Genomic DNA, 52,726 nt, shown 5'->3' with positions numbered 1-52,726 from the left:
CTTAGTAGGAAAAGAGAAGGGATTATCAATGTTGACGAACTGCAATGTTCTACGTGTATATTAATCTTATTCCTCTCTTTTGTTCTTTCTGATTAAACCTTAAAATTAAGAGATTGTAAACTTAAGATGTGTATAAGTAATAGCGGTTTGAGTGCTAACTCGAACCGTTTTTCATTAAATTAAAGTATATTGATATCCGAAATGCAGTCGCTTAAATCCGCTACTGCTCATACACGAGACGGTATAACACACAGTTATTCCCCTGTAAGAAATAGGGTTTTTGACCCCGAAATATTACATAACTCCTTCATTATCTTTACTCCATCCTTAAACAAACATAGTTTGGTATAAAGGTTAGGTTGTTTTAAAATCGTCAGTTCGAGTGTTTTTGTAATAAAATTGAGGAAATTATACTTGGACAAGCTCAGCAGAACTATTGAGAAGCTGTTTTTAGTCCAGAATATCAAAACTATCCTCTACATAGATATAATATTTGAAATGTTTTATCACTCGAACTGGTACGATTTTATAGTCCAAACCCTATATCTACAGAACTACGTTGCATATTCTTGATAAACATTCATTTTTAATTGAATTTACTTGTCATTACCCGTATTTATTGGGGATAGTGAACTTATATAATTGTTGCTTTTTGGAGCAACCTTCATTTTATTAACACTTAATTAACACAATACTTAAACAAATGTTAATTAATTCATAAAAAATAAATGTAATTTTTACGGTTTTCCGTACACACATATACCTTTCAACATACTACAAACAAAGGCATTAAAATATAAAAATACGGTTCTATACACCTATATAATAGAGTTTTACCATCAAGACCATGAGAATTTACCATAATTCAAAGATGAAGTTATTTCCTAAATTTACATCAGAAGATCGCTACAAAATTTTATTAGTAAACATAAGTTTATAACACCAACCATCATGAACCCTGTAGTTAAAACCCCAATGATTTTCTATATGATAAGTTTGGATTGTTCTACTTCTAACGAAAAGAAGCAAAATCAAATGTATCATATCGAAAATAATATTGTCCTTAAGACCAATCACCATCTAAAATCCATAAAAGAAAACCACCAGTTATCTGCACTATAATATTTGTAGATGCTATATCTATGAGTATAATGATACATTATGATATCTATATACTATAGACCAAGAGCTTAATGAATGCTATATCAAAATTTGCACACTTATATAAATGAAATTACGAATTAATGAAAACCAATACTTAACACATTATCACTGTTCACACAACATAGTAGAAGTATTTTACGGGGGGCTGTAAATACAATGTTAATTTGTCTTCTACTTGTTACCGGGAATCTTGTTAGAGTAGATTTAGGTTCCCGGTTTAAAAGAGAATCATTAACCAGCTTTTTTTAAATATGATTACGCATCAAAACACATGTAGAAATTGCATGTAAAACATGTATCTTTTCACACTTTTCTATGGTATGTTTTACCAGGGTTCTCTTTGAGATTCCTGGTTTTTTTATTTACACTCTTCTTCATTTTATTTATACATTGAGTTGTTTCTATTGCTTCACTCCTATGGTAACTGTGTTTCCAGAAATCCAATGTTTGTAGTCATCGGCATAATATTGATAAGTACAACTTGCAGGAGCTTTATAAACTCCAGGGATATCGGCTTTTAGATCTAGATGAATTGTCTTAGATTCTGAGCCCGTAAACTCTCTCCAATAAAAAATCAGGTAGTTTTCAAAAATTTCATAATACGCTACTTCTTTATGCTCTACTAATTCTTTAAGTTGCCAGGGCTGTGGTGTCGTTCCAGACGGTATCCCTACTATTGCCATTGGCATTGCTATTCCGCGTGTAGATTGATTATTTACTTCTATTGTCATTCTTACATTATCTCCAACTTCATATCGCGTATTCATCAGTGTAGTTTTTAGTTGCAATTTACATTCATCAGAACTATCTGGTACAGGGCTATCCCATTGTATATTCATTTCATAAGGAAAAGTTATATCTCCATTGTTAAACCGAACCGTCATTTCTTGTTTTCCTTCTTTGATATAACTTTCTAAACCATCAATAACGACTTGTCCTTTTTCATTAATTTTTAATTTCTTGGAAATTGTATTTCCATTGAGATTTAAATGTACAGATTCATTATTAGCAATTATTTTATTTCTTTGTGTTCTTGTATATCCAATCAATGCTTTGAGTGCCATCGACGTTGCCTGTGTAGATCCAAATCTTCCTCCATTTCTTTTACTAATAATATATTCAATCCCCTTTGTAATCAATATATCATCTCTGTTTTCTGCCTTTAGCATTGCTAAAACAACAAAAGCCGCTGTTTCTACATATTTTGAATCTCCATAGGAACGTGTAATTGTATTTTCTACAGGTAAAGCTTTAAAATTGTATTCCTCGATATTTTTGGTAATTGCATTTAATAGCATATTACCATTATTATTTTTTCCGAAATTAAAACTAGCAGCAGCTAATAATGCCATACGATATGTATCATTACTTTTTAATGCCTTTGTATAAGTAGTTTGATATTCCTTTTCTATATCCACTTGTATACCTGCTTCACTAATCGCATAAACAATATAGGCATCAGCAACCTCTTTTGGTGAACTGGCAAAACTATCATACCCTTTTTTACTTTTTCTAAATCCTCCATTACCATCTCTTCTGCTCATAAGCCAATCTACGGTTCGATCAATCATTTTCTGATTCACCTTAGGATAGATCTCTTTCATTTCTGTAAACTCTAATACTCCATAAGCAGTTAAAGTTTCATGCGGTGGTGTATGACCAAACCATTCGAACCCTCCTTCTTTGGTTTCAAAACTAATCAGTCTTTTGTATCCTTCTTTAATGTACTTCATTGCCTTAGCAGTGATCTCAGGATTACTTCTTCCTGATTCTTTTAGGTATTTTAATACCATAATATTTGGATACGTACTAGATGAAGTCTGTTCAAAGCATCCATGGGGTTGACGAATAAGAGATTCTATCCCATTCATCACATCTCCTACAATATCAGTGTAAATAGTGAAATCAGCAGTAAGGCTATTGGGTACTATTGAATTTACATCAAAAGTATATGCCTTGTTTTGCGATCCCGACACAGAAACTTCCGTTGGAAAATATGGACTTATTACTGTGACTTCTTTATTTACAGTATCACTATACATTTCTGATTTTACAGAACATACTATTCTGTTATTTGCTCTTACTGAAAGAGGAACTACTTGAACATATACTTGTCTTACTTCATTTGGTTGAAGTTTAATTTCTGAATCAAAAGATGATATTTGTTGTATCCCTTTTGGAAGATGAAGATCGACCTCTGCCTCTAGTACATCTGAAGATTCATTTTTAATAGTCAAAGGCAACCTTACAGTATCCTGAAGTGCCATATAATTAGGAATCTTAAAATCAATAGTTAATTGTTTCTTAGTGCTGTATTGCTTTTCTTTTCTTCCCACTAATCCATTATACCCTATTCCTTCTGCAATGATATTAAATGATGTAATCGCGTCAGAATTATAAAAAGACAGGTTTGCTTCTCCTTTATCATTCGTTTGCACAACTGGGTTCCAATAAATCGTTTTTCTAAAATCTGTACGTTCTTCTGGTAACATCTTACTATCATATACAGGGGCATAGAACACTCGGGGAGTATAATTTGTTAATGACCTACCTTTATACAAATAATGGTAAGCATAATTATTAAATTTTGCATTATTCAATTTTTTCTTTCCCCAGTTATGGAAGTATTTTTTATGTTTGGATGAAATTACAATTACTCCATTAGCTCCTCGGCTTCCATACAGTGATGTTGCTGCTATATCTTTTAATATGGTAATTGATTCTATAACATCTGCATCCAGGTTACCTACTTCATCATTTGCAACCGGGATTCCGTCAATCACAAACAACGGTTGATTATTACCTGATATACTACTCGTGCCCCTTATCATTATTTTTGAGCTACTTCCATAAATACCATCGGCATTCACTATATTTACTCCTGCAACTCTTCCTTGTAATGCGTCTACAAAGCTTCCTGCCGCCTGCCCTTCTAGTTCTTCGTTTTTTACAGTACTAATAGATCCAGAAATCATTCTTTTTTGTTGTATTCCATTACCCACAATTACAATTTCGTCCAATTGTGACTTATCTTCAGAAAGTTCAATTGGTGCAGGTTTAGCTTTCTTTCTAATAATCTTTTGTACAGGAGATTTCACTCCTCTAAAAGACTTTACTCTACTATTATCTTTGATATCCTCTAATCTATTTCTTGCTTGCGCATCATAGCCCTCTTCTGTAGTCGCTTCTATAATACGTAATGACTTATGATCATCGGTGTAAGCAATCATAATATGTGTATTTGCTTTTCCTAGCTTACAAGAGAATTTTCCATTCTTATTAGTATCAAATACTAATACTTTATTTCCTTGTTGATCAAACAACAACACATGTGCTTTTACAGGATTTCCTTTTGTATCAACAACAGTACCACTGTGAATCGCTTCTTTTTCTGGAAGGTATAATGCCGGGTCCTCTGTCGAAGTATTTGGTTTTATATAATCTCTCCAACCATGTGTTAGCATTACATAATCCAAAGCTTTAATAGCTTTAGGTTCTTCTGGATCAAAATAAAATACAGGTTTATGTATTTTTCCTTTTAACTCTGAAGACATCAGTAAATAAGATAGTATATGATCTTGTTTATCATCTGCAAAAGAAAGTAACTTATGATCTGCTACAGCAATGGATAAATTTGCAGGAATAGGATTTCCTTTATCATCAGTAGTTTTAAGCTGTACCTCTACCTTTTCTCTGGTTTCATAATGTTCCTTATTAGTAGTAATTTCAACCTTTAGTTTTTTATGTGAATTAATAAATACTAATCGTTCTGCTATTGGTATCTTCTGAGCATCATAAAAGGTAAATCTTGTAATTCCCATAGGTAAATCTGCCGTAGGAATCATTATTTTTTGCTGATCAGACTTTATATTTTGTTTCCATAACACTTTATTCGCATTAGCAACCTCAAGATGCATGGATTTTTTTAATGTAGAAAAAACTGTTAATGTGGTTTGTATACTATCCGTGATTGCAGAAAATCGTAAGCCATTTTCATATACTTTGGGTAATTGTATTTTCTTTTCAGAAATAAAAGGTGCTGTAATTTGTGCATAATACGAAGTTTCATGAATAGCATTCATCATAAAACTTCCCATACCATCGTGATAGCTACTAAAATTGGTTACAATCGCACCTGTATCATCTATAATATTACCAGATACATCAACGGGTTTACCAAACTCATTTAATGCCTTTAATGCTATTTGATTTCTGGTTCCAGCAATGATTTTTCCACTTTCAGGAAAAAATTGAAGATCAATTGTATCAAGAACCACAGGAATACTGCGTGATATAGATTCTGTTGAGCCGTTATAAGAAATTAATACATTAAGAACAACGTCTATCGTAGATAAATCCTTAGGTAAATTAAAAGTTGGTTTTGCTTTACCATTTATATCTGCTTCGACAGTATCTGATAAAATTTTCTTCCCCTTTACTGCAACTTCATATTGAATTTCTTTATGAGATAGCGGATTGTTCTTAAGGTCTTTGACTTCAAAATTAGCAATTACTTTGGAACCTTTTCCGTATCCTTCTTTTTCAAATTTGAGTTTAAGTAGTAATTCGGGTTGAATTACCTTTTGAATCGTAACTTTTTTAGTAAAAAAAGAGGTTTCGCCAGCATTACGCATCCAATTAGTATACATTTTTAAGGTGTATATTCCACCTACCCAATCTTGTTTTGTATCAAAATTACCATAGGCATATCCTTCATTTATTCTGATCTTTAATTGCTTTACCACGGTCCCTTTAGGTGAGATAAGTTCGGCATACATAGCATCACTTATTGTTGTAATTTTATGTTCACTATCTACAACATAAGATTTAAACCAGATCGTTTCTCCAGGAAAATAAAATGGACGATCAACATGAGTATAAATATCCTCAATAAGCTCTTGATTATCTGAATGGTTAACAAATGAAATTGAAGCTATGCTTAATATTAAAATCAAGATGCTTTTTTTTATGTTTTGTTTATATGTACGCATAATGCTATAATTTTATTTTGATTTGTATTCCTATTTCACTCACAATTGGGGTATTAAAAAACTGAAGACCTTGTCCTGATGTATGATCAAACAAACTACTATACGGTGATGCCCCTCTAAATCGTGAATAGGTGAATAAGTTATTTCCATAAACCCCTATATCAAACTCACGTATAAAATCTCGATCATCAGTTTTTTTTATAGAGTAGGAAAGGTTAATTGATTTTAGATTGAGGTAACTACCGTCTACAATTCCCTCTTCTCCGACACCTTCAAACCCATACCGTACAAATCGATTCTCTGCAATAGTATTGGATGGATTAGCAAAGTCCACAGTTATTGTATTAGGTTGCCCTAGCTGATTTACTCCTTCAAACAAAAAACCTGTAATCTCTCTTTCTTCTGCAGATTGCTGAGAGGTTCCTAAATAATTCAAGGCACTCTGAGTACCATTCCACACATCTCCACCTTTTTGAAAATCTATTAAGAAATTGAGCTTAAATCTTTTCCAGTTAAATTGATTAGAAAAACCGATTGCAAAATCTGGTGTAGGATCACCAATAACTTGTAAGTCTTGAGCTATTAAAGGGAATCCATTATCATCTATAATAACATTATCCTGCGCATCACGTTGATAGGCAGTACCGACCAATACGCCTGCAGGTTGTCCTTTAATCAGGTTTTTTGATATGGTTGTAAAACCTGCAATAGGAATACGCTCCTGATTTCCTTGTATTTTTAATACTTTATTTCTGTATAATGAAAAAACAAGTCCGGGAGCATAAGAAAAGTCATTATATGTATTTACAAATACTTCTAAATTTGCTTCGAAACCATAGGTTCTAATATCTGCAATATTCTGAAGTTGAAATCCTTCTCCCTCTAACACAGGAAATACACTTTCATCAATCGTATTGTTATAGTATGTTAGTCCAAAATTTATAGGCTTATTAAAAGCATCGGTCCTAATCTGAGTAGTTATAGAATAGCTTGTTTTTTCTTCTAGCTGTAAAGCATCACTTACAAACAAGTCATTATTTGCTATTAAACCTTGACTTTGAAGCGGGGTTATATTTAAACTATTGTGACTTTGATTATTATAATACAGAGGAGTATCTTTTACACTAAAATCTGCGCTTGTGGAAATTTTAAACTCTCCAACCCCATTCATATCAAATAGATCAGCGAGATCTGTCTCTAACGCTATACTTGGTAAAAACCATTTGTTATTTTGAATAGATGATACATAGGAAGTATTACTCAACTTTATGGTTGTATCCCAATCTGATATGGTATAACTTATTATATTAAATAATTGAAGTGTATTTCTAGTAAGTTTCTGAGTTGTAATATTGCTATCTGTTGGGTTTTGGAAAGAAAAAGGATCAAAACCACTGCGCTCTGATAAGTTATATCTTAATCCTTTATAAGAATAACTTGCTTTCGAAGTAAAATCAATATCTGATTCATCAAGATATTGATTAAGTTTAAAGGTAGTTTCTGCATTAAAAGTATTCGTATCAAAAGCCTTATCACTACTAAATCCATCATTATACCCAACTGTACCTGGAATCAATCCAAAACTTTGTTTATTTGAGACATAACTATGATTTATATTGGTATATAACGAGGTATCTTCTCCTAATTTAAAACCATTTTGAATACTTGCAGAAAACATGCTATTAACAGACCTATTCCTATTATTTTTTAATAACCATAAGGGATTATTAAAATGCTCCGGACTAAAACTACGCTGTGTATCTGTGATAAGTCTACTCCCTTGTTGATTTTCAAAACTGACTGGGGTAGCCCATGTATTAAGTAATAAAGTATTTAAAAATCCATTAAGGTTAGGTTGATTATCAATTCTTTTGGCATACTTAATAAAAGTATCCCATGTTACTTTTTTATCAGAATTTTTAGGATTGTTATGTCTTAATTCTATCTCCTGAAAACGACTTCGTTCTGTATTGAAGATATCTTTGTTTCTTTTATCCCGGTAAGTTACTCCATAAAAATTCTTATCGGTAGTGATATTAAAAAAAACACTATTACTGGTTTTTGTAATCGTTTCAAATATACTGTTATCATAGTCATTAGCTTTTTCACCCCCGGTATCTGATAGAGGAATTAATCTCCCATTCTGATCAAATGGATATGCAATCTCATCAAATTGTAAACTGTTTAGTCTTGGTCCATAAGAAAATACTACTCCGCTTTCTGGTCCAAAAAAAGTAGATTCAGCATTAAAGGGCTGTCCTTGACTAAACGTGCGTTGCAGATTAGGTAAATTATTTTGTTTTACAAACTGTAAACTGGTAGTCGAATTCCATCCAACTTCGTAAAAAATATCCGGACTAAAATAAGTAAGGTCAACTTTATTATTTTCTTTTTCAATGTCTATCCCTTTAATCCTGTTATATTGAAAATAAGATCCCCTTTGATTAAAAGTATACTTGCTTTCATTAAAGTTAGGGACATTAAAGCGTGTATTAGTCTTTTTTTGTATAGCATCAGAATATGCAGTGCTTTGCATTGGCAATACAGCTTCTTTTTTGGTCATAGCAATAGTTTCTGTTTGCCCTAACAGCTCTGCTGTTACTATAACCTCTTTAGAAGAAAACCCTACATAGCTAAATACTAAGACATCTCCCACATTGCAATTGATACTATAATTACCATCAAAATCAGTCTGAACACCTACATTAGTGCCCTTTATCATAATATTAACCCCTGGAAGCGGCAATCCTTCATTATCTGCTAATACTCCAGTTAATGTTCCATCTTGTGAGAACACTGTTGAATAGCAAAGTAACATCAGTACAGTTATAGTGATACACTTAAAAAGTAGTGAGTTTTTCATAGTCGTTAGTTTTTAGTTACACTTAAAAGTACTTTACCAATAGGGTTTTGGAAATCACAAATGAGGGAAGTATACTTTTCGATTAGGCAACTCATGTTTTAGAAAAACCTAGTGTAAAACGTACCTGATTCTGCTTTCTCAATAAATCATTATAGTATTGATCATTGTAAACTTTAATTAAACCTTCACATAATCCTTTTTTAGTTTTGCCTAAATTGTAACCTATTAACTTTTAAATTTTAGGTCATAAAAATTTAAAAATATTCAACATGCTCGATCAGTTATATTTTAAAGTAGCCACAATATCTGACCTTCCTGCAATGCAAAATGTTGGCACACAATTATTTGATCTCCCAATTAAAATAAATCGTGCCAAAGAATTTCTAAACGACCCTAGACATCATTTGATACTTGCATATTATAAGAAAGAAATTATCGCCATGGCATCTGCATTTCACTACATTCATCCGGATAAGAATCCTTCTTTATTTATAAATGAAGTGGGGGTTATAGAAACATATCAAAATATGGGCATAGGAAGAAAAATTACAGCTTATTTATGCGAATATGCAAAACAACTAGATTGCAATGAGGCATGGGTAGCTACAGAACACTCTAATGTCGCCGCTAGAAAAACTTATTATGCTGCAGGAGGTATAGAAGACAAAGATCCTATTGTTGTTTTTAATTTTGATCTTGATAAGAACCAGTCATCATAGACAGGGATGTCTCGTGATAATATATACATAAGGCTACTTTTTATTTAGTAACTTTATCAACTGTCAAACATACTCATCAAAAAAGTACATACAATTCATAAATCAAAAACTAAAATCACACACAAAATCACACTGTCATGAAAAAAATTCTTTTCCTTTTTTGGGCTCCATGTTTTTTTATTTCCTGTTCTACTCCAACCAAAACTACTACTCCTCCAGACTATATTAAAATGGTAGAAACTGGTCTTGGACACCCGGTTCATATAGAAGGAGACTCTACATGGACTATAGAAGAACGTATGGAACATTACGGAGTACCAGGTGTTAGTATTGCTGTGATTAAAGACTATAAGATTGAATGGGTAAAAAGTTACGGTATTGTAGATAAAGAGAATGCAAAACCTGTAACATCGCAAACTCTTTTTCAGGCTGGATCAATTAGTAAACCTGTAGCGGCATATGGTGCATTAAGGATGGTCGAACAAAATAAAATTAATTTGGATGAAGATGTAAATATCTATCTACAATCTTGGAAACTACCTGATAGCGAATTTACTAAAGATAAAAAAGTAGCACTCAAACACCTTCTAAATCATTCTGGAGGAGTTACTGTACATGGTTTTTTAGGATATAGTCCTGATCTTCCTGTACCAACAGTTGTTCAAGTACTTAATGGAGCGCCCCCTGCTAATTCTGCTCCAATATTTGTTGATAAGGTCCCGGAAAAAAGTTTTCGATACTCTGGTGGAGGATACACAATAATGCAACAAATGATGATGGATGTAGAAGGTAAATCATTTCCGTCCTTAATGAATGATTTGGTATTGCAACCATTAAATATGAATAATAGCACCTATAATCAGCCTTTAGAAGGAGAACAATTACAAATGGCAGCAACAGGATATTTACCAGATGGTTCAATGACAAATGGTAAACGACATACTTACCCAGAAATGGCTGCTGCAGGATTATGGACAACAGCAGAAGATCTTGCGAAATTTGCAGTCAATATCCAAGAAAGCATAAAAGGAAATAGTAAAATTGTAGTATCGCAAGAAATGGCTACTAAAATGCTTACCCCTTTTGTAGAGAAGTTTGTAGGCCTAGGTATTTTCATTACAAAAAAAGGAAATGAAATATACTTTGGTCATGGTGGATGGGATGAAGGATTCTCTAGTGAATTAATAGCTCATAAAGACAAAGGATATGGAGTCGTTGTACTCACCAATTCTAATCATCCAGATTTTATTAGTGAATTAATTAGATCAGTGGCCAACACCTATGCATGGGATAACTATGTCCCAACATATAAGAAAATGGAAATAGATACAACAAATCTTTCCAAAATTAGTGGTCGTTATCAGATAGATCAAAACAGAATAACGGAAGTATATTACTCTAACCAGCATCTGTTTAGAAAAAGTATCGGCGAAAAACCTGTTGAATTATTTAAAATTTCTGACAGTACATTTATAAGTAGAGATAATGAACGACCGATTCAATTTAAGATGGATAAAGAGAGTGGTGAGTTTCAGGCGTTGCTTTTAAATCCTGACGATGGCAAAATCGAAGCCACTTTAAAACGATTAAATGAAGATCAAAAACTTCCATTAGAATTTCTAGCTTCTGGTGACTTTGAAAATGGATTAAAAGAGTATAAAACCTTAATACAGGCCAATCCAAATAATCCTGTTATTGCAGAAAACAATTTAAATGGATTAGGATATCGATTAATGAATACTGACAACCTAAAACTTGCTCAAGATGTGTTTAAAGTCAATACACTACTCTACCCTGATAGTTCTAATGTTTACGATAGTTATGCCGAAGCTTGTATGAATATTGGCGAACTTGATCTGGCTATAGAAAACTATGAAAAATCGTTGGAATTAAACCCTCAAAACACTCATGCCTCCAAAATGATTGAAAAAATGAAGGAGAAAAAGGAAAATGAACTTTAATTCATAACATATATTGTAGTACAAATGAACAAGCATATAATCATCGTATTCGTTATATTTCTAACAAGTTGTGGAATACCTCAGTCTGAGTTTGACCTTGTGAAAAATGAAAATAATGCTCTAAAAAAACGTATAGACTCTATAGAACATCAGCTTAATACATTAGAATATTTGGTTGATAATTCTGAAGTTGTTCTAGCAAATACAAAAGTCAAAGAATTAACATCAACATATAACGGACATAACTATAAAATCAAGATTAAATTCCCCAAGGGTTATGAAAATGGATCAGAAAAATATCCTGTACTCTACGTTTTGGATGCAGAAACAAATTTTGGAGGAGTAAGTTATATTGTTCAGAGATTAATAAAAGATAAGCTTATTCCAAAAGTCCTGATTGTTGGTATTGCCTATGGTACAGACTACGATGATTTTTACAAATTAAGAAGTAGAGATTTAACTCCTGTCGAAGATAAAAACTTAAGAATTGGTGGTAAACAATATGTTGACCCAACTGGTGGGGCTCCAGAATTTACTAATTTTTTAGAGTCCGAACTTTTCCCTTTTATCGCAAAAAACTATAGAGTAAAAGAAGAAGAACGAGCTATTTATGGACATTCTTATGGTGGACTTTATGGGTGCTACGTAATGCTTAAGAAACCTCATTTATTTAACAAATATCTATTATTAAGCCCATCCCTTTGGTTTAAAGATAATTTATTAATTAAAGAAGCAAAGGAAACAGAACTTAACCTGAAACCGACTAAGCTTTATATGGCTTCAGGAATGCTTGAAACACGAATTCAAAATCTACAAATGGACTTTGTTTTTACTCTTAATTCTAAAAGACAAAAGAATCTTGAATTAAAAGTAGATGTGATGAGAAATGAAACTCATAGAACCGTTTTTGGGCCTGGCTTTACAAATGGATTGCGATATTTATATTCTGAAAAAAAGGAACAATAGTTTAAGTATTAAAAAATGCAAGTCAAAAAATATGTTAGATATCTGTTTGGAATAGCTTTTTTGGTCTTTGTGCTTAATAAATTCTATCTAAGACCATGGGTCTTAGATAATAACTTTTACATGGTTTTTAAAGTCATTGTGCTCTCAATTCCTAATACTATCGAAGCTATATTTGGAACACTTATTATTACAGCGTTATTATTACGATTAAGACATTATTTAAACAAGACACATAGTATTAAAGATGTTTATATCTATTTGATAGCGGTTAGCATAGCATCATTATATGTCATATCCCAAGAACTAAAATGGCATAATCTTGGAGGAAATAATGTATTTGACATTAATGATGTTATAGCTTCTGTAATTGGATTAATTGGCACATACGCCACCATAAATACATTTGGTTTTACAGAACAATTAGAGTAAATCAAACCATTCATTATATGTACATTACCTAATTCTTGTGTCGAATTGCTAAATAAAAAAACATGTCAGTAAAAACTAATCATTTTGCCGAAGCTGCAATGCTTATTCGTAAACCAATTTCAGATGTTTTTGATGCATTCATAGATCCAGAAATTACTTCTAAATTTTGGTTCACAAAAGGCTCGGGAATACTTAAAGAAGGTAAAACAACCGACTGGACCTGGGAAATGTTTAATCATACCGTTTCAGTATTAGCAATTCTCATTATAACTAATGAAAAAATCCGTATCCAATGGGGAGATGATCCCGAAGCTATTGTAGAATGGACATTTAAATCTTTAGGAGCATCTAAAACATTTGTTACTATTACGAATACTGGATTTAAAGGTACTCCAGACGAATTAATAAGTCAAATCAGGGATGCAACAGGAGGGTTTACCTGGGTGTTAGCGGGATTAAAATCGTACCTGGAGCATAACATCGAACTCAATCTCATTGCAGATAGGTATCCTAAAGAGCTAAACTAATGAATAACAGCACTTAACCCATCACGATAACTATCTAACTTATGAATATCATAAAAATAACCTGTTGCACTTTATTTACTCTATTTATGTTTACATCATTGCTAGCTCAGGATTGGGCAAACCTTAAACGATTTCAAAAAGAAAATAGTGAATTAAAGTTGCCTACTACCGGAGAACATCGAGTTGTATTTATGGGGAATTCTATCACTGAATTCTGGTTACAACAAAGGCCACAATTTTTCAATAATAAACCTTATATAAATAGAGGTATTAGTGGGCAAACTACTCCTCAAATGGTATTACGTTTTAGGCAAGATGTTGTTCATTTAAAACCATCAATTGTTGTAATTCTGGCTGGTATAAATGATATTGCTGGCAATACAGGCCCTTCAACACTACAAATGATTATGGATAATATCATTTCAATGACAGAGTTGGCAAAATCTAACAACATCAAGGTCATTGTATGCTCTGTACTTCCCGCAAATAATTTTCCGTGGAAAAAAAAGATGAAACCAGCAGAAAAAGTAATAGAACTTAATACAATGATAAAATCATATGCAGACCAAAATAACATTACTTATGTAGATTATTTTAGTGCTATGGTAAATACATCTAATGGTTTACAGAAAGATTTAGGGGATGATGGTGTACATCCAAATGCAAAGGGATATGCTATCATGGAACCAATTTTGGAAACCGCTATTGAAATAACATTGAAAAAAATTGATGACTGATAGGATATCTCTCCCCATATAGACAATACTGAATGAATGAAATTGATAAAAAATATACTTTAGAGCTTACCGAACATTTTTTTAGAAATGAATATGGAAAAATAGTCTCTGTAGTTACTCGATATATTGGAACTAACAATGTTGAAACTGCTGAAGATATCGTGCAGGAGACATTATTAAAGGCTGTAGATCATTGGCAACAGCACGGAATACCAGAAAATCCTCAAGCATGGTTATATACCACTGCAAAAAACCACACACTTAATATTTTAAAAAGAAAAAAGTATAAAGTTCAATACGAATCACTATTACAACAAGAGGGAAATCATATCGCACTAGAAAAACTTGAAATTTCTGAGGATCTTATTAAAGATGAGCAGCTAAAAATGATGTTTGTCTGTTGTCATCCTGATATTTCAGAAAATTCTCAAATTGCACTTATATTAAAAATACTTTGTGGTTTTAGTATTCAAGAGATAGCCAATGCTTTTTTTACTACAACAGAAACCATTAACAAACGGTTAGTTAGAGGTCGAAAACAGCTAAGAATTTCTGAGATTTCCTTTGAAATTCCTAAGAATATTTCAGAAAATATAGATATTGTGCTTAAAACAATTTACCTTCTTTTTAATGAAGGATATAGTCCATCACAACAAAATAAAGTAATACGATATGATCTCTGTTTGGAGGCCATAAGGTTGGCAGAAATTCTTGTATATAATACCCATATTCAACTCAAATCTGATGTGTATGCCTTATTAGCATTGATGTATCTAAATGCTGCTCGTTTTGAAGCCCGAAGTGATACAGGTACTATTATAGAAATGCATAAACAGGATAGAAAAAAATGGAATACTTCATTAATAAATACAGGAATTCAATATTTAAACCAAACGACTAAAGAAGATACAATCTCTATTTATCTTATTCTGGCAACTATTTCTGCTCATCATTGTATTGCTCCCAATTTTGAAGCTACAAACTGGAGAGAAATACTTTCTCTTTATGATAGTCTTCTAGAACTAGAAAACACACCTCTTGTGCGCCTCAATAGAAGTATTCCTCTGGCAAAGGTTAAAGGAAATACCACAGCAATTAATGAATTATTACAATTAGAACGTAACTCTGATATCAGTAATCATCATCTTTTTCATGCGACATTAGCAGAATTTTATATACAAGAAAACAAAAATAAAAATGCTATAAAACACTTACAGCAAGCCATTATAGCATGTAACAATCCAAGAGATCTCCAACAACTAGAAAAAAAAATAAAAATAATGTCCCTATAATATTTACTCGATTGTTGTAAGGGTATAATCTAAAAAATAGAACAATGAAAGAATTCATGTTATTTATCAGAAGTGAGGAGAGTCCAAAAGCAAACCTTTCTCCAGAACAATTACAACAACATATCGAAAAAGTTGGTGGTTTTATAAAACGACTAACTGAAGAAGGTAAAATGAAATCTGCTCAACCTCTCGAAATGGAAGGTCGTATGTTATCGTATAAAAATGGAAAAATTATTGACGGACCTTACAATGAGACCAAAGAGATTATTTCTGGTTATTATCATCTTATGGCAGAAAGTCTGGAAGAGGCAATCGAAATCACAAAGGAAGACCCTCGATTCGAAGAAGGTATCTGGCGCATAGAAGTTCGTCCGGTTAAACGAGTAGAAGGAATCAATTAAAACTAAAATAATGTAAAAGGGCATTAAAAGATGCCCTTTTACATTTAATCTTTTTTACAATTCATTCTAAGCAAATTTTAATATGCTCAAAAAGTTTATTGTTTTATACTTTCAATCTTACTGATCATTACTCGGGCATTTTCATTTGTTGGATCTAGTGCTAATGATTTTTTATAATTCTGAAGTGCTAAATCGTATTGCTTATTTTCAAGATACCCTTCTCCTAAACTATCATAAGGGTTAGAAGCAGAAGGAAATACAGAAACCGATAGTTCAAAGATCTTGATCGCGTCTTCAATTTTTCCTCTATTTAATAATGTATATCCCACACTATTAAGTTCAAACTCATTCTCAAAATTATACGTTTCTAATTGGTCTTTTCTTAATTGTTTGTAATACGCTATACCATCATCGACATTATCCAAACATTTTTGAAAAATCGCTCTTCCAATAGATTTTTTACCAAATGGTTTTATATCATCCAGTATTCCCTCTACCACTCCCCTAATATTACCAGTTGCACCCGGGCTACTAGAATTTGTGCTCACCGCAATTCCCATTTCAAAATGAGGATATACAAAGAAAAATGTATTGGTTCCGAATGCTCCTCCATGATGACTATAGTAAATCCCTTCACTGTCTTTATCTATTGGCCAAAAATATCCAATCCACTCATTTTCATCGAGCATTAATATTTTACTATGAGATTCTTGTACTACTTTTTTAGTAGAATCTAGTTGAAACTTCATATATGAAATCAAATCAGGCATTGTAGATTTTAAATGTCCGGCAGCTCCCAATAATGTTTCTGGTAAAGGAAGACTTGGCATTAAAACTCCTTTATTATATCCTCTTGCTAGTCGTTTTTTTTCTTCAGCATTAAGTCGCATCTTGGTCTGCGTCATTCCTGAAGGTTTAAAAATAAATTGCTCTAACAACTCTGGATATGTTCTTTCATAAGCAGTTTCTAAAATATGCCCCATTAGATTAGCTCCCAAATTAGAGTATCCATATTTTTCCCCAGGAAGTGTATCCAAGGTAATTTCTTTTAAGTGATTAAATAGCTTTTCTTTTGTATACTCCTTCTCTATTTCATGTACTCTAAAAGCTAAACTATCGTCTCTGTTCTCGAATAATTCATCAATTCCTTTATTATTTTTTGGTAAACTCGAAGTATGAGTAATTATATGTTTTATCAAAATAGGATTACCATTATACTTGAGATTATCATAATCCCCTTTCAAATATTTTCTAATATCATCATCCAAACTTAATTTACCATCGAGTACTGCTTGTGCGACCAAAGTACCGGTAAATGTTTTAGTCACTGAACCTATTTCATAAAACGTTTGATCGGTAGGTGGATTTGCTTTTCCTTTTTCTAATTCTCCATAATGTGCTGTATACTCTTTTTCTTTTGTATACACAGCAACAGAAAGGGATGTAATAGAAGAATCTTTTAAGGCTAAGGCCGCATTAGTATCGATTGATACCTGAACCGAATCAACTTCTTTGTTTTGAAGGGATTCACTTTTTACTGGGTCTTTCTCATTTTTACAACTTATAAAAACAATAATAATGAGTAGGGAAATTATTTTATTTTTCATTTTTGTGAGTTAGCGTGCTTTTAAAGATAGCTTTTTAAAAAAACTGTTACAGTCTTTAACCTAAAATATTTTAACAATATCTACATATATCTGATTCTATGATAATTATCATTTTAATCGTTTGTTCTAAGCTTTATTTTAGTTTTCAATAAAAACGTACCTAATGCTATCTACTCCAATAAGAGATTATTAAAGAAAGAACAACATACTCTATGAATTCTGATCAAACCTATAATCACCTGGTATTAGATACCTGGAGACATTCCAGAGATAAAATTGATAATAGACAGGATATCATGCTAGAGTTAGTTAGGTATGCTACATTAGCAGCAAATAGCCATAACACCCAACCCTGGCGTTTTAAAATTACATCTGATTGTATTACTATCTTACCAGATTTTACCAGAGAGTGTCCTGTTGTAGATCCAAATAATCACCACCTATTTGCAAGTTTAGGCTGTGCCACAGAAAATATGCTATTAGCTGCTGAAGCTTATGGGCTTAAAGGGCATGTATCTATAGATATGAAAAAAAGTAATTCGATATTCATTAATTTCGAACCTTCTCCTGTATCCAAATCTATTCTATTTCAAGCAATTATCAACAGACAATGTACTCGAACCCTATACAATAACAAACCTGTACCTATTGAACAATTGAAGACACTTGAGAATATTTCACAAAGTAATAATGTATCTATATTTTTGTCAACCGATCAAAAGGATTTGAAAAACATTTTGGAATATGTAATTGAAGCTAACACTTTTCAAATGAAAGATAAAGCCTTTGTAAAAGAGCTAAAAGAGTGGTTACGCTTTAATACATCTTCGGCAATATCACATCGTGATGGCCTTTTTTCTGCTGCTACAGGTAACCCAACTCTCCCTACATGGATTGGTAATGCTTTTTTTACATATGGATATAATATCAAAAAAGAGAACAACAAATATATAGATCACATAAAGAGTTCCTCGGGAGTAATTGCATTCTCATCTCAAAACAACACCAAAGAAAATTGGATTAATACAGGCAGATCTTATCAACGTTTTGCACTACAAGCAACTGCATTTGGGTTAAAACATGCATTTATCAATCAACCTGTAGAAGTACCAAAAATACAAACACAATTAGGAAGTTATTTAAATATTGAAAAAGGACAAATAAGTCTATTGGTTCGTTTTGGTTATGGCCCTAAGCTCCCAAGATCATTAAGGCGTTCTATTGATCATGTTATTATTTAAAATATAGAATATAAAAATTTAAAATTAATATATTATCTATAAGATGTAGTTTATAATCTAGGTAATTAACTTATTACATCTTTTGTTTATTAGCTATATTAATTCAAAGTTGCACAATGGTAAACGTAACAATAAGCAGCAAAAGAAATCCCGAAGTTCAAAACATCATATTGCATGATATCAGAATAACCTCTTGGGGAGCAATCCAGGTAAATAACTCAGATTTTTTTCCTTCAAGTTTTCAAATAAAAACAAAAGAAAAAATAATTTATATAGACCCTGTAGAAGTAACTAATGCCGAGAAAGCAGATTATATTTTTATTACTCATTCTCATCCAGATCATTTCTCTTTAAAAACAATAGAACAAATAGCAACTTCAGAAACAATACTTATCTGTTCTAAAAGCGTTTTTAAAAAACTATCTAAAAAAAAATATTTGGTTAAACAAGTTAAACCAGGAAGCGTTATTATTTTAGATACTATAACTAGTGAATCTATAGCCGCATATAATACCAAAAATGTGTTTTTATGGATCAAAGCACATCCAAAATCCAAAAAGAATGTTGGTTTTATATTGACTTTGGAAAATGGTATTCGTATCTATCATGCCGGTGATACTGATTATATCCCCGAAATGAAAAACTTAAAGAACATTAACATCGCAATGATTCCTGTTGGGGGAGATAATTTGACTATGAACATTGAAGAAGCTGCAAAAATGGTCAATACCATTAAGCCCAATTTTGTGATACCAATGCACTACGAACTTGGGAATTCGAATGATGTAACCACTTTCAAAAATCTTGTTGATAAAGAAATTAAGGTGAAAATTTTTGAATAATCAACGAATCATATATAGAATATAGCAAGGCTAACTAATCAAATTTGTTACCTTTTTTTTCTTTAGTATATTGCATATAAACCTCTCTATTTTTGTAATAAAAAGAGATTGAAGTAAGTATATACAAATGATTAGAAGTGATAAAGAGTTATTGGATTTCTTTTCCAAATTATCCATACCTATTGCTGAAACCATAATAAAAGAGAGGAAATATTCTTTAGGGGAAAAAATTATTACTCAAGAAAAGCATGTTTCTTCTATTTTTATTATCAAACATGGTATTGTAAAATGCTATGTTAATGAAGATAATGGAAGAGATTTTATTCAGGAATTTTTTAGTAAAGGAGAGATTTTAGGAGAATTAGAAGTATTAAACGACATTATCAGTTTTTGTAATGCAGAAGCAATGACAGAAGTTATTGTTTATCAAATTGATCAAAAGGATTTTTATACATTACTAAAGGATCAACCAGAATTTAATTTATTATTATTAAAAGCATTGTCTAATAAAGTTCGAGATACAGCTATAAGAGCTTCACAGCAGCAATCTCATTCTATTGCATATAATCTAGAAAAATTAATTTCCTTTTCTTCTGAAGAATCCAAAATGCTCTCTAAACAAGATTTAGCAGATTATTTAGGCATCACTTTACGCAGCCTCAATAGAGCCATGAAAGATATAATCATACATTAATATTGGTGTATTACTGACTAGAACTCTAATCTTACTATATTTTGATTTGGATTTATTATGGTTTATTCTACTTTATGGTATATTTGATCTCAAGAAAAATTTTCTATCAAAAAATCACAGAGATAAATAAGTAAGTTGTAAATGGATAACTATGCCATTCTAAGTGTTATTAGTTTTATGATAGTCTTTATATCATCCCTGTTTTCTATTTTCTTATTTACAGTAAAAACAGAAAATAAAACCAGTAACCGCCTTATTGCTGCTTTTCTTATTATCATTGCCATTGATATTAGCTCTTTTTTTTACCATAGATTTATTGATATGCCAATGGTGTTAGAAATGTTAAGAATGGATCTTCCATTACTTTCTAGCCCACTAGAGTATCTTTTTGTATTATCAGTAATCTATAGTGACTTTAAAATTAAGCGCATACACTTATTACATGCTATTCCTTTTCTGGTAAGCACTTTGGTTTTTATGCCGCGATTTTATTTATCAAATACTGAAGCTCGAAATTCTTTTTTTGAAACTTATCTTGATAATCCAGAAGTTTTATTTTCAATAATAATAGGTCATATTCAAGTTATAATTTACATTGTTGCCATCTTCATTGTTTTGAAAAAATCCAAAAAAGTGATGCTTGAGAATTTCTCTAATGCTACTACCGCAAAACATAAATGGTTATTTCAATTAAATATCATTTCTATAATTTTATTTGCTTTTAGTACAGGAAAGACCATATTCAAATTTATCAATGATGATTTTGATACTGTAAATATAGTGCGCATCATCATGGCTTTTCTGGTATTATGTTTTATATGTTGGTTGATTTTAAAAGCACTTTATCATCCTGAATTTTTTAGACGAATTGATTCTAAGTTAAAGCCCGTCGAGAATATAATCGCCAAGGAAGAAATACCTATTGAACATAAAGAGGGTGAAGAAGTCAAACAGCAAATACAGAGATTAAGAGCACACATGCTTGACCAAAAACCGTATTTAAATCCTACGTTAACTATTCAAAATTTGGCAGATGATTTACAGCTTCCAGTACGAGAAGTTTCTATTTTGATTAATCATCATCTTAATCAACATTTTTTTGATTTTGTAAACGAATATCGCATTCAACATGCCAAAGATATTTTACAAAATCCTACAAAAAAACAATTTACTATTCTGGAAATTTTATACGAAGTAGGTTTTAACTCCAAATCATCTTTTAATACAGCGTTCAAAAAATATGCAAATGTAACTCCAACAGAATATCGTAAAAAAACAAATCATGTATAGAACCAAATAATCTAAGGTTTCAAAGTCTATGAACTATTTATCATCCATAACTTTAATCATTATTTTTATTTCTTTTTTCTTTGCATTCTTTTTATTTACAGTAAAGACTACAAATAAATTAAGTAACGTTTTTATTGGGTGTTTTTTAATAGCTATTGCTACAGAAATAAGTGTGTTTTTCTATGAATTTTATATTGATACTCATCCTGTAATTGACGTATTAAGAGATAATATTAGCTTTTTACAGAGTCCATTCCTTTTTTTATATGTTCTTTCTATGTTATATGCTGATTTTAAATTACAATACAAGCATTTATTACATAGTATCCCATTTGTTCTGATAACCATTCTTTTTTTTCCGAACCTCATTGATCATCAAACTATAGTATCATATCTGGGAGGTGAAACATATGAAAAAGGAATTTTTATTACCGCCATTCATATTCAATTTTTAATATATATCATAGCAATATTTATAATACTATATAAAGCCAAAAAGATATTTTTAGAGAATTACTCTCAAGCAAACACCGATATCTACAAATGGTTGTTTCAGCTTAACATATTGATTAGTATTGTTCTTGGTTTTGGGATTTTTAAAAATGTATTTAGAGCTTTTAGTACAGATATACAATCTCTTCATGTTACGAAAATTATCATAACATTGCTCTTATTAGGTTTTATATGCTGGATTATATTAAAAGGGCTTTATAATCCCAAAATTTTTAGAGGAATTGATTCTAATCTAAAATCTGTAAATAACCTCATTACTATTAATGAGTCATCTTCGACAATCAATAAAATTATCGATGAGTCTATACAAAAACAGATTAATCTTCTAAAAACATATATGCTCGAAAAACACCCCTATCTAAATCCTACGTTAACCATTCAAAATTTAGCAGAACAAATACATATCCCTTCCAGAGAATTATCTGTATTAATTAATCATCATCTTAACCAGCATTTTTTTGATTTTATAAATGAGTATCGCATACATCATGCTATGAATATTCTAAAAGATCCTTCAAAAAAACAGCTCACCATATTAGAAATTTTATATGAAGTAGGTTTTAATTCTAAATCATCTTTTAATACGGCATTCAAAAAATATGCAAATGTGACTCCAACCGAATATCGCAAGAGAGCAAATCTTATATGAATAAAGAAGAATACATTTTTTAAACCTATGGTTTATTTATCTTCAACTACATTGGCTTAAAACCTGTTTTTAAAACAGTTATACACTATCACATAAAGTTTATAAGACAACCTATAAAACTTAAAGGCTCTTGTAAATTTTTAAACCCTATGATCAGAAAAAAAACTCTATAGATAAATCTATTAATTTAGGATGTAGATCACTATCAAAATTTTATACAGAAGACTTGTTTTTTGGTAATATGAGGCAGGTATTTGTTGATTTGTTGTATTTGTTATATTAATTATTTGGTAAAATTGTTAATACTATTCACAAACTTAAAAACAAAATGTATGAATAATTTTTGCAAAAAAATCTTAATATTCATCTTCATACTAAATACACTTAATCTTTTTTCTCAAACAGTTAACGTTTCAATAGATCTGGAAAAGCAACGTTTTTTAGGCGAAGAATCAAATCTTGATCGATCTAAATATTTTAATCTCCACAATGCAAGTGAAGAGCCCGCTTTTCCTAATTTTCTAAGAAATAATAATTTTGGATTCGGTCGTCGTTTTTTTGATCCTCATTCTGATCGAAGTTTTGTAAATCCTGTAGGAAATTATCCAAATACCCCTCCTACTTCTGATGGTATCGTAAGACCCGTTAGAAGGTTTATAGCGACTAGTAATCCAAAAAATTCCTGGAAAGCGGACTCAGACCCGGTTACCGGAGCCTTATCTGCAGCAAGATATTTTGTTGATGAAGTCGATAATCAAAACAGACCAGAATATTGGGAGCCGTTTAATGAGCCTTTTATTAAAGCTAACAATTTTATTGGACCAAGCGCACCTACAGGTCAAGCTGTAGTAAGAAAAATGAGTGAATGGTTTCGTGATATGGCCAAAGGTATTCATGATACCCCCGAGTTAGCTAAAATGAAAGTAATAGGATTCTCTAGTGCTTTTCCGTCTTATGCAAGGAGAGATTTTTCTGAAACCTGGCAAAATCATATGAAACTTTTTATAGATGTAGCCGGAGCAGAAATAGACGCACTTTCTGTCCATCCTTATGATGGAGTTAATCAAATTGGACAATCCAATGGAAGATCAGGAAGTAATTCTGAAGCCATACTAGATTTGTTAGAAGCATATACAAATGAGACTTTGGGTGCTCCAAAAAAACTAGCCATAACAGAGTTTGGTGTTATCGAACGAGGATTTCCTCCGGGTCCTGCTCCAGGCTTTTATAACGAATCAGCTTCTGCCATTACTATAAATGGCTTAAATAGTATGTTGTTTAATTTTTTTGAAAGACAGGATAATATCGAAATCTGTATCCCTTTTATAACTGGTCGAGCAGATTTTTGGTATCAAGATTTTATGCAAGACGGTGGGGATGGAACGGTAAGACCATATACACCAGCTTATTTACGTCCTACAGAATTACTAGATACTCCAGATCCACAAACCGGTTTGCGTAGAAATAATGAATTTGTATTAACATTTAAAGAAAATTTCTTTAAATTTTGGAAAGATCTTAAAGGAGATCGAGCAAAAATCACAAGTGATAACCTTGATGTTCAGGTTCAAGCATTTGTTGATGGAAATAAGGCATATGTGGTCTTGAATAACCTGGATAGTAATGAAAAAACGGTAAATTTAGATTTTCTTGGTAACCCAGGTACAGTTCTCAACGTAAACACTTCTTTCTTGGTTATAGATGGCCAAAACACACCTATTTATGAATCGGGCACAAATAGTAATTCTATACCTTCTAATGTTACACTAAGAGTGGGAGAAACCCGAATGTTTAAGATTATCTACGATTCACCGGTACAATTTACAAGTAGTATTGTAAGGAAAAAATACTATGCTACTTCTAATCAAGCTTCTATGGATAAAGCACCAACAGTGGTCATAACTGCTAATCAAGCAAAGACTTTTATCTTAGAGAATATTGTTAAAGGCGCTTCGGGTAATGCAACCCTACGTCTTGGTGTGGGTATTCCATTAACTACAGGTGTTGGTAGTACAACACCAACTAATTTAGATCGATTACCAAGTCAAGTTACTTTTAATGGAACATCACTCCCCATTCCTTCGAACTGGAAAGGTTATGATCAAACTGGGCGTATCGACTTTTTTGGGGTTATCGAGTTAGATGTCCCCCATTCTATAATTAACAATGGTACAAATACAGTTACGGTTACATATACAAAAGCGGGAGGAAGAATTGCTTCGGTTATCCTATCATTAGAAACAGACGAAGCGGCTTGTACTCCTACAACCCTTTACGCAGACGAAGATGGCGATGGTTTAGGAAATCCTGCTGTCACTATACAAAGTTGTGGTCCCGTAAATGGTTTTGTTGACAATAATAATGATCAATGTATTGATGATGTAGAAAACCTTTGTATAGCGGCTGAGATTCCTGGAATTATACAAGCCGAAGAATATACAGATAGTAATGGAGTCAATATAAATGGAAACGTAATTGATGCTATCAATGATGGAGATTCTTCTACATATAATACAAATGTTATAATTCCTGGTAGTTTTGATATTTCAGTAAGAGCTAGTACCCCGTCCGGTGGTGGTGGTGTGGTTACAATATTTAATGGTACAGATCAACTTGCAACAATTAACATAACCGATACCGGAGGTCTTTCTACTTTTCAGGATTTTCAGAGTACTGTTACAATTAGTAAACCTCGTTTGAATAGACTTCGTTTTGAATATAGCGGTGCTACGGGTATTGATTTGTTTACCATTGATTCTTTTGAATTTACAACTAATGAAGCTTTTGTTCGATATGACACTCCTGAGTCCAATAATATTGCTTTAACTATAGGAGATACTCAAACTTCTTTTTCTATTGATGTAAATTATGCAACACTTAAATCAACCCAATCTGTTGATCTAAATCTTAGAACAGGATCAACAGGCGTAACTGGTGGTTTTGCTTCTATTCGTCCTGGTGCTGTTATCACAACTACAGGTACTCTTAATGTAAATCTGAGTGGTCCTTTACCTATTGGAGAATACGAAATGCTGATTTTTATTAACTCACCGGGAGATGACCCTCAATTTTTTGGCGGTCCATCTCCTCAACTAAAACTTAAAGTAATCGGACCTCCAATAGCAGGTAACGATCAGAGTACTAATAATAATCCTGGTAATGTGTTTGTTAACATTTTAGATAATGATACCGATAGTAGTGGAGCTACTCTGGCATCTAACAATGTCACCGTAGATTTGGATCCCAACACAGTAGCTATTGAAAATACGTTAAGTGCTGGCTTTTTGGGGGATTGGCGATACGATCCATCATCAGGAGGTATATTATTTATTCCAAATTCAACATTTTCTGTAAATCCTCCTGCTATTACCTACAAGGTCACAGAAACAGGAACAGGTCTAAGTGATACCGCTACAGTTACTGTCACTTATGCAGAATTTACTTTGGCTGATTTTACAGTTAAGAATATTGGAGAATCCTGTGCTTCTGAAAATAATGGAAGGATCGAAATTTCTACTCAAACAATCGGAGATTATTCCTACCAACTCAATGGTTCATCTAAAGTAAATTTCACAGGGGTAACTGCAATTGAAAACTTAGATGCAGGCAGTTATAATCTTGTCATCACAGATAATAATTCTCAAGACATACTTAATTTTGATCTGGTTATATCTGAACCGGAAAAATTAGAAACAAAAACAAAAGTTTTGGAATCTGATCAACTAGTAGTTTTAGAACTTTCGGGAAGTGATACCTATAAAATTAACCTTAATGGTAATACGTTCACAACTGAAGAAAATAAGCTAACATTACCTTTAGAAAATGGTACTAATACTATAGAGGTCGTTGGTAAAAAAGAATGTCAGGGTAAATTCACCCAAAAAATTATAATTGGAAATAGCGTTATCGCATATCCAAACCCCGTACAAGACAATCTTACAATAAAAACAAATACTACTGATAATACAAATATTAAAATATTTGATATTTCCGGAAAATTATTGATCTCACAATCTTCTGTTTCCGCAAGCGGTATTTATCAAGTAAATGTACAAGATTTAGCCTCTGGTATATATTTTGTAAGTGTGAATGCTACGGATTTATCATCAACGTTTAAAATTATTAAATAATGAAAAAGATATTTATATATATATTTTCCAGTATAGTATTAGTCGCTTGTAGTTCTGATGACAATCCTGCTCCTCAACCCGAACCACCTGTTGTCGTTTCACCACCTACAGCAGCTAGTTTAGTCTTTCCTGAAAATAATTCATTATGTACAGAAGCCAAAAACTTAACAGGAAATCCTGGAGAGGCCAATAGAACGTATACCATAAGTTTCCGTTGGACAGGTGTTGTAGATAACATATATGAGATTTCACTTACAAATGAAGCGGATAATACAGTACGAAATGAAAGTATTACTGCAACAACCACTGATGTAGTTTTGGATATTGATGGGATAATCCCCGGAGCAAAATACAACTGGCAAGTGGTTGCTTCTAAAAGTGGAACAACAGAAACTGCAGAATCCAATGAGCAAACATTTACTGCAGCTGGAATCGCTGAAATATCTTTTGCGCCTAACCCTGCGACAGCAAATAACCCAAAACAAAACGCTGCTTTAGCTGCAACTACATCAGTAACATTAGACTGGACAGGTAAAGACGATGACAATGATATTAGAGAATATGATGTTTATTTTGGAGAGGATAATCCTCCTGCAACTAAAATTGAAACAACGATAGATAACACTATAACCACCAAAGATGTTACAGTTGCTTCAAACAAACTATATTTCTGGAGAATTATTACTCGAGATGAGGCTGGAAATGAATCTAGCTCGGCAATCTTTAAATTTGCAGTTCAATAAAAAATTCAAAAATTCTTTCAAAAGGCTACTTTAACGGGTAGCCTTTTATTTTTTTAGAGCTTACTATATTGTTTTAAATAGGTTTTAATTCTAAATCTTCTTTAATACTACATTTTAAAAACATACTACCCTCCCCTACTAAACTCCGCAATAACAACTCACAATCAAGTAATTACAAAAAGTCGAACGTTTGTTTGTAAAAAGTCGAACTCATTTTTTACTATAAAAATGGTTCGATTATTTTAATCGGTCGCATACCCAATATCCAAAAATGATATTTGTCTCATCATAATCTAAAAACATAAAACTATAATGAGACCATTCTTTATTTTATTCTTCTTTTTAATTCCAATACTAAGCTTTTCTCAATACGATATAACAGGAAAAGTAATGAATGAAAAAGAACCCATACCATTTGCTAATGTAATTTTAACTCAGGAAGATGGCAATATAGTCAATGGGGGCATTACCGATGAGGACGGTAACTTTAGTATAACAGCAAAAAAAGGAAAATATAAGCTAATCATAAGTTTTATAGGATATGTTGATATGAATCAGGATATAGAACTCCTTGATACCATTAATTTAGGAACCATAACCCTTACTGATAGTACAACCAGTTTGGACGAAGTAGTTATAAAAACTACAAAAAAGGTTATTGAACGCAAACCAGATCGTCTAATTTTTAATGTTGAAAATAGTATTGCCGCTAGTGGCGGAGATGCTATGGACGCACTAAGAGTAGCTCCTGGTATCGCATTACAAAACAATGCTATTACTATGATAGGAAGAGGTGAATCCCGAGTAATGATTGATGGTAGACTTTTGCAACTATCAGGAGAAGAATTAGTAGATTTCTTGGCTTCTATAGCTGCAGATGATATCAAGAAAATAGAAATTATTACCAATCCACCCGCGCAATATGAAGCTGCCGGAAATGGTGGACTTATTAACATTGTATATAAAAGAGGAGCTCGTAATTCATGGAAAAATAATACTTCTCTAGCTTATAATCAGAATAAGTATCAATTTACCACCCTACGCAACAACTTTTTTTATAATAAAAACCGATTGCGATTCTCATTAAGTACTAATGGAACTCTTGGAAACAGAAGAGAAGATGAAGAAATAGACGTATTATATCCAGATGGGCAATGGTTATCAGATGCAAATGTAAAAGCCCGTAGAGATAATATTTCTGGCCGTTTATCTATAGATTATGACATCACAGAAAAAACAACTATTGGAGCACAATATCTTGGAAACTATAGCACTCCAGATTATGACATATTAGCCAATACCCAAATCTTCAATGCAACTAACCAAATAGACTCTACACTCATTAATAATAGCCTTTCTGGTAGAAGTATAAATAGTCATCTTTATAATGTACACATGACTACCAAATTGGACACTTTGGATAGAAAAATATCTTTTGACCTTGACTACTTTGACTATGATAATAAATTAAAACAAAATGATTTGGTAAATAGTTTTTCTCCAAACGGTGATTTTATCGGAATCAATCTACAATCACAAAATTTGGGAAATCAACGTATAGATAATGTTAGTTTTAAAGTAGATGTAGAGCATCCTTTTTCAAATATCAATATTAATTATGGTGGTAAAATTAGCTTTATAAAAACAATAAATGATCTACAAAACCTAACAATACAATCTGCAGCTCCTTTGTTTAATCCAAATTCATCTAATGAGTTTGAATATACAGAAAAGATACAGGCAGCATATATAAACGGATCAAAAAAGATAGGTGATCATTGGGAGTTTCAGGCTGGCTTAAGATTAGAAAATACAGATACAGAAGGGTTTTCTAAAACTTTAAATCAAAAAAACACCAATCAATATTTAAAATTATTCCCTACTGCTTATATATCGTATCAAAAAAATGATAATCATACATTTTCTTTTAATTATGGAAAACGAATTAATCGTCCTAGTTTCAGAAATCTGAATCCATTTAGAATCTACATCAATAGTAATGCCTTCTCTGAAGGGAATCCGTTCTTACAACCTTCATTTACTGATAATTTTGAATTTAATCATACCTATAAAGGTAAATTAACTACAAACGCATTTCTTAATATTAGATCTGATGGTTTCGGAACCATATTTAGCGCAGATGAAGAAACCGAAGTTCAATCGATTATTAGAGAAAATTATTATACGAATTATAATTGGGGAATTGGAGAAATACATTCATTTGATACACTTTCCTGGTGGAAAAGTCAAAATCAAATATATCTATTAGGTAGTAAAACAGTTGTTGATGACAATGTAGTAGGTGTACCACAAAATGGTACTCAGTTATATTTTGCAACAAATAACACATTTTCATTAAGTAAAAACACAAAGTTACAAGCTAATTTTTGGTATAGGTCACCGAGTAAGTTTGTCTTGTTTGATATTAGTGAATCCTATAGTTTTGATTTGGCTATAAAGCACAGCATGTTTAAAGATAAGTTACAGTTATCTTTAGCATTAAATGACATTTTTGATAAAGCAAATGATGGAAAACTAACTTCTATAGTAAATAATGTAGAAACTGTTTATGCTCAAAATTACAGCACTCGTTTTGCAAGAATATCAATCTCCTATAGTTTTGGAAATTCTAAAATCAAAAACAAGCAACGCAATTTTGGAAATGATGAAGAAAGAAGAAGGAGTAACTAATTTATACCCCTTCTTATTGGTCCATTTTTTAATAGTTCATTAAGGATTAATAATGTTGTTGGATCACCATGTCTCGATAAACGATTAACGACTTCCTCTAGATGATTACTATTTTTTACATGAAATTTCATAATTAAGCAGTCTTTACCAGTGACTCTAGTACATTCTACCATTTCTGGATATTTGTTACTTAGGTCATTGGTAAAAGATTCAAAATTAACTCTATTTACACTCATCATAATAATTACAGATAAAGACCATCCTAATTTCTGAGGATCTATCTGTGTAGTATACCCTGTAATTACTTCTGTATCCTCCATCCGTTGTACGCGTTCTGCAATAGCAGAAGGAGAAAGTCCTACTACTCTTCCTATTTGAGCAAAAGACATACGTGCATTTTCTTGTAATAACTCTAAGATTTTCCAATCTAAATCATCTTTCACCATAATCAACAGTTTTTAATTATTAAAACCCTATATATCCTTGAAAAAACAAATATAGACGATTGATTCTACTTTATAATTTCTTTATTAAACTATAATTTTGATATCTTAATCTTAACAATTTAAACGCTATGTTTGGCATTCTTAATTTTGGTACTTTTATTTTAGCAGGAATACTTCTTAATCTCACTCCGGGTGCTGATACCATGTATATTTTGGGACGCAGTATATCACAAGGTAAAAAATCTGGAATAGTCTCTGTTCTTGGAATTACTTCTGGTGCTTTATTACATTGCCTTTTTGCAGCTTTGGGGCTATCTATATTATTAGCAAAATCCGCTATTGCTTTTAACGCTGTCAAATATGCTGGTGCTGCATATCTTGTATATCTTGGTATTAGATCACTAGTATCAAAATCTTCACAGGTAGCCACAATTATAGAAGAAAATAAAGTAAAGCAAAACTACTTAAAAGTGTACTTATCTGGCACTATGACTAACCTTCTAAATCCAAAAGTTGCTCTTTTCTTTTTAGCTTTTATACCTCAATTCATTGATCCAAAATATGCTACAAGTGCTTTGCCTTTTTTGATTTTGGGATTGACTTTTATCACTACTGGTACAATTTGGTGTTTATTATTAGCTCTTTTTTCTGCAAAAATGGCTTCTAAAATAAAAGGGAATAACAAAGTCAAATTATGGTTAGATAAATCCTCTGGTGTTCTTTTTATTTTCTTAGGAATTCAATTAGCTTTAAGCAAAAAATAAGAACGACAATGAATATCCAAAATTCTACTTTAGATGATATCTCAGTGATATTAAAATTGTATGGTTATGCCACTTCTTATCAAATTCGTATGGGTGCTATTCCGTGGCCAAAATTTGAAAAGGAAATGATTCAAAAAGAAATTGATACAGAACAACAATGGAAAATCATAATTGACAATCAAATTGCCTGTGTCTGGATGACTACTTTTGACGACCCTTATATCTGGGAAGAAAGAAATGAAGATCCATCAGTATATATCCACCGTATTGCTACAAACCCTGATTTTAGAGGACATCACTTTGTAAAAAGCATTATTAGCTGGGCATGTAACTATGCCAAAGAAAACAACAAATCTTTCATTCGAATGGATACAGCTGGTCATAATGATAAATTGATATCTTACTATACAAATTGTGGTTTTACATTTCTTGGAGCAAATACACTTAAAAACACAAAAGAATTAGCTGAACATTATAAAAATGCACCTATTAATCTTTTTGAAATGAAAGTATAAACTTAATTTAATAATTATACTAAAACTGCGTAGTGTATAAAATAAAATCCAAAACTATTGGTTATTAACACATAGTACTTCCTTACTTAAAAAAAATACTATGAAAACAATATTCAAATTTATTGGTATTGCACTATTTTCATCTCTATTTTTTTACTGTTCTAGTGATGATAATAGCACATCAAACCCTGATCCTGATCCAGATGGTGAAGAACCTAATGAGGCTACTACAACCTTAATAAGTACGTTAAGTATTCCTTGGGAATTAGTATGGGGTCCAGATGATTTTCTTTGGGTAACAGAACGAAATGGTAAAATAAGTAGAATACATCCTGATACTGGAGAACAACAAGAGGTATTAACTATTAGCAATGTAGCTCAAGTTCAGGAAAGTGGATTACTAGGTATGGTTCATCATCCAAATTTTGACACCAATCCATATGTTTATGTAGTATACACCTATAATGGTTCCAGCGGATTATTAGAGCGATTGGTTCGATTTACATTTGATAATAATACATTATCAAATGAGACTATATTATTAGATCAAATTCCGGCAAATTCTATTCATAACGGATCTCGTTTACTTATAACTTCAGATTTACACCTTCTTATGACTACTGGTGATGCTGGAAATACAGATCTTTCTCAGAATATGAATTCTCTTGGAGGTAAAATTTTAAGATTAAATCTGGACGGCACTATCCCTGTAGATAATCCTTTTACAGGGAGTTATGTATATAGTTATGGGCATAGAAACCCTCAAGGACTTACATTTCATCCTAATGGCGGTTTATACAGTTCTGAGCACGGCCCAAATTCTGATGATGAAATCAATCAAATTATATCAGGAAAAAATTATGGTTGGCCAGAAGTAAAAGGAGTTATTGATACTCCAAGTGAACAATCATTTGCAGCAGGGACAGAAGTAATAGAATCTATTTTTAACTGGACTCCAACAATAGCACCTTCTGATCTTATATTCTATACAAGTGATCGAATTCCTGAATGGACCAATAAGTTTTTAATGACAGTTTTAAAAGATCAAAGGATAATTGCACTCACATTAAATGGAGATGGAACCTCTATTACACAAGAGGAGATATTTTTTAACAGGGAGTTTGGGCGTTTACGAGATATAGTAGTCTCTCCAACCGGAAGAGTTTTTATTGCAACTAACGGGAACTCATATGGAGATACTAGTGCGACACATCGCATTATAGAAATTAATAGAATCGAACCTTAATTTTCTAAAATAATAACTCCTATATCAAAAAAACAATATCTGCAACTATCCAATAGGATATATTGCCTGTATTAGTATAATACAAAGACAACAGTACAAACTAAAAGCCCACTAATTAACCAATTACTCTAACTACATTTTACTGTTTTTCAAGTTTTTACCGGTAAAAACTTGCATATATTACGGTTTTTCCGTAAATTTAAATCACCCTAAATTTATAAAATTGATAGCTTATGCGCAAAATTACCATGGAGCAACAATTCAATGCTCGTCACTTAGATCTCAAATACAGAGATATTTGGGATAAAGGAATCCACCTCTTTAGTGTAAACGATAGAAATCGTGATTTTTATTATTCCATTTTTTATGTAGACTTATTATTTGTAGAAGTAATTTATAATAAAATTAATGGAGAAATTCTTACAATCAAAAGTTTTAGTGATAAAGGAAAATTAATGTTTTATCTTAGAGAAGATTTCTCTTGATGATCATCAGGAGAAATTATCTAATTTAATATAGTATTGTTATAATTACCTACGATACCAGATATTGAGTATTAATCCGGTAATCACCAATAATGTCCCAACAATACTAAATAGAGGATACGCATCACTAAACCAGAATACTCCCGCAATCATAGTAAAAATAACTTCTACATATTTAAGGGACACTACCCTATTGGTTGCTTGTGATTGGAAGGCTTTAGTCATGAATAATTGTCCAAAATATCCAAACACTCCAAGGCTAAGCAGTAATACCCATTCGAGACCTACTGGTGTTGTCCATTTAAATATAGATAGGATACCTCCTACTATAATTGAGATCCACATAAAGTAATTCACTATAACTACCGGATGATCTCCCTGACCTATTTTATTAATCAGTACATAAACTACTCCACTAAAAACTGCAGATCCTAAGATCAATAAGAATCCTAAAGAATCGATATTAGGATCAAACCCCTTTATCATTAACACTCCTATAAACGCCATCAGAAAAAATAACCACTGTAATGATTTTACTTTCTCTTTTAGAAAAAACACAGCAAGAATAGTAGCAAAAATAGGAGATAAATATCGTAACGAAACTGCTGAACCTATGGGTAGATAACTAACAGACATAAAAAACAATCCCATAGAAGTCACTCCGGCTAACCCTCTATATATCAATAATTTCTTTTGATTCCCCAAAATAGGGATCTTATGCCATAACAAGTAACTTGTTGTAAAGAACAATGATCCAAAAGCTCTAAACAGTACTAATTGCCCCCCTCCAAAATGTGCTAAATACTTTATAAATAGATTCATTACTGTAAAACATACAGCACTAAGTAACATGAAGTATATAGCTTTTTTCATCGAGGCGTCAAATATACACACTATAGCCTTAATCGAAATACCTTCTTTAATTTATCTGCTTGAGATTGCGGAATCCCTGATTTTTTTGCATAAAAATCCCAATTTGATAATACTTCAATCACTCTTTGTATGGTATCTTTATGATTCTTATAACTAATCTTATCCCCCACTGACGTTAAATCTTTCATTGTAAAATCATCTCGCTTACCATTTGCTGACATCTGATGCATACTGGTCCATATCCCCATAGGATTATAAGAATATGTTATATCATATGCAGGAGAAAGCCTCCATTCCCCTTGTTTATTCATCAAGAAAGAAATATTCTTAGTATGATCATCCTGATTACGAGAAATAATATTGAATACCATTCTTTTATATAGTTGAATGGCGTCGGTATGAGGTAATCGCAATTGACGCATCACCTCAAAAGCATTTTCATAAGAATAGGTTCCGGGAGACTTATAATCAAAATGTGCTATTGAGCATAATGTCTGCATATGCACTTTTTCATTATGATCAAGACGATCAAAACGTTTCGTCATAAAATGAGCTCTATCATGCTCTTCAAAGAGCAAGGAATGCTCCATATCGATTCCACAATCGATCGCCATAAGATAATATGCATACTCAATTCTACCATATCCCTGAGGATCCCCAAGAGAAGCATCATTTACTCCATCAAATTTGAAGATATAATGATCAAATCTATCAGGAGCTTTTGCTTGTCCAGAACGTATTTCATTTGTTTTTGGATTATAGGCAATTATGGCTTTTGCTCTTTGCCCTCCTGCAGAAGTCCCAACTTTGATTAACTCATTAAGATGTTCGGTTTCAGAAAGGTTAAGTGTTAATTTTTCTCTTGTATTTAGCACCTTTTCGGCTAATTCTGTAAGTTTATCAACTTCTAGTGTTGTTGTTTGCGCCTGACCAATACTTTTTGCTGGCTGAAATTCTAAAGCTCCCATTCCTCTTTTACCAATGTAACACAGTCGATCTAACGGTGTAAATTCTGATTTAGGAATATTATTAAGTATTAACCATTGATCAATTAAGCGGTTTCCAAAGTCATCTGGTAATACATCTGATAACATTCCTGGTAATCCTTTATACGTTTCCTGATTTAAATTAGGAAAACTATATATTTTCTTAGCAGAAGATCGTATCGGCATATGTATTGGTGATACATCCAGGTTTTTATTTAAAAATGAAGAAAAGAATTCGAAAGAAGCAAAATTCTTAGTACTATCCCAACTTAATGCTCCTAATTCTTCCCCCCAAAGTGTAATTTTAATAACATCTACCATGATGGATCTTCATTTTGATTTTTAGAACTACGTGATGCTCGCTCCCGCTCTTTGCCTTTAAGTTTTAATAATGCTATTGGACTGATTCCTGGATCTGGGAACAATGTATGTAATGCATCCAAATCACCAAACGCTCTTAATATTTGTATAAAGGTTAACAAAGTAGTCGTTTTACCTGATTCAAAATTTTTAATCGTTTGCACATGTACTCCTGCTCTTTTTGAAAGCTCTTCTTGAGTAATATTAAGATTAAGTCTTCTCTGTTTTACCCTTTGGGTTAACTGAGTTAAAATTTGTTCGTCTGAAAGATTATTTATATCCATAGCCTAACTTTAAATTAAAGTACATAAAAATATACCTTAAATACTTTTTTATATTTATTATGTATAACTTAATATACTTTTAAGACAACATATACACAAATATACATAAAGTATACTATTATATACCTAGATATTTATAACATATTTTAAAGTATACAAAAATATACTTTAAAATATGTTATAAATATTCTTTTGAAATCCAAAAACAAAACACACTATTATTAATCAAAAAAACAGGTAAATCCCCCTATTATATTGTTTAAAATATCGTTAATTTTAATATTTTATCGGTATACCCCACTATATCGTCTGATTGCCTAAATACTAAAAGGCATGATAAAACATTCTATTCAATTACAAAGCACTTGCATTATGCTAGCAATAATGCTTTGCTGCTCAAGTTGCATGACAACAAAAGTCGTAAGTATCTACGATAACGACTCTGTAGTAAAAAACACCAAAACAACATGGAGTTTTGCCTGGGGACTAGTATCTCCCAAAGATATTGACGCCGATTGCGAAACTAAACGAATGAGCTCAGCTACTAACTCCACTAACATAGGACACATCTTATTATCCGCCATCACATTAGGCATTGTAGTACCACAAACTATAGAATGGGAATGCGCTCCGCCAGATCCAGGTATTGAGGAGTTATAACACTCAACACCCTACTTTACCTAATTGCACTTAGGTAAAAAGCATCAAACACACATAAAAATATAAAAAAAACAGTATCATGGTACTACCAAAAGGCATTGAAATACTTCCTATTCAGAAATGGGAAAATAAACATCAAAACTTCACGCAAAAACTCACTCCAAATGCTTCTTTTAAGGTTCGTAACGATAACGCCCTTGCAAAAGGAACTGATAGATATATCGCTACCACTAAAAACTTACAATGGTTGATTGGACATGCATCCGACAACAATACACGATTAAGAGCAATGGGGAGTGGATGGTCATTTTCTAAAGTTGCCGTATCAGAAGGGGGCATTTTAGACACTAAATCATTACGCCTCAATTTTTCTGTCAGCAAACCTAATATTTCTAACACATATTTAAATAAAGGAGGATCAGCGGATAACTTATTCTTTGCACAATGCGGGGTATCCATGCTTCAACTTAACTCAAAATTAGAAAAAGAAAAACGACCAAATCGATCTATAAAAGCATCCGGTGCCAGTAATGGACAAACTGTAGCTGGAGCTCTATCCACAGGAACACACGGAGCCGCTTTTAATGTTGGATCAATTCAGGATTTTGTAACAGGAATACACCTAATTGTAAGTAAAGACAGACATGTGTGGTTAGAACGCGATTCTAATCCTGTTGTATCAGATAAATTTATAAATTGGTTAGGAGCAGAACTGATTAGAGATGACACTATGTTTAACGCCGCACTAGTAAGTTTTGGTAGTTTCGGAATTATACATGGCATTATGATAGAAACAGAACCTAAGTTCTTGTTAGAAGAACATCGAATAGAAGGAATAGCATATGATAACAATTTAAAAAACACGATGAAAACATTAGACTTTTCATCAATAAACAACACCCTCCCCTTTCCACAATTCTCCCCAGACCGAGAATTGTATCATTTTGAAGTAATTATCAATCCTTATGATTTTGAACCTAATAACACAGAAAAAGGAGTGTTCTTAAAAGCATCATACAAACGTAGCTATAGAGAGAATTACATTAGAAGAACTACTGATGACAAAGGACTTACCTATGGTGATGATTTATTAGGTCTTATACAAACAGTAATGGACAGTCTTGGGGGATTATCAGTTTTATTAGTTCCCAAACTGGTAAACATATTATTTCCTTTAGCATACAAAGAAGTCCCTCCAATAGAAGGCACAATAGGAGAAACGTTTAGTAACACAAAATTTAGAGGTAAAGTAGCGAGTGCAGCTCTTGGTATTGACATTAAAGATAGTGTACGTGTTGTAGAAGAAATTCTTAACATTATTGAAAACGGAGATCCTTTTCCTGGAGGAATATCATTACGTTATGTAAAAGGAACAGAAGCTCTACTAGGCTTTACAAAGTTTACAAAAACCTGTGTACTAGAATTAGACGGAGTAGATGCTGATGTTACTCGTAAATTCTATGAAAAGGTATGGAATCGATTAGAAGCTATAAACATACCATACACATTACACTGGGGGAAAATTAATTTTAATTTAAACTTTCAACGAATTCAAAATATGTATGGCTCTGCAACAGTACAACACTGGATCGACACACGTAATGAATTATTAAGCCCAGAGGCAATGCAAGTGTTTACTAATGGCTTTATCGAGCGATGTGGTCTTGATAAAAAAATTGGAGCTATTGTTTAAATAAAAGCATTTAAGTTATTAAAAAATAAATAGTTATGTTTAAAAAAATAAACAATAAAACTTAAATCTGTATTTATACTCTTTGGCATGATAATAGCTTATTATAAATATATTTTATTATTTTAGATTTTTAATCCCCAATCACACAATGAAAAAGCTATTCCCCCTACTATTGCTTTTTTTAGCTCAAATAGTCTGCTCTCAGACCTATACTGTGCTGGATTCTGTGCAAAAGACCCCCATATCTTATGCCACAATATCTTTTGGCAATGGTAATGGTACTTTTGCAGATGCAGATGGTCGCTTTCAGTTTTCTAAAAAATGGTATTCTGATATTGACTCCTTATACATTTCTGCAGTAGGACATAAAGAAAAAACCATATCCACCACATCCTTAGATAAATACATACTCTTAGTTGAAGATATAGCCGAACTAAAAGAAGTGTATATTACTGCAGAAAAGAAAAGAAAATACAAAACAAAGAAGATTGCTTCAGAAGTACATAACGACTATTTTAAAAGTTGGCTCCCCACTGTAGAATCAGAAATTGCAGTTTTCTTTCCTAGAAATTCAGAAAAATCTACAAAAATTGCTTCTGTATACCTCCCGATTAAAACAGAGTCATCCAATAGAAATTCTAATAGTACTGGATCATTCTCTACATTATTTAAGATGCAATTCTATGAAAATGACAATGGTTTTCCCGGGAAAAGATTATCCTATGAGGATATTATATTTAAGGTTACAGATAAAGACAAATCTAATTTTGAACTGAACGTTTCAGAATATAGGGTTTTCGTACCCAAAGAGGGCTTTTTTGTATCTATACAGGTACTTGGTTATACTGATACTAAAGGAAAGCTCCAACAAACAAAAAAATATAGCGAGATCGAAACCAGAAAAGGCATTGTAAAGGTTTCTACTACTTTTAGACCATTACTCCCTTTTACTGATAAGATTAGCGGTTACAAAACTTTTACAAGAAGAATATTCTTTAAAAATAGAGCCTGGCAACGTTTTGATAAAGAATATAGCAATAATAATAATCTTATCAAAAATAACAACACTAATTATGGAATGGGTCTAAAATTACATTTATACGAAGATAATTAACTTATAAAATTTAGACTTAAAAAAACACTTTACACTTCTAATCAAGAAAAGATCTTCGCTTTTGATTAAATTGTACTGCAGCTTCATGAATATCTTCATGCTCCATTCTATTCTCAGCATAATCAACAGCGTTTGAGATTGTAAGGTAATAATAATCCTTTCCCAATTTATCGGTAAATCCTGACCTCTTTAGAAAATCTCTTACTGGACCAATCGTTCCAACCATTAATAGTTGTATATCAAGATCTTCCAAATACTGATGAATATCCTCCAAAACGTGTAAACCTGTACTATCAATATCATGCATGTTTGTATTATCCAAGATTAAAAATTTTGGATGCACATCACGATGTGACACATATTTAAAAATAGTATCCTTGAAATATCCTGAGTTCCCAAAATACAACTGATTATCAAATCTAATAATTAAATATTCCTTAGACTGAACAGCATCAGGAAATCTATTAATATTACGATAATACATAGTCCCTGGAATATTTACCAATTCTGCTATATGAGGACGAGCACTATAATATTGAAGGAAAACAAAAGACAGAAGCACTCCAATAAAAATCCCATTCTCTACCCCAAAAATTAAAGTTCCTAAAAAAGTTATAATCATTACAATAAAGTCTCGTCTCCTTAAGCTAAAAAGATATTTAGCCTCACTGTAATTGATTAACCCAAATACAGATACAAGAATAATTGCAGCAAGAGTAGATTTTGGAATATAATAGAAAAACGAAGTAAGAAACAACAATGAAAGTATAACCATTATTGCGGCAATAATAGAGGACACCGTAGTCTTCGCTCCTGCTTCATCATTAATTGCCGTTCTACTATAACTTCCCGATGAAGGAACTGCCTGAAAGAATGCTCCAATTACCTTTGCTATTCCTAAAGCCAATAACTCCTGATTAGGACGTATAATATGATCCCTATTTTTCATCTCCATAGATTTAGCAATACCAATACTTCCAACATATCCAATAAAAGTAACTGTAAGCACCGTAGGGATTAAAGTAACCATAGTATCATAATTCATCTCTGGAATACTAAAAGATGGTAAGCCACTAGGGACATCTTGAATAATCGCCAGTCCTTTTTCTTTTAGATTGAAAACATAGGTTAACAGGGTTGTAATAACAAGTACCGTAAGTGCTCCTGGAAAAGAACGCTTCCACTTCTTCAGTATTACAATTACGGTAATCGAACCAATACAGATTGCTAAAGTGATCCAATTTACATTAGAAAAATGACCTATGACATACCCAATAGTCTGATGTGTATATTTATAATCTGGAATAGTCATTCCTAAACCTTCTTCTAACTGAGAAACAATTATAATTATGGCCGCAGCAGAGATAAAACCAGAAATAACCGGCTGAGAAATAAGATTCACCAAAAACCCCATTCTCAATACACTCATAATAATCTGTAACACACCAATGAGAAAACCTGTAAACAGAACTAAGGAAATAAATTTATCTGAAAAAGGGTCAGCTAACTGACCAACTCCGCTCATGACCAAAATGGCAGTAACCGCTACAGGGCCTATACTTAATTGTCTTGACGTCCCAAAGAAAGCATATAGCAGTAATGGAACCAAACAAGCATACAGCCCATAAATAGCAGGGACACCCATTAATAATGCATATGCAATAGCTTGAGGTATCAATATTACTCCAACTGTAATACCTGCTAAGACATCTGATTTAAGAATAGCACTATTGTATTCTTTTTTTTTAAAGATTAGAAGAAACGGAATTATTTTTTGTAGTGTTTTGACTTTTTATTAAAATTTTAGTTGATACCGTAAATCTACAATAGTTTGAGAAGTTATCCCTATTTTTGAATATAAACTATCTTACATTTTCTTATATATTCATAAAAATAGATGAACGAAACTTTACTTCTTCTCCTTCTTGCTGTTATTGGATTTGTAGCTGGAGTTATTAACACCATAGCAGGAGGAGGTTCACTACTCACGCTACCTATGCTCATTTTTATGGGACTCCCTCCTGCTGTAGCCAATGGCACAAACCGTATCGGTATTTTTATTCAATGTATTACCTCAGTGGCTGGTTTTAAGAGCAAAGGAATCAAACCTACAGTTTTTGGAGTTTATCTTGGTATATCTGCTTTGATTGGATCAATCATTGGAGCACAGATAGCGGTAGATATAAAAGGAGACAGCTTCAATAAAATACTAGCTATTGTAATGGTAATAGTAGTCTTTTTTATGGTATTCAAACCTAAAGTTAATCTTAAAAACCTGGCAGAAAGAACAGAAGGTAAATACCTATGGCTACCTATTATTGTCTTTTTCTTTATAGGAATTTACGGAGGATTTATTCAAGCTGGTGTTGGAATATTTATCCTATTAGCCTTAACCTCTATCAATTATTTAAGCTTAGTTAAATCCAATGCTGTCAAAGTATTAGTTGTTTTCATTTATACAGTAGGAGCGCTTGCTATTTTTATTTATAATCAACAGATCGATTATTTATACGGTATTATCCTTGCTATTGGTAACGCTACAGGAGGTTGGATTGCAAGCAGGTGGTCAGTTAAAAAAGGAGATGGTTTAGTAAAGGTTTTCTTAGTGATCATGGTTATCGCAATGGCAATAAAATTATGGATAGATAGTTAACTCAAAAACGTAGCACATATTTAAAAGATATCTAGTTTTTATTTCCCAATATCACAACTTGTTATACTAAATCTAGTTTGAGAATCATTTTTATAATAGCAACACAACATTATAAATCTCCCATATCTCAAGCATTATTCTTATCTTTTAAATCTAAAAAAACACAAAAATCATCATCTCATGAAACTTTCCCCCTTTTATATCACGTTTATTTGTTTTCTATTTTTAAACTGTAAATCTCAAAAAAAAGAGGATATTGAAGTTACTAATGAAACTGTTACTGAAATACCTGAAGAGATTCAGAAAAAACCAATAAGCGATATTACTATTGATCCAATCATCCATGCGACAGCTATTCTTGAATGGAAAGAAAAAACAATTTATATCGATCCAACAGGAGGCGCCAAAGCTTTTAAAGGTAAAAAAACTCCAAACCTAGTACTTATTACAGATATCCATGGCGATCATATGAATATTGACACTTTAGACAGCTTGGATTTATCGAATGCAGAACTCATAGTACCTCAAGCCGTAGCAGAGAAACTTCCTGCACAATATACCGATCAATTGATAATCCTTAACAATGGAGAAACAAAAGAAATACAAGGAATTTCAATTGAAGCGATACCCATGTATAACCTACGAGAAGAAGCTTTAAAATTTCATAATAAAGGAAGAGGCAATGGATATGTAATTACCTTAGGAAAAAAACGGTTGTACTTCTCTGGAGATACTGAGGATATTCCTGAGATGAGAAATTTAAAATATATAGACATAGCCTTTATATCCATGAATTTACCATATACAATGACCGTTGAAAGTGCAGCTGATGCAGTGCTCGAATTCAAACCTAAACAAGTATATCCATATCACTATAGAGGAACTGAAGGATTAAGTGATGTAAAAAAATTCAAGGAACTAATAGCCAAAGATTCAACTATAGAAGTAGTACAATTGGATTGGTATCCAAAAATATAGAATTAAAATAAAATCAAAATTATCACACAATATTCATCTTAATCTATTCAGAAAATGAAGTTTACATTAAAAACAGTCTTTCTTTTTTGCCTATTTATAAATATCATAGGGTGTAAAAAGGAAAAAGAAGAACCTAACATCGACACAACAGAAAATACTTCAGAAGTGGTTTCTGAATTTAAAGTTCCTGTTGAGTATTACAAATTAGACAACGGTCTTAAGGTAATCCTTTCACAAGATAAAACCTCTCCAACTGCAATAGTTGCTGTGTATTATAATATAGGGTTTAGAAATGAACCAAAGGACAGAACCGGATTTGCACATCTTTTTGAACATATGATGTTTCAGGGATCAGAAAACCTTGGTAAAATGGAATTCATTCAATTGGTTCAAAAAAATGGTGGAATCTTAAACGGTTCTACCCGATTTGATTTTACTAACTATTTTGAAATTGTGCCTTCTCATAAGTTAGAAACTATGTTATGGGCTGAAGCAGATCGAATGAAAGGTTTAGCAATAACACAAGATAATCTAACCAATCAACAAGGTGTTGTGAAAAATGAAGTTAAAGTAAATGTACTTAACCAACCCTATGGAGGTTTTCCTTGGTTAGATATGCCGCAATATGCAAATACAAATTGGTATAATGCCCATAACTTTTATGGAGATTTAAAAGATTTAGATGCAGCTAATCTTGAAGATGTAGATACATTTTTTAAAACTTTTTATGCTCCTAATAATGCCGCAATATCTGTAGTTGGAGATTTTGACACCGAACAGGTAAAAAATTGGATTCAAAAATACTTTGGAAATCTTTCTGCTTCTGAATTACCAGATACACCTGATATTTCAGAACCAAGACAAGAAGAACAAAAAGAATTTACAAAAGACGATCCTTTAGCAAACAAACCTGCAATAGCATTAGCATACCATATGCCTGACCGTAATACTCCTGAATATTATGCGATGGGATTAATAGATCAAATATTGGTTCAAGGTGACAATGCATTATTAGTCCAAAAGTTAGAAAATGAAAAAGGATACACTTCTAGTGTTGCAGGAGGCATTAATTATCTTGGAAACATGTTTAACTATAAAGGCCCAATGCTTTGGATGTATAATTTCACTTACGATAATGAAACATCTCGAGATGATATATTAGTATCAATAGAAGAAGTAATGACAGAAATAAGTAAAGGGGTTTCCCAAGAAATGATCGATAGTGCTATTATAAAAATGCGTTCGAAACTATATGATGACTTAGGTGGTACTTTTGGACTAGGAAGAGCGGATTTATTATGCAGCTTTGCCTTATTTGATGACGATCCCAATAGAATAAACAGTATAGAAGAAGAATTCAAAAAGGTAACTCCAGAACTGATAACAAAAACTATCAAAGAATATTTAAGACCTACCAATCGGACCATTTTAACAGTAAATCCTCTTTTAACTAACGCTGAAAACACAAAATCATGAAAAAGACTCTCTCAATAATAACGGCAGTACTTCTAACCGTGACTATAACTTTTAGCCAAGAAAAGGAAAAGGAAAAACCACCTATTGGTAGTGCTCCGAAGAATTTTGTGCTACCAAAAAAAGAAACAATAACTTTAGAAAACGGATTAAAACTGGTAATGATTCCTTATGGTGCAATTCCAAAAGCTACCATTGCTGTAAGCATTAAGTCAGGAAATATTCACGAGAAGAAAGATCAAGTATGGTTATCAGATCTTATGGCTGACCTCCTCAAAGAAGGATCTACTTCTATGAATGCAAAGGAAATAGCTAATAAAATGGCAGAAATGGGTGGTAATTTGGATGTCTCTGTTCGACCTCATAACACAAATTTAAATACTTCTGTTTTATTCGAATTTGCACCTGATGCAATACACCTGATTGGTGATATTCTTAAAAATCCAAAATGGCCTGAGACAGAAATTGAACGATTAAAAAACGATATGAAACGTAATTTAACTGTTGCTCTATCAAGACCACAAGCGCAAGCTAATAAAGAGTTTTTTGGAAGACTATATCCTGACCACCCCTATGGACAATCATATTCAACAAATACAATAATTGATTCTTTTTCTATTGAAGACGTTAAAAACTTCTATACAGAAAACTATGGAGCACAACGCACTACGGTCTATATTGCAGGTAGGTTCGATAAAAACAAAGTAAAAGAAGCGGTTGAAAAAGCCCTTGGAGACTGGAGAAAAGGCCCTGAGTCTAATTATCCTGTAGCGCAGGCAAAAACTGATCCATCAGTACAGATAATTGACAGACCTGACGCACCCCAGTCGACTATTTACTACGGATTACCGGTTGTTGGCCCTTCAGACCCTGATTTTATATCATTAGAAGTTACAAACTCCTTATTAGGAGGATCTTTTGGTTCCAGAATAACAAGTAACATACGAGAAGATAAAGGATACACGTATTCACCCAGAAGTACAATATCAGCTAATTACAAAAGCGGAATTTGGTATGAATCGGCAGACGTAACCACTACACATACTGGGGCTTCTATACAAGAAATCAATAAAGAAATTATACGACTTCAAAAAGAAGCTCCTTCTGTAGAAGAACTTGACGGAATTAAAAACTATGAATCGGGGATTTTTGTACTTAGAAACTCCACCCCACAAGGAATCATTAATCAATTATCATTTTTAGATAGACACGATTTAGATGAGTCTTACTTAAAAGATCGAGTAAAAAACATACAAAGTGTTACTCCAGAAAAAGTTGTGGAAATGACAAAAAAGTATATTAATCCTGATAAAATGACATTAATAATAGTTGGTGATAAAAAGAAAGTACAGCAACAAGTGCAAGAGGTTATAAAACCTGAGTCATTAAAACAATAACACCTTAAAAAAAGAGACAATCAAAAAGGTCTGCTCTGGAGCAGACCTTTTTGATTTAGATATTATGAAGGTTTCAAAATCGATCAATAATAAAAAAATTATACTTTTTTAACTCTTACCGCATTCATACCCTTAGGTCCTTTCTCTAATTCAAAAGTAACCCTGTCATTTTCTTTTACTTCTTGCGTTAAACCGTTAACATGTACAAAATATCTTTCCTGAGTTTCATCCTCATTAATAAAACCATATCCTTTAGAATCATTAAAAAAAGCTACTCTTCCCTTTTTTACTGGGTCAAATTCTTCTTTTTCTCTTTTAGGAATTCCTATCTCTATATTCTCAGCTTTAATTTTTTTCTTTTTAGAAGGATCTGGCGGAGCATCAGTAGTATAGCCATACTCATCCACATAAGCAATCATACTATCCAAACCATTTCCTTTGTTAGAATTGGCTAGACGTTCTGCCTTCTTTTTTTGCTTTTCTTCGCGCTTTTTTAATTTCTTTTTTTCTTTCTCTATTTTACTAAAAGTTTGTTGTGATTTTGCCATTCGTTTTTTTATACTGTTTTACTAAATTTACATTTTAACCCTATCATTCACTATGATTTGTCATTGAAATACTAAACGAATGATTGGAAAATAACAATACTTAAGATTGATTTACCTAAAATTTACCCAGTTGTCGCAATAACTTGCTACAGCGTATATATAAAACGTGAATATGAGCTGAAAATATATACAAAGATAGGGTATACATTTTAATTTAAAAAAGACTCTTTCATAAATTGCGGGATATAAGAATTTAGCCCCATAAAAAACTAAATCCTTAATTTCGCTTTTATCAAACTATATTAAAAGTGATTCTAAAGCATTGCGAATAGCAAATCCATATGGAAAAAGAAGAAAAACATCATCATTTTATGATCTATAAACCTTATGGATTTCTAAGTCAATTCATCAATAATGGGCAAAAACAAAATTCAAAGAAATTACTAGGAACACTATACGATTTCCCAGAAGGAATAATGGCTATAGGACGATTGGATGAAAAATCAGAAGGATTATTATTACTTACTACTGATGGAAAAACCAGTAATTATATATGCAGTGGTGGGGTCGAAAAGGAATATTATGCACAGGTAGATGGAGATATTACCGTAGATGCTATAAAATTATTAACACAAGGAGTGGAGATTGGTTTTGAAGGAAAAAAATACACTACAGCTCCATGCAAAGCTTTTAAATTAAAAACTACCCCTGAATTCCCACAAAGGAGCAAAAAAATAAGAGATGATAGGCATGGCCCTACAAGCTGGGTATCAATTACATTAAAAGAAGGTAAATTTCGTCAGGTTCGTAAAATGACTTCTGCGGTAGGTTTTCCTACACTACGACTTGTAAGAGTTCGAGTTGGAGAAATCTACCTCGACAGCATGCAGATAGGAGAAGTTAGAAAATTAATGTTATAATTTTATTTTTAAAATTTTATTTATTAAATATAGAAAAAGCTTTTTCTATTGCTGGGTCCTTATCATTAAGCATAACCATGGATTTATGAAAAGTTACCCATTCTCTAGAATATGGAATTAAAAAATCAGGAGTAATCCCTACATATTCATAGTTTTTATTGTTGCTAGACTCATATATCTCATTGGATAAACCAAAACTCCATCCATTGGGCAATTTTTTCTGTAAGACATCAGAAAAAATCCCCATGGTGTTAGAACCAATTCTAATTATATTTTTAAAACCAAGTGATCCTAAAACCATTGCTTCTGCAGAACTGCCAGTTTGAGATCCCATTAGAAGTATAACTTTTCCTTGGTATAGTTTATCTGAAGACTCAACATACACCTTACTTTCGAATGAATTTTCTACCCCAGTCCATATCTTTTTTGTAAAAATATTAGTTTTGTTTGTTGCAAAATACGACAGTATATCCATAGCCACCTGATCTGTACCCCCAGGATTAAATCTTAGGTCTATTATCAGATTTGGAGTATCAGACAACTGCGTAATAATAGAATCCATCATAACCTTCACTCCTTTTCTTTCTCCTCTAAGATATTGCCCAAGTGTTTTTCCTTTTTTAATATCATCAAAAACTTTTTCCCAATGTTTATCCCAATACTCATTAGAACTATAGCTTTCTGCAACATAAACATCTTGAGAATAACCATTCATACTATTAATTTGAATATATCCCACCTCTTTTTTTAATTTTCCCCATATCAGTAAGTCCTTATGATATCGTTTAAAATTATTTGTATTGTAGAGTTTTAGAATATTTTCTAGTGCATTGCTTCTCAAGGAAGTATAATCATATTCTTTATTCGAATCTGAAACCTCTTTTTCATTATCAGAAGGTTGACTCTCTTCTTTTTTTAGTTCTCTAATTTTTAGATATGCTTCACTTATATCTTTGGGCACTCGTAAACTAATATGTTCATCTTGAATTGCATCTAAGATTTCTCCGATATATCCATATAACTCTACCTCTGTTGTATGTTCTGTTATAAGATCTGTATGCTCTTTATATATTTTATCCCAATCAACTCCTCTTAATTTAGAATACGCATAATTTTCTTTAAATGTATGCCACAGAATATCAAAATTAAGCTTTGGGTCTTTAGAAGATAAAATAGGTTTTTCACACAATGTAAGAGGTTCTTTAAGTTTGTTAAACTTATATCTTGTGATGCCGTATTTAAGAATCATTGATACCTCATCAGTTTCTTCAATCTTATACAGATCGAATAAAGTTTCTAAGGAACCGGTCCAATCATTTAATGCACTAGAAGATGATGGCTGACACGAAATTTGAGTTACATCATACATTTTGTAGGTGGTTTCAGATATTTCTAAATACACCCCATATCCCTCTTGTAACCAATAGCCCTGAATACCTTTATCAAATTGGGAAAAACTACTCTGACAAAAAATAAGAAAAACGAAAATAAGATGAAAATGCTTCATTTTATAAATTAGTATTTGATTGATGATGACCTTAATAAATATTTTGAAGCATAAAAAAAAGGAATAAACAAAGGCCAATCGTATCAAATTATAATATGATACATAAAAAATCAATCTTTATTCAATTTCCTAAATTCAAAAGGTGTCTTTCCTGTAGTTTTTTTAAAAACTCTATTAAAAGTAGCTTTAGAATTAAAACCACATTCATAAGCAATACCTAATAATGTTATTCTGTTATACTCAACATCTTTAAGTCTATTAATTACGGCATCAATCCGGTATTCATTTACAAAATCTGAAAAACTTTTATCTAAACCCTCATTAATAATCCTGGAAGTCACATTTGGATGAATATCTAATTCTTTGGCAAGAGCACTAAGGGTTAATTCTGCATTTAGAAAGAATAAATTAGTTTCCATTTGTATTTTTAACCATTTAGCTTGTTCAATGATTTCTTTAGATGGGATATTATTTTTCTCAAGTGGTTTTTCTCTATCCTCTAATAAAATAATTTCAGGTCTTAAAAACCCTTCAGCACTTATCCAAATAGTAACTGCTGCCATTAAGATATAAAGTGGATAATAGTGTATTACCCCTAAGGAGTAATCAAAAACAAAATAATCTATAAACGTATAAGGAACCCAAAGAAACCAGAGTACAGCAAAGATAATGAGTAAGCGATACAACCAACCTAAATAATACTTGTGATCATTACTATAATTATTCTTAACCCATTGATGATAGTTCTTTATCGATTTTAATGCATAAAAACTATATAAGAGTACAGAAATAATAGCTATTAATTGTAATAATGGACTCGATATAAGGAAAGTTATGGTATCATAATTTGGTATTTCTTTATGTATACTTTCAATCCCTTGAATACTAGAAATACAGAACTCTACTAAAACAGGTGTGAAATGTAAAAAATGTTTCTTTTTAAGACTAAATTCCCTTTCGGTCATGTATTTGGTGTAAAAATAAATACATGGGCCTAAGGCCAGAGCATAATGAAGAGGAATCAAATTTAAAACATTATGTAAAGTATACAAATCAAAATCTATTAACAGTACCCAGCAATTCCATAACGAAATAATTATTGGAACCAAGCCCAGAAAACGATTTGCTTTTAAATTAAATCTTTTTGTGAAAATTAATAGAATTCCAAAAGTGATACCAATAATAACAGAGACCAGTATTGTGAAATTTAAAATATTTACAGGTAACTGAATCACATTACAATAGATTGATTATTTTATTAAAAATATAAAAAACAAAATAAACAATTCTTAATCAATGAATTAAAGATTTCAAAAGCTTTTATTACTATTCATTCAATAACTTTTGAAACTCCTCCAGGTATTGACCAATATGATATCCATCCATCAAACCATGATGTACATAAATCGCTACGGGTAAGTTTAATTTTCCATTGTCTTTTGAGTATTTACCAAATGAAATTTTGGGTACACTATCTTTATATTGAAAATGTCTGGCATGAGTAAGTCCTGTAAAAGAATACCAGGGAATAGATGAATAATGAATCGTATCTATTCGTTTTGCATTATCATTATGACGTAAACCTGTACTATTTTTTACAGCTTCAATTTCTTTTTGGGCTTTAGCCATAAAAATCTCGAAATTACTATCAAATTCCATAAATGAAAAACCAAAACTATGATCTTCTCTTCCAATAGTAGGAGATGCGTGAATCTTATTATATACAAACACTTTATCATCTTCTACTCTATACCTAAACTCTTCGATTGCATTAGCCGCCTGAAGAGATTTATGTAAATAATATAAAAAGTAAGGATATCCAAAATCTTTTATTTTTTGATATCCTTTTGTAAAATCAACAGTAGTTGTAATCCCAAAAAATGGTTCATCAAAACTTCCAAAGAACTCAAAATGTTCTTTTCGGCTCCAGGAATTAAAATCAAGTACTGTTTTCATTATTATAACACTTGTAAAAGCTCACTTGCTTTAGTAAAACTTCTAAAATTAGGATGATTGACTTCTTCATGCACCATTTCATGAGCCCATGTAGTATGAAAAGGAATATGAAAGGCGTGTGCTCCAATATTTAAAACGGGTAAAACATCTGATTTTAATGAATTACCTACCATTAGAAATTCCTTTTCTGTAATATCAAGATGTTTTACCAATTTACGATAATGCATTTCTGTTTTATCGGAAACAATTTCAATATGATGAAAATATTTTTCCAATCCTGATTTCATCAATTTACGCTCTTGATCTAATAGATCTCCTTTTGTAGCCATTACCAACCGGTATTTCTTGGATAACTCATTAAGAGTTTTATCAATTCCATCGATTAGTTCTATAGGCTCCTGAAGCATTTGCTTTCCTTTCTCAATAAGCTTTTCTACTAAACCAATATTCATTTCTCCATTAGAAATAGTAATAGCAGCCTCAATTAACGAAAGCGTAAATGGCTTGATACCATATCCATATAATGGAAGGTTTTTCATCTCCACATCAAAAAGCAATTTATTTGCCTCTTCTTTAGGTAAAAATTGTTCTAATAATTCACAAAACTCTTCTTCTGCTTTCCTGAAAAAAGTTTCATTAACCCATAGAGTATCATCAGCATCAAATGCAATGACTTTTATATTTTGAAATGACATCTAATACTATCTTACTAGTTTCTTGTACTTAATACGTTTTGGCATTAAATCCCCACCCAAACGTTTCTTTTTATTCTCTTCATAATCAGAGAAACTTCCTTCAAAGAAATACACTTGTGAATCTCCTTCAAAAGCTAATATGTGGGTACATATTCTATCCAAAAACCATCTATCATGAGAAATAACAACAGCACACCCTGCAAAGTTTTCAAGACCTTCTTCTAATGCTCTTAAGGTATTAACATCAAGATCATTGGTTGGCTCATCCAAAAGCAATACATTACCTTCTTCTTTTAAGGTCATTGCCAAATGTAATCGGTTACGTTCCCCTCCAGAAAGCGTAGATACTTTCTTATTCTGTTCGCTACCGCTAAAATTAAAACGGCTTAAATACGCTCTGGAGTTTACTTGTCTTCCTCCCATCATAACCAATTCTTGCTCATCACTAAAATTTTGCCAAATGGTTTTCTCTGTATCTATATTACTATGACTTTGATCTACATAGGCGATAGATGCTGTTTCTCCTACATTAAAACTCCCTTTATCCGGTTGTTCTTCTCCCATAATCATCTTAAATATTGTCGTCTTACCTGCCCCATTGGGACCTATAATACCTACAATACCTGCCTGAGGAAGGTTAAAGTTTAAATCTTCGTACAACAACTTATCCCCAAAAGCTTTACTTACTCCACTAGCTTCAATAACATTGGTTCCTAATCTAGG

Annotated in this window: 43 protein-coding genes (1 of these 43 running past the window's edge); 29 read left to right on the top strand and 14 right to left on the bottom strand. The window is 32.0% G+C overall.

All coding sequences use genetic code 11. The features are described 5' to 3' along the window. Nucleotides 1-951: 951 nt before the first annotated feature. Nucleotides 952-1,122, top strand: coding sequence for a hypothetical protein (locus DK442_RS28125; protein WP_160114064.1), 171 nt, complete (start codon nucleotides 952-954; stop codon nucleotides 1,120-1,122). A gap of 443 nt (nucleotides 1,123-1,565) precedes the next feature. On the opposite strand, the gene DK442_RS06040 is transcribed toward DK442_RS28125, so the two are convergent. Beyond that, nucleotides 1,566-6,155 (bottom strand): TonB-dependent receptor plug domain-containing protein, encoded by a 4,590-nt coding sequence (locus tag DK442_RS06040; protein ID WP_109434965.1) that lies wholly within the window; start codon nucleotides 6,153-6,155, stop codon nucleotides 1,566-1,568. A 4-nt stretch (nucleotides 6,156-6,159) separates the two neighbouring features. Beyond that, the gene (locus DK442_RS06035; RefSeq protein ID WP_109434964.1) at nucleotides 6,160-9,018 is read right to left on the bottom strand and encodes a carboxypeptidase-like regulatory domain-containing protein; all 2,859 of its coding nucleotides are present in this window, start codon (nucleotides 9,016-9,018) and stop codon (nucleotides 6,160-6,162) included. 269 nt (nucleotides 9,019-9,287) lie between these two features. Between DK442_RS06035 and DK442_RS06030 the strand changes: the two genes are divergently transcribed. The 8 genes from DK442_RS06030 (at nucleotide 9,288) to DK442_RS05990 (ending at nucleotide 16,050) form a co-directional block, all read left to right on the top strand. Then, nucleotides 9,288-9,737 carry a GNAT family N-acetyltransferase gene (locus DK442_RS06030; protein WP_109434963.1) on the top strand — a complete coding sequence of 150 codons (450 nt, stop codon included), beginning with the start codon at nucleotides 9,288-9,290 and terminating at the stop codon, nucleotides 9,735-9,737. 137 nt (nucleotides 9,738-9,874) lie between these two features. Beyond that, complete coding sequence (locus tag DK442_RS06025; RefSeq protein WP_109434962.1) at nucleotides 9,875-11,698, top strand: serine hydrolase; 1,824 nt, start codon at nucleotides 9,875-9,877, stop codon at nucleotides 11,696-11,698. Nucleotides 11,699-11,722: 24 nt separating this feature from the next. Beyond that, nucleotides 11,723-12,664, top strand: coding sequence for an alpha/beta hydrolase (locus DK442_RS06020; protein ID WP_109434961.1), 942 nt, complete (start codon nucleotides 11,723-11,725; stop codon nucleotides 12,662-12,664). A gap of 15 nt (nucleotides 12,665-12,679) precedes the next feature. After that, a complete protein-coding gene (locus tag DK442_RS06015; protein WP_109434960.1) occupies nucleotides 12,680-13,093 on the top strand; it encodes a hypothetical protein in 414 nt (137 codons plus the stop codon). A gap of 62 nt (nucleotides 13,094-13,155) precedes the next feature. Then, nucleotides 13,156-13,620: an SRPBCC family protein gene (locus DK442_RS06005; RefSeq protein ID WP_109434959.1), complete on the top strand. Its 465-nt coding sequence runs from the start codon at nucleotides 13,156-13,158 to the stop codon at nucleotides 13,618-13,620. Between the two features lie 86 nt (nucleotides 13,621-13,706). After that, the gene (locus tag DK442_RS06000) at nucleotides 13,707-14,357 is read left to right on the top strand and encodes an SGNH/GDSL hydrolase family protein (protein ID WP_109434958.1); all 651 of its coding nucleotides are present in this window, start codon (nucleotides 13,707-13,709) and stop codon (nucleotides 14,355-14,357) included. Between the two features lie 32 nt (nucleotides 14,358-14,389). Continuing rightward, complete coding sequence (locus tag DK442_RS05995; protein ID WP_109434957.1) at nucleotides 14,390-15,649, top strand: RNA polymerase sigma factor; 1,260 nt, start codon at nucleotides 14,390-14,392, stop codon at nucleotides 15,647-15,649. Nucleotides 15,650-15,693: 44 nt separating this feature from the next. Next, entirely contained in the window at nucleotides 15,694-16,050 is a 357-nt protein-coding gene (locus DK442_RS05990) for a YciI family protein (protein WP_109434956.1), read from the top strand. Nucleotides 16,051-16,145: 95 nt separating this feature from the next. Here DK442_RS05990 and DK442_RS05985 read toward each other — a convergent pair whose 3' ends face one another. Next, entirely contained in the window at nucleotides 16,146-17,657 is a 1,512-nt protein-coding gene (locus tag DK442_RS05985; protein ID WP_109434955.1) for a serine hydrolase, read from the bottom strand. A 212-nt stretch (nucleotides 17,658-17,869) separates the two neighbouring features. Between DK442_RS05985 and DK442_RS05980 the strand changes: the two genes are divergently transcribed. The 8 genes from DK442_RS05980 (at nucleotide 17,870) to DK442_RS05945 (ending at nucleotide 30,450) form a co-directional block, all read left to right on the top strand. Next, the gene (locus DK442_RS05980) at nucleotides 17,870-18,898 is read left to right on the top strand and encodes a nitroreductase family protein (RefSeq protein WP_109434954.1); all 1,029 of its coding nucleotides are present in this window, start codon (nucleotides 17,870-17,872) and stop codon (nucleotides 18,896-18,898) included. 116 nt (nucleotides 18,899-19,014) lie between these two features. After that, a complete protein-coding gene (locus DK442_RS05975; protein WP_109434953.1) occupies nucleotides 19,015-19,740 on the top strand; it encodes an MBL fold metallo-hydrolase in 726 nt (241 codons plus the stop codon). Nucleotides 19,741-19,867: 127 nt separating this feature from the next. Further along, nucleotides 19,868-20,434: a Crp/Fnr family transcriptional regulator gene (locus DK442_RS05970; RefSeq protein WP_109434952.1), complete on the top strand. Its 567-nt coding sequence runs from the start codon at nucleotides 19,868-19,870 to the stop codon at nucleotides 20,432-20,434. 141 nt (nucleotides 20,435-20,575) lie between these two features. Continuing rightward, entirely contained in the window at nucleotides 20,576-21,724 is a 1,149-nt protein-coding gene (locus DK442_RS05965) for an AraC family transcriptional regulator (protein WP_109434951.1), read from the top strand. Between the two features lie 28 nt (nucleotides 21,725-21,752). After that, a complete protein-coding gene (locus DK442_RS05960; RefSeq protein ID WP_109434950.1) occupies nucleotides 21,753-22,886 on the top strand; it encodes an AraC family transcriptional regulator in 1,134 nt (377 codons plus the stop codon). A gap of 332 nt (nucleotides 22,887-23,218) precedes the next feature. Then, nucleotides 23,219-27,016, top strand: coding sequence for a T9SS type A sorting domain-containing protein (locus tag DK442_RS05955; protein ID WP_109434949.1), 3,798 nt, complete (start codon nucleotides 23,219-23,221; stop codon nucleotides 27,014-27,016). After that, nucleotides 27,016-27,759 carry a hypothetical protein gene (locus tag DK442_RS05950; RefSeq protein ID WP_109434948.1) on the top strand — a complete coding sequence of 248 codons (744 nt, stop codon included), beginning with the start codon at nucleotides 27,016-27,018 and terminating at the stop codon, nucleotides 27,757-27,759. Before DK442_RS05955 ends, DK442_RS05950 begins: the two co-directional genes overlap by 1 nt. A gap of 312 nt (nucleotides 27,760-28,071) precedes the next feature. Continuing rightward, on the top strand, nucleotides 28,072-30,450 hold the full coding sequence (locus DK442_RS05945) for a TonB-dependent receptor domain-containing protein (RefSeq protein WP_109434947.1): 2,379 nt from the start codon (nucleotides 28,072-28,074) through the stop codon (nucleotides 30,448-30,450). Here the strand turns inward: DK442_RS05945 and DK442_RS05940 are convergent. After that, entirely contained in the window at nucleotides 30,447-30,896 is a 450-nt protein-coding gene (locus DK442_RS05940) for an Lrp/AsnC family transcriptional regulator (protein WP_109434946.1), read from the bottom strand. The genes DK442_RS05945 and DK442_RS05940 overlap by 4 nt on opposite strands. A 128-nt stretch (nucleotides 30,897-31,024) precedes the next feature. Here DK442_RS05940 and DK442_RS05935 point away from each other — a divergent pair, with 128 nt between their 5' ends. The 4 genes from DK442_RS05935 to DK442_RS05920 all read left to right on the top strand — a co-directional run bounded on the left by DK442_RS05935 (nucleotide 31,025) and on the right by DK442_RS05920 (nucleotide 33,906). After that, nucleotides 31,025-31,660 carry a LysE family translocator gene (locus DK442_RS05935; RefSeq protein WP_109434945.1) on the top strand — a complete coding sequence of 212 codons (636 nt, stop codon included), beginning with the start codon at nucleotides 31,025-31,027 and terminating at the stop codon, nucleotides 31,658-31,660. A gap of 8 nt (nucleotides 31,661-31,668) precedes the next feature. Further along, complete coding sequence (locus DK442_RS05930; protein ID WP_109434944.1) at nucleotides 31,669-32,175, top strand: GNAT family N-acetyltransferase; 507 nt, start codon at nucleotides 31,669-31,671, stop codon at nucleotides 32,173-32,175. A gap of 100 nt (nucleotides 32,176-32,275) precedes the next feature. Next, nucleotides 32,276-33,421 (top strand): sorbosone dehydrogenase family protein, encoded by a 1,146-nt coding sequence (locus tag DK442_RS05925; protein ID WP_109434943.1) that lies wholly within the window; start codon nucleotides 32,276-32,278, stop codon nucleotides 33,419-33,421. A gap of 233 nt (nucleotides 33,422-33,654) precedes the next feature. Further along, nucleotides 33,655-33,906, top strand: a complete 252-nt coding sequence (locus DK442_RS05920; RefSeq protein ID WP_143917393.1) for a hypothetical protein — start codon at nucleotides 33,655-33,657, stop codon at nucleotides 33,904-33,906. 45 nt (nucleotides 33,907-33,951) lie between these two features. Here the strand turns inward: DK442_RS05920 and DK442_RS05915 are convergent, their stop codons facing one another. The 3 genes from DK442_RS05915 to DK442_RS05905 are packed head-to-tail and all read right to left on the bottom strand — an operon-like array spanning nucleotide 33,952 to nucleotide 36,409. Further along, the gene (locus tag DK442_RS05915; RefSeq protein ID WP_235010912.1) at nucleotides 33,952-34,779 is read right to left on the bottom strand and encodes a DMT family transporter; all 828 of its coding nucleotides are present in this window, start codon (nucleotides 34,777-34,779) and stop codon (nucleotides 33,952-33,954) included. A gap of 20 nt (nucleotides 34,780-34,799) precedes the next feature. Next, nucleotides 34,800-36,086: a type II toxin-antitoxin system HipA family toxin gene (locus DK442_RS05910; RefSeq protein ID WP_109434940.1), complete on the bottom strand. Its 1,287-nt coding sequence runs from the start codon at nucleotides 36,084-36,086 to the stop codon at nucleotides 34,800-34,802. Continuing rightward, nucleotides 36,080-36,409 carry a helix-turn-helix transcriptional regulator gene (locus DK442_RS05905; RefSeq protein WP_109434939.1) on the bottom strand — a complete coding sequence of 110 codons (330 nt, stop codon included), beginning with the start codon at nucleotides 36,407-36,409 and terminating at the stop codon, nucleotides 36,080-36,082. Before DK442_RS05905 ends, DK442_RS05910 begins: the two co-directional genes overlap by 7 nt. Nucleotides 36,410-36,814: 405 nt before the next feature. Between DK442_RS05905 and DK442_RS05900 the strand changes: the two genes are divergently transcribed. The 3 genes from DK442_RS05900 (at nucleotide 36,815) to DK442_RS05890 (ending at nucleotide 39,876) form a co-directional block, all read left to right on the top strand. Beyond that, entirely contained in the window at nucleotides 36,815-37,069 is a 255-nt protein-coding gene (locus tag DK442_RS05900) for a hypothetical protein (protein WP_109434938.1), read from the top strand. 79 nt (nucleotides 37,070-37,148) lie between these two features. Then, entirely contained in the window at nucleotides 37,149-38,762 is a 1,614-nt protein-coding gene (locus DK442_RS05895) for an FAD-binding protein (RefSeq protein WP_109434937.1), read from the top strand. Nucleotides 38,763-38,910: 148 nt separating this feature from the next. After that, entirely contained in the window at nucleotides 38,911-39,876 is a 966-nt protein-coding gene (locus DK442_RS05890; protein ID WP_160114063.1) for a carboxypeptidase-like regulatory domain-containing protein, read from the top strand. 37 nt (nucleotides 39,877-39,913) lie between these two features. On the opposite strand, the gene DK442_RS05885 is transcribed toward DK442_RS05890, so the two are convergent. Next, nucleotides 39,914-41,629, bottom strand: coding sequence for a SulP family inorganic anion transporter (locus DK442_RS05885; protein WP_255412211.1), 1,716 nt, complete (start codon nucleotides 41,627-41,629; stop codon nucleotides 39,914-39,916). A gap of 144 nt (nucleotides 41,630-41,773) precedes the next feature. Between DK442_RS05885 and DK442_RS05880 the strand changes: the two genes are divergently transcribed. The 4 genes from DK442_RS05880 (at nucleotide 41,774) to DK442_RS05865 (ending at nucleotide 46,377) form a co-directional block, all read left to right on the top strand. Next, complete coding sequence (locus DK442_RS05880; protein ID WP_109434935.1) at nucleotides 41,774-42,529, top strand: sulfite exporter TauE/SafE family protein; 756 nt, start codon at nucleotides 41,774-41,776, stop codon at nucleotides 42,527-42,529. A 180-nt stretch (nucleotides 42,530-42,709) separates the two neighbouring features. Beyond that, complete coding sequence (locus tag DK442_RS05875; RefSeq protein WP_109434934.1) at nucleotides 42,710-43,507, top strand: MBL fold metallo-hydrolase; 798 nt, start codon at nucleotides 42,710-42,712, stop codon at nucleotides 43,505-43,507. Between the two features lie 54 nt (nucleotides 43,508-43,561). Further along, on the top strand, nucleotides 43,562-44,983 hold the full coding sequence (locus DK442_RS05870) for a pitrilysin family protein (RefSeq protein WP_109434933.1): 1,422 nt from the start codon (nucleotides 43,562-43,564) through the stop codon (nucleotides 44,981-44,983). Further along, entirely contained in the window at nucleotides 44,980-46,377 is a 1,398-nt protein-coding gene (locus tag DK442_RS05865; RefSeq protein ID WP_109434932.1) for a pitrilysin family protein, read from the top strand. Before DK442_RS05870 ends, DK442_RS05865 begins: the two co-directional genes overlap by 4 nt. Before the next feature lie 98 nt (nucleotides 46,378-46,475). Here the strand turns inward: DK442_RS05865 and DK442_RS05860 are convergent, their stop codons facing one another. Next, nucleotides 46,476-46,925, bottom strand: coding sequence for a cold-shock protein (locus DK442_RS05860; RefSeq protein ID WP_109434931.1), 450 nt, complete (start codon nucleotides 46,923-46,925; stop codon nucleotides 46,476-46,478). 341 nt (nucleotides 46,926-47,266) lie between these two features. Here DK442_RS05860 and DK442_RS05855 point away from each other — a divergent pair, with 341 nt between their 5' ends. After that, nucleotides 47,267-47,845, top strand: a complete 579-nt coding sequence (locus DK442_RS05855; RefSeq protein WP_109434930.1) for a pseudouridine synthase — start codon at nucleotides 47,267-47,269, stop codon at nucleotides 47,843-47,845. A gap of 16 nt (nucleotides 47,846-47,861) precedes the next feature. On the opposite strand, the gene DK442_RS05850 is transcribed toward DK442_RS05855, so the two are convergent. The 5 genes from DK442_RS05850 to ettA all read right to left on the bottom strand — a co-directional run. After that, complete coding sequence (locus DK442_RS05850) at nucleotides 47,862-49,352, bottom strand: S41 family peptidase (RefSeq protein ID WP_109434929.1); 1,491 nt, start codon at nucleotides 49,350-49,352, stop codon at nucleotides 47,862-47,864. A 110-nt stretch (nucleotides 49,353-49,462) separates the two neighbouring features. Further along, the gene (locus tag DK442_RS05845) at nucleotides 49,463-50,587 is read right to left on the bottom strand and encodes an AraC family transcriptional regulator (protein WP_109434928.1); all 1,125 of its coding nucleotides are present in this window, start codon (nucleotides 50,585-50,587) and stop codon (nucleotides 49,463-49,465) included. A gap of 91 nt (nucleotides 50,588-50,678) precedes the next feature. Next, complete coding sequence (locus DK442_RS05840; RefSeq protein ID WP_109434927.1) at nucleotides 50,679-51,308, bottom strand: chloramphenicol acetyltransferase; 630 nt, start codon at nucleotides 51,306-51,308, stop codon at nucleotides 50,679-50,681. A 2-nt stretch (nucleotides 51,309-51,310) separates the two neighbouring features. After that, nucleotides 51,311-52,003: an HAD family hydrolase gene (locus tag DK442_RS05835; protein WP_109434926.1), complete on the bottom strand. Its 693-nt coding sequence runs from the start codon at nucleotides 52,001-52,003 to the stop codon at nucleotides 51,311-51,313. A 6-nt stretch (nucleotides 52,004-52,009) separates the two neighbouring features. Then, on the bottom strand, nucleotides 52,010-52,726 hold the end of the coding sequence (gene ettA / locus DK442_RS05830; RefSeq protein ID WP_109434925.1) for an energy-dependent translational throttle protein EttA. The gene runs 975 nt beyond the window's last position; the window shows 717 of its 1,692 coding nt (coding positions 976-1,692); its start codon lies off the right edge, out of view; the stop codon is at nucleotides 52,010-52,012.

It is taken from the genome of Aquimarina sp. AU119 (assembly GCF_900312735.1).
Classification (GTDB): Bacteria; Bacteroidota; Bacteroidia; order Flavobacteriales; family Flavobacteriaceae; genus Aquimarina; species Aquimarina algiphila.
This window is presented reverse-complemented; position numbering and strand designations above follow the sequence as displayed.

Excerpts from the sequence above, each read along its gene's own strand:
- DK442_RS28125 (WP_160114064.1), top strand. The coding sequence starts at position 952 with ATGAACCCTGTAGTTAAAACCCCAATGATTTTCTATATGATAAGTTTG.
- DK442_RS06040 (WP_109434965.1), bottom strand. The coding sequence starts at position 6,155 with ATGCGTACATATAAACAAAACATAAAAAAAAGCATCTTGATTTTAATA.
- DK442_RS06035 (WP_109434964.1), bottom strand. The coding sequence starts at position 9,018 with ATGAAAAACTCACTACTTTTTAAGTGTATCACTATAACTGTACTGATG.
- DK442_RS06030 (WP_109434963.1), top strand. The coding sequence starts at position 9,288 with ATGCTCGATCAGTTATATTTTAAAGTAGCCACAATATCTGACCTTCCT.
- DK442_RS06025 (WP_109434962.1), top strand. The coding sequence starts at position 9,875 with ATGAAAAAAATTCTTTTCCTTTTTTGGGCTCCATGTTTTTTTATTTCC.
- DK442_RS06020 (WP_109434961.1), top strand. The coding sequence starts at position 11,723 with ATGAACAAGCATATAATCATCGTATTCGTTATATTTCTAACAAGTTGT.
- DK442_RS06015 (WP_109434960.1), top strand. The coding sequence starts at position 12,680 with ATGCAAGTCAAAAAATATGTTAGATATCTGTTTGGAATAGCTTTTTTG.
- DK442_RS06005 (WP_109434959.1), top strand. The coding sequence starts at position 13,156 with ATGTCAGTAAAAACTAATCATTTTGCCGAAGCTGCAATGCTTATTCGT.
- DK442_RS06000 (WP_109434958.1), top strand. The coding sequence starts at position 13,707 with ATGTTTACATCATTGCTAGCTCAGGATTGGGCAAACCTTAAACGATTT.
- DK442_RS05995 (WP_109434957.1), top strand. The coding sequence starts at position 14,390 with ATGAATGAAATTGATAAAAAATATACTTTAGAGCTTACCGAACATTTT.
- DK442_RS05990 (WP_109434956.1), top strand. The coding sequence starts at position 15,694 with ATGAAAGAATTCATGTTATTTATCAGAAGTGAGGAGAGTCCAAAAGCA.
- DK442_RS05985 (WP_109434955.1), bottom strand. The coding sequence starts at position 17,657 with ATGAAAAATAAAATAATTTCCCTACTCATTATTATTGTTTTTATAAGT.
- DK442_RS05980 (WP_109434954.1), top strand. The coding sequence starts at position 17,870 with ATGAATTCTGATCAAACCTATAATCACCTGGTATTAGATACCTGGAGA.
- DK442_RS05975 (WP_109434953.1), top strand. The coding sequence starts at position 19,015 with ATGGTAAACGTAACAATAAGCAGCAAAAGAAATCCCGAAGTTCAAAAC.
- DK442_RS05970 (WP_109434952.1), top strand. The coding sequence starts at position 19,868 with ATGATTAGAAGTGATAAAGAGTTATTGGATTTCTTTTCCAAATTATCC.
- DK442_RS05965 (WP_109434951.1), top strand. The coding sequence starts at position 20,576 with ATGGATAACTATGCCATTCTAAGTGTTATTAGTTTTATGATAGTCTTT.
- DK442_RS05960 (WP_109434950.1), top strand. The coding sequence starts at position 21,753 with ATGAACTATTTATCATCCATAACTTTAATCATTATTTTTATTTCTTTT.
- DK442_RS05955 (WP_109434949.1), top strand. The coding sequence starts at position 23,219 with ATGAATAATTTTTGCAAAAAAATCTTAATATTCATCTTCATACTAAAT.
- DK442_RS05950 (WP_109434948.1), top strand. The coding sequence starts at position 27,016 with ATGAAAAAGATATTTATATATATATTTTCCAGTATAGTATTAGTCGCT.
- DK442_RS05945 (WP_109434947.1), top strand. The coding sequence starts at position 28,072 with ATGAGACCATTCTTTATTTTATTCTTCTTTTTAATTCCAATACTAAGC.
- DK442_RS05940 (WP_109434946.1), bottom strand. The coding sequence starts at position 30,896 with ATGGTGAAAGATGATTTAGATTGGAAAATCTTAGAGTTATTACAAGAA.
- DK442_RS05935 (WP_109434945.1), top strand. The coding sequence starts at position 31,025 with ATGTTTGGCATTCTTAATTTTGGTACTTTTATTTTAGCAGGAATACTT.
- DK442_RS05930 (WP_109434944.1), top strand. The coding sequence starts at position 31,669 with ATGAATATCCAAAATTCTACTTTAGATGATATCTCAGTGATATTAAAA.
- DK442_RS05925 (WP_109434943.1), top strand. The coding sequence starts at position 32,276 with ATGAAAACAATATTCAAATTTATTGGTATTGCACTATTTTCATCTCTA.
- DK442_RS05920 (WP_143917393.1), top strand. The coding sequence starts at position 33,655 with ATGCGCAAAATTACCATGGAGCAACAATTCAATGCTCGTCACTTAGAT.
- DK442_RS05915 (WP_235010912.1), bottom strand. The coding sequence starts at position 34,779 with ATGAAAAAAGCTATATACTTCATGTTACTTAGTGCTGTATGTTTTACA.
- DK442_RS05910 (WP_109434940.1), bottom strand. The coding sequence starts at position 36,086 with ATGGTAGATGTTATTAAAATTACACTTTGGGGGGAAGAATTAGGAGCA.
- DK442_RS05905 (WP_109434939.1), bottom strand. The coding sequence starts at position 36,409 with ATGGATATAAATAATCTTTCAGACGAACAAATTTTAACTCAGTTAACC.
- DK442_RS05900 (WP_109434938.1), top strand. The coding sequence starts at position 36,815 with ATGACAACAAAAGTCGTAAGTATCTACGATAACGACTCTGTAGTAAAA.
- DK442_RS05895 (WP_109434937.1), top strand. The coding sequence starts at position 37,149 with ATGGTACTACCAAAAGGCATTGAAATACTTCCTATTCAGAAATGGGAA.
- DK442_RS05890 (WP_160114063.1), top strand. The coding sequence starts at position 38,911 with ATGAAAAAGCTATTCCCCCTACTATTGCTTTTTTTAGCTCAAATAGTC.
- DK442_RS05880 (WP_109434935.1), top strand. The coding sequence starts at position 41,774 with ATGAACGAAACTTTACTTCTTCTCCTTCTTGCTGTTATTGGATTTGTA.
- DK442_RS05875 (WP_109434934.1), top strand. The coding sequence starts at position 42,710 with ATGAAACTTTCCCCCTTTTATATCACGTTTATTTGTTTTCTATTTTTA.
- DK442_RS05870 (WP_109434933.1), top strand. The coding sequence starts at position 43,562 with ATGAAGTTTACATTAAAAACAGTCTTTCTTTTTTGCCTATTTATAAAT.
- DK442_RS05865 (WP_109434932.1), top strand. The coding sequence starts at position 44,980 with ATGAAAAAGACTCTCTCAATAATAACGGCAGTACTTCTAACCGTGACT.
- DK442_RS05860 (WP_109434931.1), bottom strand. The coding sequence starts at position 46,925 with ATGGCAAAATCACAACAAACTTTTAGTAAAATAGAGAAAGAAAAAAAG.
- DK442_RS05855 (WP_109434930.1), top strand. The coding sequence starts at position 47,267 with ATGGAAAAAGAAGAAAAACATCATCATTTTATGATCTATAAACCTTAT.
- DK442_RS05850 (WP_109434929.1), bottom strand. The coding sequence starts at position 49,352 with ATGAAGCATTTTCATCTTATTTTCGTTTTTCTTATTTTTTGTCAGAGT.
- DK442_RS05840 (WP_109434927.1), bottom strand. The coding sequence starts at position 51,308 with ATGAAAACAGTACTTGATTTTAATTCCTGGAGCCGAAAAGAACATTTT.
- DK442_RS05835 (WP_109434926.1), bottom strand. The coding sequence starts at position 52,003 with ATGTCATTTCAAAATATAAAAGTCATTGCATTTGATGCTGATGATACT.